Consider the following 57671-nt stretch of genomic DNA (forward strand, 5'->3'; position numbering starts at 1 on the left):
AAACCGAGCGAAATGGGGTTCTATGAACGCAAGGTGTTCTGGCGTCATCATCAGGAGAACTTTGCCAATCTGGTGCTGCTTCAAGGTATCAGCATCAAGTTCTACGCAGAGCTATACAAACTTGATTTGAGACTCGTCTATGTAAAGTTTCGGGATCTGGGCAGTGCGGAGCTAAGGCGACGCTTCTGGGAACGTCATCGTCAACAATACCAATCTGAGCAGGCTGAAAACGGCCTGTCGGTAGAGGCCTATATACAAACGCATAAGCTGCATCATAAGACAGCAAGACTGGAACTGAAGCGACGGTCCATGAGTGAAAAGTGGGAGACCCACTGTAGACGCTACGCTCTGCAGTCGAAACATCGAGATATCACCATTGCCCAGTATGCGAGGGAAAACAATCTGAATCCCTCGACAGCACGGCGTTACATACGAAAAGCCATCACATCTAATAGATAAAAAGCACCATAGGTATTTGGTCCCCCCCCCCCTAGGATGCCCATCAATGGCAGGGATCGGTTACCATAAACGCAAAGTCTAAAAACACATGTAAATAATTACCAAAAACAATAAACTTAAATAAAATCAGTAACATATTAATATTGAAAGTGATCATCGCAACTTACTGAACATGCAGACCAGAGGTAAAGTGATCCTCCGTCATCAGTGCGTAAACCTTAGACTTGCTGGTGGCTGGGTACTGACAGGGCTCGCTTGGCGTTTACAATCATCGCTGCAGCCATTGCAGGCAGCAACACAGACATCAGGTACACGGAGGCCTGTGCGTTGTGCGCTGGTGACTGAGTCGATATATTTGGGAGAGTCAAGAGAGGCGCTTGACCTTTCTGTTGCTTGGCATGGTGGATCGAGCTGCACTAGTTTGTGAGCATGAGTCCTGCAATCCCTCTTAATTCCACGAACTATCAGACCTTATCCCTTCAACGGCCTAAATCCTGGGCATGGTGGCAAGACGCGACCTGGACCGAATGTGTGCTTCGACGGCCTATGCTGGCACCACCTCGGAGGTCTCACCCCAACTGATGGGCCACCAACACGATTCAGAGGTTCAACATGACATTTCAACCCTCAGAACTGAATAAAAAACGCTCCCGCCGCTTGCGCAAAAAACTGCATCTCGATGAATTTCAGGAGTTGGGTTTACACCTGACCTTTACCATAGATCGAGCGCAAGTCGACTTCGAAGAGGCACTGGATCGATGGCTGGACTATATCGAACTACAAGGTTGGAGCTTTGGCGGGGGTGGAGCCGACGCTGAGCTCAGCGGTTACCTGTGCCAAGCAGCTAACGACTCATTGACCTCTCAAGATCGGGAAGCAATTGCCAACTGGTTGACCGTACAGCCATGGGTGACTGGCCATCGGCTAGCACCACTGAGCGATGCCTGGTATGGCCCCTGAGCGGGCTGCCCAATTGGGCAGCCCGCTCAGGATCATGACTTACTGATAGCTCATGACAAAGTCTGCCGCGGCATCGAACTCACCCGGCACGGGTGGGTTGCTACCATCTGCAGCCACCGTGCTCACGACCTTGGCGCCAAATTTGAGGTGGTTATCACCATTGACCAGACTGGACACCTTGGTTGGCGTACCCAACACAATCTCTTCCCCTGACTGCTTGTTGACCAGAGCAATCGCACCACCAGACCCCCCACCGTTCAATGCCAGCGCATGCTTGGTATCGTCGGATGGAATCCCGGAGAAGGTCACTGTCGCACTGGCTGCGGTGGCAAAATCACAGGCTTCCAGGTGGATTTCGAACGGCCGCAGCGGAGTTGAACCCTGCTTTTTCAGCAGCGAGTTGGCGATCTCCCCCATCTGTACTGTCTGATCCACACTCTCGGGCGCAATGGAGCAGGGGGCATCGATAATGGCACCCACAAACTTGATGGTGCCATGACCCTGATCCTGAGGAGAAGACGCAGCTGGACTGGATGGACCCAAATCACTCCAACCGCCATCATCGTCTGCACAGGCAAGTGCAGCATACCCTCCAGATACCATTGCCACAGTCAAGGCAGTGACCAAACGCAAGCCTGATATTTTTTTCATACAATCAACCTCTATTTGTCCAATGATCGAGCGTTGATCATATAAAGAATGAAAGACACTCTCCAATTATGAAAAATTACCTTTAAACTCAGCCATTAACCATGATTTATCGAACCGGAACGGCCATCACCCTGTCGTTATTTAGAAATAACAAATATTAATTTTAAATAATTTGACTCCTCCACCTCACAGGCTACTGTTTCACCCCGCGATTATCAAATCTGCACCGTTCTGATTCAATGTGAATTATGAGCGATGCGTTGATCGTCGGCATTTGCTTGCAACAAAGCAATAAAACGAGAAATTAAAATATGAGGATGTCATCTATGTTATTTGGACAAAAGAAGCTTGCCCTTGTCGTGAGCTGTCTGATGCTGGGTCTTGGTACCGGTTCTGCCAACGCCACCGAAAACGGTGACTCGGCTGATCTCTATTTTGGTGCCGGTGCCGGCTTCACCCACTTTCAGGGTCTGAACAAGATTGGCGGTGTCGAAAACGGCACCGAAGATGCCGCCGCTACCAACGCCTTTGCGGGTTACAACCTTAACGACTATCTGGGGGCCGAACTGGGCTACATCTACGCCGGGCGTGGCAACACCGATGGCAACCGCTTTGAAAATCAGGGGGGAACCCTCTCCCTGATCGGCCGTGTTCCCCTGGCTGGCGACCTTAGTCTGTTCGGTGAGGCAGGTGGTTACTGGGCCCACACCGACGGACTGGGCACCAAGGATACCAAGGTCTCCTCCCTGTTTGGCGCCGGCCTGACCTATCAACTGACCGATGCGCTGGATCTGCAGGCCCGCTGGCGTTACATCGCTGATGTGGCAGACCTGCACAGCAGTGACTACCACACCAGCACCAAACCCAACCAGAACATGACCACGCTGGAGCTGGTCTACCACCCCTTCCGCTCCAGCTATGTCGAGCCGGTCGCGGTAGAGCGCCCCATTCCGGCGCCGGAACCCGTCATGGTCGACAAGACCTTCGAACTGAGCTCTGACGTGCTGTTTGCCTTTGGCAAGGCAGACCTGAAGGAAGAGGGCTTGCAGACCCTGGACAAGCTATACCAGGACCTGGCCAACGCCCGCCCCAAAGAAGGTGAAGCCATCGTGATCGGCTATACCGACCGCATCGGCTCGGCCAAGGTGAACCAGCGCCTCTCCGAGGCCCGCGCCCGGGCAGTGGCTGATTTCCTGGTCTCCCAGGGGCTGCCGGCCAGCAAAATCCGGGTTGAGGGACGTGGTGCAGATGACTCGCTCACCGGCACTCAGTGCGATGGCATCAAATCCAAAGCAAAACGCATTCAATGCCTGGCACCGGACCGTCGGGTAGAAGTACGACTGACCGGGATCAAGTCAGTACAAGCGTGATGATATCAAGGAAGCTATATCGGGCAGGGATGCCCACCTATTTCCAATATCAGCCCTGCTATATCTCCCCATGATATTTCAGTGTCGCTTATCGTTAATCACTCATGGTCTATCAGCGCGATCTGCTCACTCCCAATAATCCCTCCGCCCTTTTTCCGGCGATATCAACCCGGGCTCCCCACCCATTATCTGCGTCACGCTTTGCCTGACTGTTCTAAAAACCACCAGCAATGGCCTGCCAGACCCGATTTCAGGCGACCCAAGACCTGATGAAAGTAAAGCTCAACACATTGATTATTAACGGATAAAACCGGAATTATCTGTAACTGGTCAAAGAGGGTTCCAGCTCGATACCATGTGCTGGCCAATCGGGGGAATCATTGTGCCGGGCGATATTTGCGGCCAGGAAACCAGGTGGTGCCAGTTTCTCATTTCATCCCTCTGAATATAAAAAATCTCGCCTGACCCGGCGTCAGCGCAGTTTTTTTTAGACAGGTTGTCGATCATCACAACCATGTGGCAGGCAGTTCAGCCCAGGCCCCTTACAGACAGTGACGATATTGATATGAAACAACGCATTGCAATATTGATAATCAACTTGCTTGGTGCCTTTGCCATTCAGGCCGCCCCTGCCGGCGGCATCGATTTCAATACCGATTTGCTGGATGTAGCCGATCGCGAAAATATCGACTTCGAACAATTCACTCACGTCGGCTATATCGTTCCCGGCAAATATAGCATGCAGGTAAATATCAACGATCGTTCACTGGGCGAGCGCGAAATCACGGTGAAAAGTGATGCGGATGGCGCGTCCATAAGTTGTATTCCGAAAACACTGCTGGAAGAGTTCGGCCTCAAGGAGAGCGCCCTGCAAAAAGTATTGCAGGCAAATACCGACATGCAGTGCATCAATCTCGATGTGCTGGAAGGGAGCACGCTGCGTCCGGATATCAGCAGTTACACCCTCACCATCTCAATTCCGCAAACCAACCTGGAATATATCGACGACAACTGGGAACCCATCAGCCGCTGGGATAACGGCATCAACGGTTTTATGCTCGATTACGGCATCAACCTGCAACATGCGACCAGCTCCGAGCAGTGGGAGAATAATACCAACGCCAGTGCCTACGGCGTGCTGGGGGCCAACTATGGTGCCTGGCGCGTGCGGGCCGACTGGCAGGCGCAATATCAGAGCAATCGTGGCTGGCATACCCAGAAACCGCCTCAGGATGAGGACCAGCAGGATCAGGATGAACCTCAGGATCCCACCCATCCGAAACAGGTGAAAGAGACCCACCAGCAACACTCTGCCGACGTGACCCGGGTCTACGCCTATCGCCCGCTCCCGTCCCGCGAGGAGAAGCTGATGGTAGGGGAGCTGGATCTTGGCAACTCCATCTTCGACTCGTTCCGCTTCACCGGGCTCACGCTAGCCTCGGATGACAACATGCTCCCCCCCAACCTGCGTGGCTATGCCCCCGAAGTGGTCGGTATCGCCAAAACCAACGCCAAAGTGGTCATCAGCCAGGGGGGACGCGTTCTCTACGAGACCCAGGTCGCGGCCGGCCCCTTCCGAATCCAGGATCTCAACTCGGCCACCAGCGGCGAGCTGGACGTGCGGGTAGAGGAACAGGATGGCTCCTTGCAAACCTTCAAGGTCAATACCGCCGCTATCCCCTATCTGTCGCGCCCGGGCTCGGTACGCTACAAGTTTGCCAGCGGCAAGCCCTCCAACCTCGACCACAGCCTGGAAGGGCCGCTGTTTGTCAGCGGCGAAGCCTCCTGGGGGGTCAACAATGGCTGGTCCCTCTTCGGCGGCGCCCTGGTGAGCGACGGCTATGCCGCGCTAACTGTGGGTACGGGCCGGGACCTGCTGCAATTTGGTGCCATCTCGTTCGACATGACAGAGTCGCGGGCCGAATTGCCCGAGAAGGGCATCAAGCACGGCGGCTCCTATCGGGTCAACTACTCCAAGAGCTTCGACAAATACGACAGCCAGGTGGCGTTTGCCGGTTACCGCTTCTCGGAGCGCGACTTCATGACCATGAGCGACTACCTGAGCGCCAAAGACGAGAGCCAGGCCTACTACCAGGGGGGCTCGAAAGAGATGTACTCGGTCATTCTGAGCAAGCAGTTTCGCAACCAGAATATCGGCGCCTACTTCGACTACACCCACCAGTCCTACTGGCTGAAGCCGGACAGTGAACGCATCAGCCTGGCCCTCTCCCACCAGTTCGATGTGAAGGATTGGCGCGGCCTGGGGCTGACGGTGAACGCCTACCGCCAAACCCAGTGGGAGAACGCCGATACCGGTATGTACCTCTCCCTCTCGGTGCCGCTCGGCGGGGGCAGTCACCTCGGTTACAGCCTCTCGTCGCAAAACGACACCCTGACCCACAGCGCCAACTACTACAACACCCTGGACGAGCGCAACAACTACTCCCTCTCGGCCAGCACCTCGCCCCGTGGGGAGAGCCTGAGCGGCTTCTACTCCCATACCGCCGACAAGGCGCAGCTGTCGGTCAATGCCAGCGAACAGAACGGCGGCAAAAACCTGAGTGCTGGCCTCTCCGTGCAGGGGGGCATCACCGCCACCGCGCAGGGCACCGCCCTGCACCGGGTCGGCATGATGGGGGGCAGTCGCCTGCTGGTGGATGCCGATGGCGCCGAAGGGGTGCCGATCCATGCCGGCGGCCCCGTCACCACCACGGATCGCCACGGCAAGGCGGTGGTGGCCGACCTCACCAGCTACTACCGGCAGCGCACCAGCATAGATGTGGATCGGCTCGGCGACGAGGTCGAACCCATCGGCTCCCCCGTGGCCAGCCGCACCCTCACCGAAGGGGCCATCGGCTACCAGCACTTCGATGTGCTGGCGGGGGGCAAGCGGCTGCTCGCCTTCCGGCTCCAGAGCGGCAAGACGCCCCCCTTCGCCGCGGTGGTGGAGAACCGACAGCAGTTGCGACTGGGGATGCTGAGCGACGACGGCATGGCCTATCTGGCGGGGCTGCACGCCGGCGAGCCGATCTTCATCCGCTGGGGCGATCATGCCCACTGCCAGGCAGTGCTGCCAAACCCGCTGCCGGCGGAGGACGAGCTGCCCACCCTGAGCTGTCACTAAGACCCGTTTTACTGACCAACACGAGATCCGACGATGAAACTGATGCAACACGCCCTGCTGGCCTTAGCCCTGGTGGCCGCCCTGCCCACTCAGGCCGCCGTGGCCCTGGATCGCACCCGGGTGATCTACACCGGCGATAGCAAGTCCCAGAGCCTCAACATCCGCAACCACAACAAGGAGCTGCCCTATCTGGCCCAGGCCTGGATGGAAGATGCCATGGGCCGCAAGATTTCAAGCCCCTTCGTGGTGCTGCCCCCGGTGCAGCGGCTGGAACCGGGCGCCGACAGCATGCTGAAGGTGCAGGCCACCCAGGCGAGCCACCTGCTGCCCCAGGATCGGGAGAGCCTGTTCTACTTCAACCTGCGGGAGATCCCGCCGCGCAGCGACAAACCAAACTCCCTGCAGCTGGCGCTGCAGACCCGCATCAAGTTCTTCTACCGGCCGCAGTCGCTGGTGGTAGAGCCGGAGGCCCATGTCGCCCCCTGGCAGCAGCAGCTCAAGCTGATCCCGACCCAGGGGCACTACCGGGTAGAGAACCCCACCCCCTACTTCATCACCCTGGTCGATGCCGCCAGCAAGGCCGATGACGAAGGGCAGGCCGACTTCACCCCCCTGATGCTGGCCCCGTTCGGCCAGGGTGAGCTCAATCTCGGGGTCGCCCGGCTCGGCAACACGCCGACCCTCACCTATGTCGATGACTTCGGCGGGCGCCGCCCGCTCCACTTTCGCTGCACCGATCAGCACTGCAGCCTGACCAGCGCCGACAAAGCGGCCTGAAGGAGGTAACGATGAACCCCATGATCCACAAGGCCCGCGGCCTGCCGGCCCTGCTCTGCCTCGCTTGGCTGGGGCTGCTGCCGGCCCGCGCCTGGGCTGACGGCTACGACTCGGTGCAGCTGACCATCACCGGCACCCTAGTCTCGGTGCCCTGCACCATCCCCCCGGCGGATGCGAACATCAGCCTGGATCTGGGTACCGTGGTCAACAAGGATCTGCTGCGGGACAAACGCTCCAAACCCAAGGGGTTTGTGCTGCACCTGGAAGAGTGCGATCCCTCGGTGGCCAAGGGGGTCAAGGTCACCTTCAGCGGCACCGCCTCCAGCGAGGACAAGAACCTGCTGAGCCTGGCCAAGGGCAGCGCCGCCGCCGGCATCGCCCTCGGCATAGTCCAGGGCAAGGATAGCCCCAAGGATCTGCCGCTGGGTCAGGCCAGCAGCAAGCAGACCCTGCAAACCGGCAAGAACCAGCTCGATTTCGGGGTCTACGTCGCGCTGCTGAAATCGGGGGAGAAAAAGCTCACCCCCGGCACCTTCAGCGCCCAGTCGACCCTCAAGCTGACCTATGAATAGCCGCTATCCCGAACTCGCACCGGCGCAGGCCTGGCAACTGGCCTATCAGTGGCTCTGCCAGCGGCGGCGCCACTACCCGGCCAACGCCGATATCTGGCACCTGCGCTTTCACTGGCCAGCGCGCTCGGCCACCCTGTTTGCCCGGGTGATGGCGGGGCACTATCGGCTCAGCCCCATGCAACTGCTGGGGGGCCACGCCATCTGGTCGGCAGAAGATGCGCTGGTGCTGAAATGGGTGGCGCTGCGGGTCGCCCCGCTGCTCCCCTGGCACCCGGCCTGCGAACATGGTCGCGGCATGGGGGTCGTGGCCTCCCGCCGCCGGCTGCACGACTTTTTGCAAGGGGCCGGGGGCAGCCCCCCCTATGTGCTGCGCACCGATATTCGCGGCTACTACCAGCATATCGACCGGGCACGGGTGCTCAGCCGGCTGGTGGCGCCGCTGCCCTGCCCCGTCTGCCGCGAGCTGATCCGCCAATACCTCTATTACAGCGTCGAGTGCGGCGGCGAGTTTCATACCCCCAGCGGGGGGATCAGCCGCGGCTGTGCACTGAGCCCGCTGATCGGCGCCAGCCTGCTGTGGCACATCGATGCGGACTTTGCCGCCAGGGGGGAGCTCTATTACGCCCGCTATATGGACGACTTTATCGTGCTGGCCCGCACCCGCTGGCGCCTGCGCGATGCCGTGCGCCGTCTCAATGGCTATCTGGCCGCCGACGGCTTTAGCCAGCACCCCGCCAAGACCTGGATTGGCCGCCTGGATCGCGGCATCGACTGGCTGGGGGGCTGGTATACCACGCTGGGCAGGGTCGGTATCGCCCCCAACGCCCTGCAACGCTATCGAACCAAATCCCTGCGGCTTTATGAGCAGACCCTGCGTGCCGGCAATCCGGAAACCGAGTGCCAACGCAGGGTGCGGGGGTATTTCACCCGTTGGAGGATACACACCGATGAACACAACTAGCCACCCCGCCCTTGACAGTTACGGCGCGGGGGAGGGAGTACCCGGACTACCCGGTGCTAGCCCTACCGCCGTGGACAGACCGAGGAACACCCCACAGAGAACGACACACCGCTGGCAAAGAACAAGCGACCCGGCGTCTATCGTGACCCTAGTAACCTCCGCTGCCCTGCGAGTAGTGACTGCCATTCTCTGTTTTACCCTCGCCTGGCCGGCCGATGCGAAGCACGTTGGCCCGAAACTCATCGCCGTCAACGTGAACCAAGGTCAAGGCTACTGGCTCGGAACCGCGACCTACAAAATGGTTGAGTACCCAGATCAGTGGTTGGAGAAATTGAAGGGGGCCCGCGGTTGGTACTACTCAACGCACATATGCAACGCTGAGCGGAATGGGACTTGGACCTTCACGTCCTCCTACTCGCCTGTTACTTTTCCGGTCTCCGACGATCCGGCGACCAAATTGATGAAAATGAATAGCGCCATAACGAGGAGATGGGGGGAAGAACCCGAGGAAGGGGCCGTTTACACAGTCGGCATAGGGGATAACACCACTGATAACAACGGCGGGGCGATTCGGAGCCAAGAAGCACTGTGTCCGGGCCTTGTGGGTGCACCCACGTTCGGCGATTGGTCGGACCTGAAACACACTCCAACTATTGAAACGTATCCCCCCGGGCAGGCGTGCTTATCGATACCGTCCACACCAGGGGATGATTGCTTTTTCGACACGCCAAACGCGGCGATCGACTTAGGAGCAGTTCAAGCCGGAGGGAGCAAAACCGGCAAAGCGAGCCTGTCGTACGTGTGTAGTGCGGGGGGGACCTTCAGGATCGGTGTGTTGGGGCCGGATAAAGGCAAGATTTCGGGGGAGGCCGGGGTAGCCTACCTGCGCACGAGCAGCGGCCCCCTTCCCGCCAAGATCGAGGGTGGCGCGGGGGTGAAACACACCGTAGACCTCTACGCCGATTTTGTGGGAACGGCGGGCTGGACTGGTGCCCTGTTAATGAGTGGCGTCCTAACAGTAGAAATGGAATAAACCAGCGGGGTGGCCCTGGACCGAGCCAAGCGCGAGGGCCGCGTGTCAAAGACGCAGCCAAGGCGGCCTTCCCGGTCTGATGGAGCGGTACCGACGTGATGCTGGGGGCAGTCGGTGGGTCCAGCAGATCTGAGAGATTGTCCGTATTCCCGACAGACATCGGGGATCGTGAGTGCGCCCTGAGACCCGTTCGGCTAACCACGGTGCCAGCCGTTCAGGTGAAATCGCCGGTCGGCAAGCAATGCGGTCCCGGCCGACCTACGGCTGTCGGAACAACTGAGGAGGAAGGGCCGGGGACAGGCGTCGCCTTGGCCGGACAGGCACGCTCGAAAAAAAACCAACCGAGCTTGCCCAGAATGTCCGGCCAGTGAAGACGCCCCCCATGACGATAGCACCGGTGACCATATCCCTGGCTCCATGGCCAGGGGGGTGAGGAGGAGGTCGCGCCCGATGGGGTCGCCCCCCCCTCCCCCCCCGAGAGGTTACCTCGCCCGCCCCCCCACGAAACGCCCCGGGTCGACGGCTGGACAGCTACCAAGAAGGCACCGGAGATCATTGACCGTGTCCACTACCCGGTGGGCGTGCGGGCAACGACACCTGCCAGGATTCCCGAAGCGTTGGGCTACTCCGCCGGGGCAACCGGCATCGCGCATGCGACTACGGCCGCACGGGATAAGTGCTGCAGACAAGACCGTCTGCCAGTGTGGCTAGCTCCGGCGAGCCCAGAACACCCACCGGATGATTCCTCGCTGCCGGATGGACTGGCCGCAACCTCCCGGAACCCACCTTGGCACACCAAATAAGAAGTCAATCAATTGATATAAAAGGGATTGCAAAGAAATTTTTCATAACTGGGAGCGGGCGACAACAGGGGGTAGCATGCCTTGGTCGACAGCACCAGGTGAGTCAGCTCGAGCCAACCCAGTAGCGCTCCCTCTCACCCTACCGGCCTGCTGTCGTTATGCATACTTTCAACGAACGAAACAAGGAAACAAATATGAAACCCATAAATTCCGCCCGCTGGGGGCTGTCGGCGATCGCCCTCTCCCTCGCCCTGACCGCCGCTGGTACCGCCTTTGCCGAAGAGACCCCACCAACCGAAAAACCGCCCGTGGATCAGGGTCATGGCACCATCAAGTTTATCGGCGCCATTATCGACGCCCCCTGCTCCATCGCCCCGGAGAGCGTGGACCAGACCATCCAGATGGGGGAGATCGCCAACTCGCTGCTGAACAAGCAGGGCTCCACGCCGCTGCGCCCGTTCGAGATCCACCTGGAAGCCTGTGACTTCGCCACCGCCAGCGACGCCACCGTCACCTTCAACGGCATCCCGGCCGACACCGCCAAGAAGAGCCTGGCCCTTAACGGCGGCGGCTCCGGTGGCGCCATCTCCCTGGTCAACAAGCAAAATGGGGAAGAGATCGTGCTCGGCACTCCGACCAAGGTGGCCAGCCTGGTCAATGGCGACAACCACCTGAAGTTTGGTGCCAAGGTGATCAGTACCGTGGCTCAAGGTGGCAAGGCGGTGCCGGGTGAATTCGATGCCTCCGCCGACTTTATCATGACCTACCAGTAATCCTTCGCAGATAACCTGACTCCGCATCCAAGGCAAACGGAATTGCCTTGCCATTGGGCCTTATTAACCGGGCTCTGACCCGGAACGCCCTCCAACTCCACCCCATGGCTGTGGCCCCCCTCCCTGTTCTGCCGGCGCCGTTCGCCTGTTCCCCTCTGCGCCATTAGCCGCTATCCCATGCCGCACGCATAGGCCCCGTCACCCCACTGGCCCGGTATGCGCACACCCGCGACATCGGGTCGGGAACCGTCACCCTACCGCCACCCGGATGGCCTACCTCTGCCGACCGGGGTGCTCCGCCGAAGGGGTCCATCCATTCGCGCTCGGCGTCAACCCCCCTATCCGGGGAGTCCGGTATCTTCAGCGGCGGCGGTGTGCGGCTCCTGACTGCCGAGTGAATCCCCGGTTCGCACCGCTAAGCTGAGGCTATCCATCCGCAAGGCACCCTCCGGCCCCCTTACACCCGCATTATCCGCAGAGCCTGAGGCCCATCCCTGTTTGACCCTTTATCCCGCTCCCCTCCCTACCGCCAGGCCACGCCCGGCCTCAGGACCATTGTGTTGCAGCATAGGGTCCAGCAACAAAGTCCAGCAACAAGCGAGCCGGCCGGCACTTCACTTAACCAGGGGGTTCAGGGCGGTGGCGAGAAGAGGGGGCATCAAGGCAAAAGCTGGTGGCAAGGCAAGGGCAGAATAAAGAAAAGGCTGGCACAAGCCAGCCTTGGTGGGATAAGTGACGGCGGATCCCTTGCCGAGAGCCCGCCGGGGCATCCGGGCAGAGCGCTTATTCTGGCGCCCTGCGCGACAGCATCAGAAAACCGCCATGCACGGTGGAGGCATGCAGCACTTTTTGCGCCTCCAGGGTGTAACGCAAGTGCTCCTCTTCGCTGGTCATAATGCTCATGACAGCCGCCCGATAGGGGGTCAGCAGCTCCGACTCCAGCGCCTTGACGTGCACACTCTGCAGATGGGCTTTCATGACGTAATCGGGATAGCGGCCGTTGATCTCCGTCAGCCTGCCATCACGGGTTTTGAGGAGCGTCAGCTCTGCCATCTCCTCACCGGCTGGCGTCACCAACGAGACCTCCTGCACGAATTCGTGGATCGGCGCACCATACCCCTTGTGTCTGACCTGCATCGCCAATACGGGATGTTCTGTCCCATCACAAGGCGCATAGAAATTGACGTTGTTGTAATACCCCTCCCCCATGGGTGCCGGAAAATCACGGAAGGGGGGCACGGAGAGATGCTGTGCGATGCACCTTAGCTGAGGCTCCAGCGACGCATCATGCTGAACGAAATAGACCTTCTCCCACAGGGGCCGATCGCCTTCATAAGAGACCAGCGATATCAGGTGGTCGGCAATCATCATCCGGTATTCGCTCTCCGCCGACTGCGCAGAAGCCTTGTCAATCATCTCCAGAGTGGCGCTGGAAATCGGCGGATTGGCCCCATCCACGCGATAGATGATGCCGTGCCGGGTGGTTATCTTTTTGGTCAGATAGGGCAGGCTCTCTTCTTCCGCCAGCAGAAACCAGCCAGCCAGAACAAGCAGACCAAGCAGACCAAGCAGCAACGAGACCATGATGCCACGCTTGCGGATAACCCTGCTGCGGTGCCATGCGGGTTGCAGCAAGGGGGGCTCGTCAAACAGATCGCGGCCTGTGTCCGTTTCATCAACCAGCTCTCCGACCAGCGCATCATGGGTGACAGTGTCGGGGGCGTCGTCAATGATCAGCTCCTCTTTCAGGATGGTCAGATCCATCATGTAACCCACTCTGGGCACGGTACGGATAGAGTCCATCACCCCCAGGGACTCCAGCTTGCGCCGGATCATCAGGATATTTTTATTCAGACCCGCGTCGCTGCTTTCACTGTTGTTCCACAATGCAGAGATAAACTCCTCTCTGGACATCACCTGCTGGGGGTGTTCACAGAAAAACTCCAGCAGTTGGCACTCTTTCTGGCTTAAATGTACTTCGCGGGTAGCATCTCCCCTTTCTTTGACCAGACAATAACGCGATGGAATAAAGGTGATGTCATCACCAATGTGATAATTTATTTCCAGCATGATGCTCATCAATCAGCAAACTTGAATGTGACTACCACCCCAAAAAGCAGGATTCATTAGCCACCCCTTTACATACCAGCCAACCGCTATATTCGAAATAGATCTCAAAAGCAAAATATATGTCCAATACAGCAACTATGACTACCAGTATATACACCAGCGTTTTTATGTACTTTATAGGTATATTTATGTAGTCCAGCTCATAGTTTTTCTTCGGCTTCCATCCCGATGATTCAGTTGGCTTAGGGAAAAGAACATCCACATCAGCCCTTTTACGAAACATTTCGCTACCTTTTGGCAATTAAATGGAGCGAAAATGTTAGCACTGAAAGCCCATGCGGTTAAATTACGATTAATTTCATAAAAATACCCTTAAAAACATAGAGATAAGAGCATCCATAACAACAAAGCCCCCATCCAGAGGGGGCTCGCGACCGTGATTTTATCTGATCAAGATGCAAATCTGAATGAACATTAAAGATGAATCATATCCGCTTGATTCACGTCAATTTTGTTTTCCATACCCTGTCCGGGATGGTCTCTCTCTTCCCCATTTAGCTAAAAAAATGGCACTACCTGCCGGGAGTCATGGAGGTAGTGCCATAAAAGCCAGCCGCATATTAAGGCTGGAATACCTGCTGCACAACGCTACCGCTGGCAATCACCTTCTTGTTGCTGCTCTCGTAGGACCATGTCAGTGAATTCTGGCCTGCCCCTTCCCATACCAGCAGGTTGTTCGTCTCGTCATAGCTGCCGGGCGTCGCCCAGACAATCTCTGGTACCTCGTCTTGCGGAGTGCGCAAAACGATCTTGAGCCATTTCCCCTGCACCGTATCCGCCATCACCACATGTTGATTCTTCAATGACACACTGGTGTTGTCGTGCAGATAGGCCAGCGGCCGAGTGTTGCTGATGTAGTTGTCATCGGCAGTCAGCTTCGCCAGATAGCGCGGCCCATGCACTATCTTCTCGAGGTCATCCAGGCGACACCCCGACACATCCAGCTTCTGCAAAGCAGACAGGTTGGCCATGCCGGACCAATCCGCCATCTTGTTATTCGAAATATTCAGACCAACCAGGGTCGCAGGCATAAACTCCAGAGTGGAGATCTTGGCTGATGCCACCTCAAGCTGCTTGAGCTTGCTCATCTTTCCCAGCGGGGATAGGTCATCTATCGGGTTATCGCTGACGGACAAGGTGGTCAGATTCATCAGATCCGCAATCGGGCTCAGTGAATCAATCCCATTTCCCGAGATATCCAGCATGGTCAGCGTAGATATTCTGCCAAGTTGATGGATATCAGCGAGACGGTTGGCCGCTATTTTCAGCGTGGAGAGCGGCAGTTCACTGATTGCGGAAATATCACTGATATCGTTGTCCGTCACATCCAGTGAAACAAGATTGGTGGCAAACTGTAACCCGGTCAGGTTCTCGATATGTTTACCGACAGCATTGAGACTATCCAGCGCCAGCATATCCTGAGTCGTCACAGGATCTGCCTCAACAATACCCAACGCAGATTTGACCGCGGCTTCCATATTCTTGTCAGGAAAATTGATAATCTCTGCATTGACTGCATCTGTCAGGAGTTGTTCATTATTTTCGGAAGGCTGCAACTGGATATATCCATTGCGATTATCGGCTTCATGTTCTGACACTGTGCCGGCAATGGCGGGGACAGACAGCGCCATTGAAATGGCAATTGCCAAGGTCGTGTTTTTCATTATTTACGTCTCTCGGTTTGTTGATTGCTATAAAACCCTACCGAAAATAGATTTCATGAAAAATAAAAAAATCGAGACATATTCATTATTGTGATCACCAACTGCTTATATTTTTAAATTACAAATAATTATAAATAATTTCGGCCAATACCATCCGTACATTTGCCAGATATTGGGTGAGCAAGGTTTATCACAGACCACAGGTTTCAGGTTGGTGTACATGAGCATATGTAATGACTCCTGGCGTAGCGCTCTACATCATTGGCAGCCAATAGCTCAATGAGCATAAGGGAGCCGCACAGATCGTCATGAGGCACGCTTTTTCCACCTATGCGAGATGAGGCCTCGCAACATCGCTGATTGGAAGGCTGCCAGAGCAACCTTGACAGACAACCTGCTGCAGCGGCTAACGGGATCTCGACCCAACCGAACTGATAGATGAAATAATCCCTGCCACCTCACGTCCATGACGCAGTGAAAACGACAACACAGCCCATTCCGCTGGCTGAGTTATCACCACCAGAGGAGAGGAAACGGCTCACTGGCCAAACGCTCTATGCCGGCCACCAGCAGAGAGAATTTTGACTGAGCGGGGTTTAGTGTGGGGTAAAAAAATAAAAAACACTTAACCAAAACAATTAAAAATATAATAATCAAACACTTATATGAATGCGGCGAGTCTTCCATCGAAGACCTCAACTGATCCTGCCTGCCCTCCGGCAGCGCCCGATGCAGACAGGCCGCAACTCACGGCGGCCTCTTTGCTTCTCTCACGCCTTTAGCCAGATCCAGCCTCTTGCTTGTCACTCAGCCTGACAGCCACCTCGCCATTTGCTTTTCAGCTCTCTGACCTTGATCACTGCTCCAGCAGCAGGCATTCGTCAGCATCTTCGCTCAATTTGACCAATCGACTGCGCACCAACCCCAGCTTGGCCAGCAGGCCGATGGATCGCTCGTTGCCCGGGGTGACGATGGCGACCACCTGCCCGATCCCCAACCGGCTTTTGCCATCGGCAAGGGCGGCCTGCGCCGCTTCAATGGCGTAGCCCTGACCGCGATATTGCGGCAGGAAGGCGTAACCGATATCGACCTGCTCCAGGGTGTCGCGCTTGATCAAACCGCAGATACCGAGGCTGACACCGTCCTCCTTGCGCTCCACCAGATAGAGTCCGTGACCATAGCGGGCATAGCTGACCGCCGGTCCCTGCTGGATATACTCCTGCGCCTGTTCGAGGGTGCGAATGCCCCGATCACCGATGTAACGATAAAAGTCGTCGTCATTGAGCAGCTCAAGGATGAAGGGGGCGTCGGTGACGATCATTTCGCGCAGGATCAGGCGGGAGGAGGCAATCATGGCAAGGGCTCTCAAACGGAAAGTGAAGGGCAAAGAGTGCCCCGTCACTCCCGGGCTGGCAAGCCTGTGGCACCATCGGCAATGAAAAAGGGGCCGCGTTGGCCCCTGATGAGATGGGATAAACGGGCTCAGGCAGCCAGCAATCCGGCATAGCCATTCCCCTGCTCGCGCAGTGCAGTGAACTGGGCGGCGCAATCGGCCCAGCTCAACCCCAGCGCATCTGCCACCTTGTGGGGCCACTCGGGTGGCGCCTCTTCCCCCACATCGGATTGCGCTGCCAGCACGATCGCCAGATGGATCAACCCGGCCTCGGCGGAGAACTCCTTGGCCAGCATGGGGTTGTAGTGATACTCCACCGCATTGCTGATGGTCTCGGGGAACTTCCAGTAGCGTGCCATGGCCGCCCCGACCTGGGCATAATTGAAGCCGACCACCAGCTCTTCCGCCTTGGCCCGTCCCTTGTGCAACTCCAGATCGTGAATGTGGTGAACTGTGTTTTCCGGCAGGCCTACGTGCATCACCAAGCGGCCGAGATCGTAGAGCAGGGCGCAGGTAAAGACCTCATCCCCCTTCATCCCCTTCTTCACCGCCAGACGACGCGCCAGCTCCGCCACATTGAAGACGCAGCCCCAGAAATGTTTGAGGTCAATGCCGGGTACCGCAGTGACCGACTCGGTGAGCCCGCAGGCCAGCACCATATTGCGCACCATCGCCAGTCCAAGCCGCACCGCGGCTTCATTGACGGTGCCGATCTGGCGACTACTGCCGAATTTGGCCGAGTTGGCCAACCGCAGCAACTTGGCGGAGATGACAGGGTCCTTGTTGATCAACTTGCTGATCTTGAGCAGATCCGGATCCTTTTCATTGAAGGTCTGGATCAAATCGCGCATCACTTCCGGGATCTGGGGCAGTAGCTTGGGCTCGGCCAGCAGGGAATCTATCGTGGGCATAGGCGTGTCCATCCATGTTATCTGTGTTCCAACCTGTTTGCCTTGGCAAACTCCTCCTAATTATGGGTAACAAATGGCCTCCCCATCGGATTGTTTATTCGCTGGTCATTCAAGGTGTTAGTCACATTCAGGCTATACTGGCCGCCACATTCACTGTTGCGGATATCCCATGAACGACACTCAGGAATTTTTTGACGAAGACGCGCTGCTGGAGATGGTGGAGAACCAGCTCAACGATGGTCACCCGCCCCATGTGAAGGCGACCCTGATGCGGCTGGTAATGAAGGGCACCCCGCGGGAAGAGGCGCTGCAATATATCGCCTGCGCCCTCGGGGCCGAGCTGATGGCGATGGAGGCCGATCAGGGCCCCTTCAATCTGACCCGTTACGGCGAGTTCCTCGACAGTCTGCCCGAGATGCCGTGGGCAGACGACTGACCCGAGCTGGATGACGGATGCAAAAAGGGCGGGTGCCAATGGCCCCGCCCTTGTTGCATGGATCTGCTCCGGATCAGAACTGGGAGTTGATGACCACCTCTTCCCCCAGCGCCCCTGCCAACGGCAGTGGCCGATAGCTGGAGTTGGCGGCCCGCAGCAGACGAATGCCGCGAATGCCGACCTCCTGCGCCGCCTTGATATCCCCATCGGCGTCGCCGTAGAAGAGCTTCATCTGCTTATCCTTGAGCCACTGCACCTTGGTGTTCTGGCCCGGCTGATCACCGGCGAAGATCACCGGATTGAGCTGGTCGGCCGGAATATTCATGGTCTGCTGCAGGATCTGGCTCACGGTCTCGGTCTTGGTGGCTAGCCCCCCATTTTATCCGCCCGGGATAAGCCTCCACCAACCAGGATATGACAAGCCTCTTTTGACCCTAGATATCGGCTGGAAGAGCCAGAGTGGGCTATAACTGCTTAACACCCGCTATTGATATCAAAATCAACGACTCTCTCTGGAGATGCCATGGACGCGCACACTTCCTCTTCCAATACCACAGGTTCGGCCCCTTCCACTCATCATGCCGGGATAGACACCCTCGATCAGGTGCTGGTACGGCTCGAACTCTCGCCAGAGGGGCAGATCCTTGATGCCAACCCGCGATTTCTGAGCCTCATGGGCTACACGCTGGATGAGCTCTCCGGCAAGCACTACGGCATGCTGCTCTCCCCGGACCAGGTGCAATCCGCCACACATGACACCTTTCAGGCCGCACTGCGCAGCGGCTCCTCGCAGGAGGACGAGCTTCACCTGCTGGACAAGCCGGGACGGGATGTCTGGATCCGTGGAGCCTGCAGCCCGGTTCTGGATGACAATGGACAACTATCTCGTATGACTCTGTACGCCATGGATCTGACCGGGCAGAAGCAGCTCACGGCCAGCTTCGAGGGCCAGCTCAATGCGCTGAGCCGGGTCATGGGCAAGGTCGAGTTTTCGCTGGAGGGCACCATACTGGATGCCAATCCACGCTTTCTCGACATAGTGGGTTACCAGCTGGAAGAGCTGAAAGGGCAACACCACAGGCTGCTGGTTGACCCAGACTACGCCCAGTCGGCGGATTACCTCGCCTTCTGGGACACGCTGCGCCGGGGCGAGTTTCTGGCTGGCGAATTCTGCCGCCTGAACAAGCAGGGACAGGAGGTATGGATCCAGGGCTCCTACAACCCCGTGCTGGATCTGAACGGTAAGCCCAGTAAAATCGTCAAGTTTGCCACCGACATCACGGCGCAGGTGGAGCAGCACCGCCAGCTCAAACAGGCGATGGTGGAAGCGGAAGAGGCCGCCAGAGTGCGCGAGGAGCTGCACCAGTCTCTGCAAGAGATGTCGACCCCTGTCACCCCTATCTGGGACGGGATCCTGCTGCTGCCACTGGTTGGGATCATCGACTCCATGCGCACTGCCGACGTGATGAACAAGTCGCTCACCAAGATTGCCGAAACCCGCGCCCGGGTCTTTGTGCTGGATATTGCCGGAGTCGCCACCGTGGACACTGGCGTCGCCAACCAGCTGATCAAGATCACCAAGGCGACCCAGTTTATGGGCTGTGAAGCCATCATCTCGGGAGTCTCCCCCGCCATTGCCCGTACCATGGTGGAGCTGGGGGTGTCGGTCGGTGACGTCCGTACCACGGCGACCCTGAGAGACGCCTTCGAAATAGCGCTCAAACGGGTTGGCTCAGCCCTCTAGGTCGCGGCAATGACCATGCAGCTCAACAACGATCTTGGCATCGCCGATATGGCCGACTGCATAGTAGTCAGCATGCGCCCCGATCTCGGAGACGACGGCATGCAGATGCTGATGCAGGCCCTCTCCCAGCGACTGGTACACGGGCGTCACCATGCAGTCTTGCTCGACTTCTCCGGCGTCATGCTACTGGATCACCATGAATTCAGACAGGTTTGCAAACTTGCCGAGGTGTGCCGTCTGTTGGGTGCCACCTGCCTGCTGGTAGGGCTAAATGCCGGGATCGCCGCATTTCTGGCGCTAGCCGAGGCACAGCCCGGGCCACTGCGCTGCTTCATCGACATGGACGACGCTTTTGCCCATGTCAGCCGCCTCCAGGGCGAGGAGTAAACCGCCATGATACAAGAGCATGCGACCCGGGAGGCCAGCTATCCGCTACGCCACGATATCGATCTGCACCTGGCTGTGATGTCGGTTCGTCGGCTCCCATTTATCGCCAACCTATCCGACGTGGATCGCGCCATGCTCTCCACCGTGGTCTCCGAACTTGGCAGCAATATCCTGAAATACGCCGGGCAGGGGGAGATCACCCTGATGCTCCATCACCCGAAGGGGAGATCCTGCATCGACATCATCGCCCGTGACAAAGGGCCCGGCATATCGGATGTCTATCAGGCCCTGCAGGATCACTACAGCACTTCCGGCACCCTGGGACTGGGACTGCCCGGCGTGCGGCGCATGATGTCAGAGCTCACCATCAGCACACCGCCGGAAGGGGGCACCCTGGTGCAGGCGCGCAAATGGCTGGGTTCTGTACCCTCGGTCCCACGTCTCATCACGCCCACCCAACAATGGGGGCAGGCAGGTCTGACACTGGTCTGGGCTAGCGAAAACAGACCCTGTTATCCGGAAAAGGTCTCCGGCGATCTGGTCTTTATCCGGCCCACATCCGACGGCGTCTTGCTGGTACTGATCGATGTCAGCGGCCACGGCTCCTCGGCCAACAAGCTGGCACTGATACTGCAAGAGGCGCTGCAAAACACCCCTGAACAGGAGCCGGCACCTCTGCTGCAGCTGTTGCACCAACACTGCATCGGTACCCGGGGAGCGGCCGCTGGCATAGCCCTGGTCAACAGTGAACGGGGTGAACTGAGCTACGCCGGCATCGGCAACACCCGCATCTGTCTGCGCGGCCATGACCTCTGGCGCGGTATCTCCCGTGATGGGGTGCTGGGGGAGCGCTTCCCCACCCCCTTGCTGCAACGGCAGCCCATCAAGCCGGGGGATGTGCTGATGCTCTATTCGGATGGCATCAGCGAGTCACTCAACCTGCGTGACGGCGCACTGGATCTGGGGGCTGATCCCGTCATTCTGGCCCGTCAAGTCATAGACCATAGTGGGCGCAGCACCGACGATGCGAGCTGTATTGTGCTGCGGGTACAACCAGAGAAGGAGCGCTAGATGCGGCAGCTGATCGGTGATATCAGGCTCTCTGGCCCGACGGCAGCCCTCACCGCCAGACGCAAGGTGATCCAGGTGCTCACCTGCATCGACAAGAGCCCCACCTTCGTGGCGCCGCTGGCGGGTACCACCTCAGAGCTGGTGCGCCAGCTGACGGCAACCATCGACTCACTGCAACTCCAGCTTTGGCTGGAGAGCAATACGCGGGAGCTGTGGGTCTCCCTCTCGGCCGACGAGCCACTGCAGCACAACGCACCCGGTGCAACCCATGGCAGCATCCGGCTGGTTCCTCATGCTGACACCGCCATCGCTCTGGTATGCCACCTGCCACACTGGCCCGATGACGCTCTGCTGTTGCAGATGCAGCAGCAGTTCGCTGAACCGACCCGGGATGAGCTGTTCGCCGTGATGCAGACCAAGAATCAGGAGCTGGAGCAGGCCTATGAGCTGGCAGAAAGCGCAACCCGGGCCAAAAGCGATTTTCTCGCCAACATGAGCCATGAAATCCGCACCCCGATGAACGCCATTCTGGGTATGGCCCACCTCGCCCTGCAAACACGCCTCGACTCGCAGCAGGCTGATTATCTGGGCAAGATCCAGCGCTCGGCCCATCACCTGCTCGGCATCATCAACGATATCCTCGACTTCTCCAAGATCGAGGCGGGCAAGCTGGATCTGGAGCAGATCGAGTTCGATCTCGACCATGTGCTGGAAAATCTGGCAACCCTGGTGGGCGAGAAGGCCGAAGCCAAAGGCATAGAACTGCTGTTCGAGGTCGATCACCAGCTAGACACCCTGCTCTATGGCGATCCCCTGCGGCTCGGCCAGATCCTGATCAACTACGCCAACAACGCAGTCAAATTCACCGAGCAGGGGGAGATACTGGTCAAGGTCACTTGTCTGGAGAAACGACCGCAAGAGGTGCTGTTGCACTGCTCGGTGCAGGACACGGGGATCGGCATGAGCCAGGAGCAGCAGCAACGGCTGTTCCAGTCTTTCCAGCAGGCGGACAGCTCCACCACCCGCAAATACGGCGGCACCGGCCTCGGGCTCGCCATCTCCCGCGAACTGGCGGCACTGATGGGAGGGGAGGTCGGCGTGCAGAGCGAACCGGGCAAGGGAAGCACTTTCTGGTTTACTGCCCGACTCGGCCGCGGCAGATACCGCTCACGCTATCTGCCAAGTCTGGATCTGCGTGGCCGCCGCATACTGGTGGTCGACGACAGTGCCAGCGCCCGCACCATACTGGCTGCCCTGCTGCGCAGCATGAGTTTCGTGGTCGACACCGCCGAATCGGGTCAGCAAGGGCTGCAGATGATCGCCTGTGCCGAGCAGGAAGGTAACGCCTACGAGGTGGTGCTGCTGGATTGGCACATGCCCGGGCTGGATGGCATAGAGACGGGGCGCCGCCTCATCGCCCGCGGCCTTGGCAAGCGGCTTTATCGGGTCATGGTGACAGGTTATGGGCGGGAAGAGATTTTTCGCGAAGCAGAGGCCGCCGGCTTTGATAGGGTGCTGGTCAAACCAGTCTGTGCCTCTGTGTTGTTTGATACCATCATTGGGCTGTTCGGCCAGCAAACCACGGCGACTGCCTTGAAGCCCACCCAGCCTACCCACAACTATCGCTTCGAGGGACTCCGTATACTGCTGGCAGAAGACAACGAGCTGAATCAGCAGGTGGCCATGGAACTGCTGCGAGCGGCGGGCATCGACGTCAGCATTGCTGCCAATGGTGCCATTGCTCTGGAAATGGCTGCGCAACAACCATACGACCTGATCCTGATGGACATGCAGATGCCGGTGATGGATGGACTGACTGCCACCCGTCAGTTGCGCCAGCAAGAGAGCGAAGGGCACCACACTCCGATCCTCGCCATGACGGCCAATGTCATGGCCGGTGACCGGGAACGCTGTCTGGCGGCCGGTATGGATGACCACATCGCCAAGCCCATCGACCCCGACAAGCTTTATGCCGCACTGCAGTGCTGGGCCCCTGCCTTCAGCGTTGAAACCGATGCAATACCCAAGAGCGCACCTTCACCACAGCACCAGCCATTGCAGCCTCAGTTAAGAGCGCTCGGACTCAATGCCGAAGCCGCCCTGCAACGGCTGATGTACAACTGGGGGTGGTATCAGGATCTGCTGCAACGATTTGCCCAACAGGGCACCCGGCCCATGCAGAGCCTGATCGCCGCCCTGCAGAAGAACGACCGGGAGGAGGCCCATCGTCAGGCCCATACCCTCAAGGGAATTACCGCCACTCTGGGCGCCGAACCACTGCGGGGTATCTCGGCCAGGCTGGAGAGTGCACTCTCCCGGGGGGATGACACCACCAGTCTGCTTCCACTGGCGGAACAGGGGCTGCAGATGCAACAGCAACTGAGCGATGGCCTACAGGCCCTGCTACCCACCCAGACCACAGCCGACCTGCCGGAGCAAGAACAAGTCGACCTGGCGCCCCTGCTGGCGCAGCTGACCCGGCTGCTGGCGGAAGATGATTCCGGAGCTCTGACCCTGTTCCAGCAGCATCAGCAGCAGCTGACGAGAGTGCTGGGAGAGACGGCATCCAGGATGGCTGACGCCATTACCGGCTTCCGTTTTACGGATGCACTGGCACACCTGAAGCAAGTCCGGGCCCTCAGGCCCGATCTGTTCAACCAAGAGTGAGGGCACCACCATGCTCAACCTGCTGGATCCCGATACCAAGCCCACCCTGCTGGTGGTCGATGACACCCCTGAAAACCTCTCATTGCTCAGCGCCTTGCTCAGCCCGCAATACCGGGTCAAGGTCGCCATCAGTGGCCTGCGGGCACTGGAGATACTGTCATCAGACTCCCGGGTAGATTTGATCCTGCTTGATGTCGTGATGCCCGGGATGGATGGTTATCAGGTGATGCAGGCACTGCAGGAGATGCCGCAGGCACGGCATATTCCGGTGATTTTTCTGACTGCCAAGGTAGAGGAGAGCGCCGAGGCACATGGACTGGCTCTCGGCGCCGTGGACTATATTCACAAGCCGATCTCCCCCGCCATCGTGCTGGCCCGCGTCAGAAACCACCTTGAGCTGAAGACGGCACGGGATCTGCTACATGACCAAAATGCCTATCTGGAGCAGGAGGTTGAACGACGCACCCGAGAAAACGAGCTGATCCAGAACATCACCATCCACTCCCTCGCCTCTCTGGCCGAAACCCGGGACAACGAGACCGGCAACCACATTCTGCGCACCCAGCATTATGTGAAGCTATTGGCGGAAACTCTCTGCGAGCACCCTCGCTTTCGTGCCGAGCTGACCCCCAAGACCATAGAGCTGCTGTTCAAGTCGGCCCCCCTGCACGATATCGGCAAAGTCGGCGTACCGGACCGGATCCTGCTCAAACCCGGCAAACTCGATGAAGATGAGTTCGCCCAGATGAAACACCACTCCACCCTTGGCAAGGAGGCCATAGTCCACGCCGAGGAAGCGCTGGGGGTAGAGGTGGAATTTCTGAGACTGGCCAAGGAGATCGCCTGCTACCACCACGAGAAGTGGGATGGCACCGGCTACCCCTACGGTCTGATAGGAGATGAAATTCCCCTCTCGGCCCGACTGATGGCGCTGGCAGATGTGTACGATGCCTTGATCAGCAAGCGGTGTTACAAGGCAGCCATGACCCATGCAGAGGTGGTGCCCATTATTTTGGCGGGAAGGGGCAACCATTTTGATCCCGACATCACGGATGCCTTCGCTCACATCCACGTGCAGTTTCACGAGATCGCGCTGCGCTACAACGACGACAAGAGCGATCAGGAGGCCAAACTCGACTAGGTGCTGGAATCAGCAGGCAACAAGTCAGTGAAGATGAAACCATCGCGCTCCACCGTCTCCCCCGTGCAGATCGCCAGCGGGCGCAGAAACATGGGACCATCCCAGGCCAGAGTGTGAAACTCGCCGTTCTCGCCGCACGGATCGACCCCCGCCGGCAGCGCCGCCAGCAGTGCCTCGTCAAAATCGTGGCCACCCAGGCTGGCATCCAGCTTGTTCGGGTCGAGAGCACTGATCCGCGCCTTCAACCCAGCGGCCACCATCTGCGACGCCAGTTCACGGGTATTGCTGCCCCACAGCGGGAACAGTGGTTCGATGCCGGAGCCTGCCAGCTGCTTTTCACGGTAGGCGCGCACATCCTCAAGGAACAAGTCGCCAAAGGCCATATGGCGGATCCCCTGTGCCACCACATCGGCGATAAAGCCGGTCATGATGCGGGCGTAATCCTCGTTGCTGCAGGGCCAGGGCAGATCGATGGTGATGAGGGGCAGCCCGACGCAGGCGGCCTGTTCGGTCAACAGCTGCTTGCGCACCCCGTGCATCGCCACCCGCTCGAATGCCTGATTGAGGGTGGTAAACAGCCCCACCACCTCGATGGCGGGATCCTGCCGCAACTGATGCAGAGCCCATGCGCAATCCTTGCCGCTGCTCCAGGAGAGCAGTACCCGTTTCTTTTCCATCATTCCTCCGCCAGCGGGGCACTCGGATTGCCCCAAAAAGATGCAAGACAGTGTTGCGAATTGCGCGATTTACACACAAGAGGCAGGCAGCATACTCTCGATCACCTGTATATACCCCTTGTCCGGGGTGACAATAACTAAAAAAACCGATGGGAAACATACGGATATGACCACGACCACACAACAACACGATCACGCCCGCCCCCTCAATCGACAGGATTACAAAACTCTGAGTCTGGCTGCCCTCGGCGGTGCGTTGGAGTTTTACGACTTCATCATCTTCGTCTTCTTCGCCGTGGTCATCGGCGAGCTGTTCTTCCCGGCCGACATTCCCGAGTGGCTGCGCCAGTTCCAGACCTTCGGCATCTTCGCCGCCGGTTATCTGGCCCGCCCGCTCGGCGGCATCATCATGGCCCACTTTGGCGATCTCATCGGTCGCAAGCGGATGTTCACCCTCAGCATCATCATGATGGCGCTGCCGACCCTGTTGATCGGTCTGCTGCCCACCTATGCGGTGCTCGGCATCGGCGCCCCCATCGCCCTGCTGGGATTGCGGATCCTGCAAGGCGCCGCCATCGGCGGTGAAGTGCCGGGCGCCTGGGTATTTGTCGCCGAGCACGTTCCTGCCCGTCGGGTCGGGGTCGCCTGCGGTACGCTCACGGCGGGATTGACGGCCGGCATCCTGCTCGGCTCCCTCATCGCCACTGCGGTCAACAAGAGCCTGACCCCGGCCGAAGTGAGTGACTGGGGCTGGCGAGTGCCCTTCCTGCTGGGCGGTATCTTCGGCATCGTCGCCATGTACCTGCGTCGCTGGTTGCACGAGACCCCGGTTTTCGCCGAGATGAAGGCCAACAAGACCCTGGCTGACGAGCTGCCCCTCAAGTCGGTGCTGCGCAACCACAAGAGCAGCGTGGTGGTCTCCATGCTGCTCACCTGGCTGCTCTCCGCCGGTATCGTGGTGGTGATCCTGATGACCCCGACCTATCTGCAGAAGGTCTATGGCATCAGCCCGGCGGACGCCCTGACCGCCAACTCGCTGGCGATCGTGGCCCTGACCCTCGGCTGCATCGTTTATGGTCGACTGATCGACCTGCTGGGCAGCGGTCTCACCTTCATGTTCGGCTCCCTGCTGCTGGCGGGCTCCAGCTACGCCTTCTATCACGGTCTGGCGGCCGGTACGAGCCAGCTGGTGCCGCTCTACATGCTGGCAGGCTTTGCGGTCGGGATTGTCGGCGCCGTGCCTTACGTGATGGTCAACGCCTTCCCGCCGGTGGTGCGTTTCTCCGGTCTGTCATTCTCCTACAACGTGGCCTACGCCATCTTCGGCGGCCTCACCCCGATGGCGGTGACCCTATGGATGAAGAGCGACATGCTGGCCCCCTCCCACTATGTGGTGAGCCTGTCGGTGCTGGGTTTCGCCATCGGTCTTTGGCTCTGGTTCCAGCAACGGGCCATCCGGCAGCAGCAAGCACCGCAAGCGGCCTGACCCGAACAACAAGCCCCGGTATCTGCCGGGGCTTTTTTGTACTGCTTATGTTCAGTTTCGCCAGCATAAGATAGCCTCCCTCTTGAGTCAGGTGACCACCTGGATCAAGGTATTCCCATTCATCCCTGCTATCCGAGGCTCAACATGTTCTTTCAGGTCGTATTTCTCGCTTTGCTGGCGTTGCTGCCCATGGTCAATCCGCCTACCACGGCCACCCTGCTGCTGGGGCTGAGCAAGGGGATGTCGCGCGAACATGTGCGACGTCAGGTCAATATGGCGGCCATCTATCTGTTCTGCACCCTCTGCATCACTTTCTTTATCGGATCCTCGATTCTGGATCTGTTCGGTATCTCCATTCCGGGTTTGCGCCTGGCCGGGGGGCTCATCATCGGCTTTATCGGCTTTCGCATGCTGTTCCCCGCCCCCAGCCAGCAGAGCGGGGTCGATATCAACCAGAGCATCGCCTTCGTACCACTCACCATGCCCAGCATGTGCGGGCCGGGCACCATGGCGCTGGTAATAAGCGGGGCAGCCCAGATTGCCGAGCTGCCTGACGAGTACAACCGCCTCACCATCTATGGCGCCATGGTCACTGCGTTTGCCCTGATGAGCCTGATCAGCTGGGGAGTATTGAAGCTGGCGGATCCGGTCTGCAAGATCCTTGGCGCCACCGGCATCGATGCCATGACCCGCATCATGGGCTTCCTGCTGGTCTGCATGGGTATGCAGTTTTGCATCAACGGCATCAAGGAAGTGGCACAGGATCCGGTCTTCCACGGTGGCCAGGCCGTGCAAACCGCACCGGCGCTACCGCAGGCTTCCGGCACGTTTGATCAGTTGCCGCAAAAGCCCGTCAGCCCTGATTGAAAACGGTATCAAAAAGTCCCTGACGATCTGCACTGATCTTGTTCCTGATCATGTTATTGACACAAAAATGGGTTAGTTTGTTTTTTATACAGACTTTATTCAGACGGACGCTGATAGGTTTGTTGATGAATACCCACTCAACTTCAGGAGAGTATGCAGATGGAGAAGATACTGACCGAAATAGGGAGCCATAGCCTGTTTCACGAGTACCTGAACGTGGTTGGGATTGCGAGCCCATCCCTCGCCAAGATTGAGCAACACTGGGAATATAAAAAGCGGGAGCAGCTGGTCGCCAAAATCCAGATCGATAAGCAGGGCAATGCCCGTTACTTCATCGATGCTCGCGCCATATCCATCAACTGATACCGAATAACCAGCCAGCCCCGCTCCACCGAACGGGGCTTTTTGTTGTCTGCGATCCCGCACTCGCTGACCCGCATTATCTCTGCTGTTGCCAGAAGCTCTGTTTGTTTTTTGTACAGCGCTCATTCAGCTCGACATGGCTATCTTGTATCTGCCCCCCTTGTTCCAGAAGAGTGCCCATATGACCAAGATGCTGACCGAAATCGGCAGTCATAGCCTGTTTCACGAATACCTGAATGTGCTCGGCATAGCCAATCCAGCTCTTGCCAGCATAGAACAACTGTGGGAACACAGGCAGCAAGAGAGGCTGCTCGCCAAAATCCAGATCGACAAACAGGGCAAAGCCCGTTACTTCATCGACGCCCGCGCCATCTCGGTCAATTAACACCGATGATTCTGCAAGCCCCGGCCTACTGACCGGGGCTTTTTGTTGCATGCCCATCAAGCAGGCTAGCCAATCCCCCTGTCACCCCCTCTTCTCTCTATGCTCCTCTGATGGAATTTTACCTCCTTTAAAAAGAAAATAATTGGAATAATTAATTATGCGACACCAGTCTCATAATAAAAATCAAAAATCGAGCATGATGACCCGCATCGAGAAGAATGATTTACGCCGGGAATGGCGACGACCTGAAGTAGAGGAAGCGATGACCATTGACCTATCAAGCATGATTACCGAAACCCGCAATCCAGCCAGCATCGAGATCGATCAGCTCCCGACGCTGGATATGCTGCGGATCATCAATCAAGAAGATCAACACGTTGCAGTGGCTGTAGGCCAACTGCTGCCCGAGATCGCCAAGGCGGTCGATGCTATTGCAGCCGCATTTGGCAAAGGCGGCCGCCTGATCTACATCGGGGCTGGCACCTCCGGGCGCCTCGGCATCCTGGACGCCAGCGAATGCCCGCCCACCTACGGGGTCTCTGCCGAGCTGGTCATCGGCCTGATTGCCGGGGGCCACAAGGCCATACTGCAGGCGGTGGAGAATGCCGAAGACGATGCAGAACTCGGTGCCAACGATCTTAAAAATATCCACTTCAGTGCCCACGACGTGCTGGTGGGTATCGCAGCCAGCGGGCGAACCCCCTATGTGCTGGGCGCCATGCAATATGCCAGGAGCCTGGGTGCCACAGTGTGCAGCATCAGCTGCAACCCGGGCAGCCCGCTCGCCAAAGCGGCCGACATCAGCATGGTCGCCGTGGTCGGCCCCGAGATTGTGACCGGCTCCTCCCGCATGAAAGCGGGCACAGCCCAGAAGCTGATCCTCAATATGCTCTCGACCGGCGCCATGATCCGTACCGGCAAGGTCTACGGCAATCTGATGGTGGATGTGGAGGCGACCAACGCCAAACTGGTGGAGCGCCAGAAGCGCATCGTCATGGAAGCAACCGAATGTGATCGTGGCACGGCCGAGCAGGCTCTCGCTGCCGCAGATAACCATTGCAAGACCGCCATTGTGATGATCCTGGCAAATATCTCCGCCAGCGAAGCACGAGAGCGGCTGAAAAGCAGCGGCGGCTTTATCAGCAAATGCACAGATTAATCGGCCGACCGCACATTGGCCGCGCCAGCAATGGCGACAGGATAACAACATAAGCGGGGGCATCCGCCCCCTCACATCAGACTGACCGGGTTCTTTATGGCAAAAATAACTGATTCCATGATTGGCCAGATCATCCAGGCCATCGGCGGCCGGGATAACATCACCAACTGTGGCCACTGCATGACCCGCTTGCGGCTGAGCCTGGCGGACAGCCTGCATGCCGATCGCGATACCATCAAACGGATCGCCGGGGTGATGGGGGTGATTGAAAGCGACAACCAGTTCCAGATCGTGCTTGGTCCGGGCAAAGCCCAGACCGCCTGCGAAATGATGAACGGCATGCTGAGTGCGGACGCGGGCATCCTCACCGCCCCCCGCCCGCAATCAGCGGATCTTGTCGACATCGCCGCCGCCAACAAACAGGCGCTGAAGCAGAAACAGAGCAGTGCGGCGCACCGCTTCCTGGCCAAGTTTGCCACCATTTTCACACCGCTGATCCCCGGTTTTATCGCTGCGGGTCTGCTGCTCGGCTGCGCCACCCTGATCGAGCAAACCCTGCTGCTGGAAGGACAGCAGACAGGGGGCATGCTGGCCGAATTTGTCGGCTACATGAAGCTCTTCAGCAAGGGATTGTTCAGCTTCCTCAGCATACTGATCGGCTACAACGCCCAGAAGGCGTTTGGTGGCTCCGGCGTCAACGGTGCCATCATCGCCTCTCTGTTTGTCATGGGTTATGACCCTCAGGCCAGCAGCGGCATCTACTCCGGTATCACCGACTTCTTCGGCCATCAGATCGATCCCCGCGGCAACATCATCGGCGTGCTGATCGCCTGCATCATAGGCGCCTCAGTTGAGCGCCAGGTTCGCCGCTACATGCCGGACAGTCTGGATATGATCCTCACTTCCTGCATCACCCTGCTGATCATGGGAGCCGTCACCTTTATCCTGATCATGCCCCTCGGCGTGCAGCTCTATAACGGCATGTCCTGGCTCTTCATCAACCTCAATGGCAACCCGTTCGGTACCGCTATTCTGGCTGGCCTGTTCCTCATCTCGGTGATGTTCGGCATCCACCAGGGGTTCGTTCCCGTCTACTTTGCGCTGATGGATGCCCAGGGCTTCAACTCCCTGTTTCCTATCCTGGCGCTGGCCGGTGCCGGACAGGTAGGGGCTGCGCTGGCGCTCTACAGCCGGGCAGGCAAGGATTCCCTACTGCGCACTCAGGTGAAGGGCACCATCATTCCGGGCATTCTGGGGGTCGGTGAGCCGCTCATCTACGGCGTCACCCTGCCGCGGGTCAAACCCTTTATCACGGCCTGCTGCGGTGGTTCGCTGGGGGGCTTCGTGGTTGGCCTGATCTCCTGGCTGGGTCTGCCGGTCGGCCTCAACACCGTCTTTGGACCATCCGGTATCGTCGCCCTGCCGCTGATGACCTCCGCCCAGGGGATCTTCCCCGGCATGATGGTCTATGCGGTCGGCCTCGCCGTCGCCTACCTCGGCGGCTATCTCTTCACCCTGATGTTCGGCTGCAAGAACGTCGATCTGAGTTAATCCCTCCTCCGGATTTCTAGCCAAGGTCTGGCCCCGAGCAATCGGGGTCATGGCCAAACTCATCCCGGCTCTGGCACAGAGCCCGTACAGGAACGATAAAAAATGAAAAAATCCATGCTTGCTCTGGTTCTTCCCGCACTGCTCGGCACAGGTTCCGCTCATGCGGCCGTCATCTATCAGGCTGACGATGGCTCCAACGTCGACCTCTACGGCCGTCTTGGCTTCAATATTTCCGACAAGAAGAGCGGCAATGATCAGGGTGACTTCGATGGCCGTATCGGCTTTACCGCCCGTCAGACCGTCAATGACGATGTCGCAGTGATCGGCATGGCGCAATATCAGGTCAATGCAGCCGAATACGCCAACAACGTGCAGAAGAACAGCAGCGACCTCACTGCCCGTTACGTCTGGGCAGGGATCGATGGTGGTCAGTGGGGCAAGGTGACCGGCGGGCGCGTCTCTTCCGGCCTCATCATGTTCACCGATATTGGCGATGTGTTTGCCGCCTCTGATGTCTCCATGGCTCGTCAGGCCAGCAAGGTGGACTCCACCGCCGTGCAGGTGTTCCGTCAGGATGGCACCCTGCAGTACCAGAACACCCTCGGCAATCTGGATCTCTCGCTCGCCTACATCCTTGGTAACGGTACCTCGGATCTTGATTACGGCTACAACGGCGCCCTGCGCTACACCTTCGATCTGGGCAATGCAGGCAAACTGGCTCCAGTCGTGGCGTATCAGCAGACCAAAGCCGCCCAGAGCAGTGGCAGCAAGGTCGATCCCAATGCCGATGAGTATCGCTTCGCCGGGATCGGTACCCGCTACTATCTCGGCCCTCTGATGTTGGGCGCCCTCTATAGCAAGGATCAGGTGACCTATCGCGATGGCCGTGCCGACAGTGAAGACAAGGTGTGGGAACTGACCGCGGTGTATGACATCAACCAGAAGTGGGCGGCCCGCGCAGGCTATCGTCACCTCGTCAACGAGGGGGGCGACCAGATGGCACTGCGCGATACTACGCTGGAACTGCAATACAAGCTCACCCCGCGATCTTCCCTCTACAGCGCCTATGTGATCCGCAATGGTGAAGATGGTCTGGCTGGTAGCACCATCACCAGTTTTGGTGGCAGCAGCAACAGCGAGAGCTTCTACCACCTCGGCCTGCGCTACGAATTCTGATCTGGTTGCCGGCCTGCGGGCCGGCTCCTTCATGGAGTCTTATGATGGCACGATCCTCCCTGCTCTCTCCCCTACTATTATCCCCCCTGTTTGCCCTGCTGCTCAGCGTACCGGCCACGGCCGCCCGACTGGAGCTGGCCGATACCCTCACCCTGCTCGCTTCGCCACAGGGCAAACCCTCGGCCTTCACCCGGACCATTGAGCTCCCGGCGGGAGAGTCCCGACTGCTGGTGCGCTTTGACAGCCCAAGTGACCCTCGCTCCACCAACGAGAGCCAGGGACGCGTGACCTCGGCTCCTCTGCTGGTTACCCTTACAGCACCATCACAAGGGACGCTGCAACTGACCCCCCCGGTGCTGACCAGCTCCTCGGCTATCCGCCAGTTTGCCGCCAGCCCGGCCCTGCTGCTGAGTGACGACAAGGGCACCTCACAGCCGCTGGCACTACAAGCCCTGCCACGCAGCCAGGATAGTCTGGGCACCGATTACCAGGCCCTGCTGGAAAGCCATACGCCAACAGTAAGCCCGGCCCCCATTTTCGCAACACAGGCCGCAACTACTGCTCATACAGCTTCGGCACTTACGCCGGAGCAGGCGGATGCCACCCTGCGGGAACTCTATCTGGCGGCCGATGCCAAGCGGCGTAAAGCCTTTATCCGCTGGGCCCTTGACCTCTAGCAGACAACAAAAAACCACCTGTTCAGGTGGTTTTTTGTTGTACGGATGATGCAGCGGGAGAGCCGGCCTCACTCCTTGTTGAGTCGGTCGATGGCATCCCGGGTACCATCGATCAGGGCCCAGGCTCGCTCGTCTCTGCGCTGCACCAGGCCAAGGAACAGGATGTCGGTAATGGTGTTCTGGGCGGTACGGGAGGAGATGGAAGAGATACGCAGTTCGTTCTCCTCCGCCACCGTATCCAGCACCATGTCGGCCATCTGGCGCAACTGGGTTTGCCGGAACGAAGTCACGGCAATCAGGGTGGCACCATTGCGCTTGGCCAGCTCGGCCGCCGCCAGCACATCACGGCTGGCGCCAGAATAGGAGATGACCAGCTGCACATCACCCGGCCCCAGGGTCTGGGCGATGGAGATCTGCACATGGCTATCCTGGGCAAACAGGGTAGTTACGCCAATTTTGAGCAACTTGTACCAGAGATCCTTGGCGGTCAGTGCAGAACCGCCAATCCCCACCAGCTGTACCCGCCCGGCGCCATCTATGGTGTCGAGTACCTGCTTCAGCAGAGCACTGTCGAGAGCCTGAGTGGTCTCGATAATAGAATTGATCTTCTCCTGCGCCAGCTTCTTGGCCATGGTCTCCAGATCATCGTCTCGCCCGATGCCATTGTAGAGATCACCGACATTGTCGGTCTTGATGGCATGCTTGCGCCCCAGATCCTCGCTGACCGCCAGCTTGAAGGCGGTGAAGCCCTTGAACCCGATCTTCTGAGTGAACTTCACTATGCTCGACTGGCTCACCTCCGCCTGCTGGGCCAGCTCCTGAGAGGAGAAGTGGGTCACCTGTTCCGGACAGGAGAGGATGTAATCGGCAATCTTGAGCTCGCTGGGGGAGAGCTGGCTCCTGATATTGGATATTTTCGACAGGGTAAGCATGGTTTCTCTCTGTTCTTGTTCTGCGTCGAGGCTTACTGGGTGCCACCCACGGTGAGCTGATCCAGTTTGAGGGTGGGTTGGCCGACACCGACCGGCACGCTCTGCCCCTCCTTGCCGCAGATGCCAACCCCGCGATCCAGCGCAAGATCGCTGCCCACCATGGAGACCTGGCTCATCGCCTCGGGGCCGTTGCCGATCAGGGTCGCGCCCTTGATGGGAGCGGTGATCTTGCCATCCTCGATGAGGTAGGCCTCGGAGGCGGAGAAGACAAACTTGCCGGAGGTGATGTCCACCTGACCGCCGCCGAAGTTGGGGGCATAAATGCCCTTCTTCACCGAGGCGATGATCTCCGCCGGATCATACTGACCCGCCAGCATGTAGGTGTTGGTCATGCGCGGCATCGGCATGGCGGCGTAGGATTCGCGGCGCCCGTTGCCGGTGAGCGGTACCCCCATCAGGCGGGCGTTCTGTTTGTCCTGCAAATACCCCTTGAGGATACCATTCTCGATCAGCACGTTGTAACCGCCCGGCGTCCCCTCGTCATCGATGGAGACGGAGCCGCGCCGACCCGGCAGGGTGCCATCATCGACGATGGTGCAGTGCTTGGAGGCCACCTGCTCGCCGATGCGGCCGGCAAATGCGGAAGATCCCTTGCGGTTGAAATCCCCCTCCAGACCATGACCCACCGCCTCGTGCAGCAGCACGCCAGGCCAGCCGGAGCCCAACACCACCGGCATGGTGCCGGCTGGCGCGTCGATGGCTTCCAGATTGACCAGCGCCTGACGCACCGCTTCACGCACATAGCCAAAGGCGCGGCTCTCCAGCCCGTCCAGTTCGAGGAACCAGTCGTAACCAAAGCGGCCACCGCCACCGGCACTGCCACGCTCGCGGCGATCGCCCTTCTCGGCGATCACGGTCACCGACAGACGCACCAGCGGACGCACATCGGCGGCCAGGGTGCCGTCGGTCGCGGCCACCAGCACCTCTTCGTAGACGCCGCTGATGGAGGCCATCACCTGATTGATGGCGGGATCCAGACTCCTGGCGAACTTGTCCATCTGCTCCAGCAGGGCAATCTTCTGGTGCTTGTCGAGGGTCTGCAGCGGATCCATGGCCGGATAGAGCAGGTTCGCTTCGGTGCGCGCCCATGCCTTCACCTTGCCGTGAGCACCGGCAGCGGCGATGCCGCGGGCGGCAGTCACCGACTGTTGCAGCGCCAGCAGGCTCAGCTCGTCCGAGTAGGCGAAACCGGTCTTCTCGCCGCTGACGGCGCGCACCCCGACCCCCTGATCGATGTTGTAGCTGCCATCCTTGACAATGCCATCTTCCAGCATCCAGGACTCGTGCCAGCTGCGCTGGAAATAGAGATCGCCGAACTCGACCTGGTGGCTCATCAGGCTGCCGAGCAACTGCTGCAGGCGCCCTTCGTCGAGGTCGTTCGGGGCCAACAGGGAGGCACTAACCTGGCTCAATAGACTCAATCTTTTTCTCCACTCTCGTAACGAGCTGTTTTAAATCGTCTTGCCGACGGGTTGGCAACAAGCCGCACCATCACAACAAACGGGCATGCTCCAGCACGGGCAAACGGCTGCGTTTCAATTTTTCACCACACCATCAGAGCAAACGGGCGTGTTGCAGCACTGGCATGGTGCGTTTCAATTCGTCGATAAGCCCGGGCTCCATCTGCGCCAGCACAGTGCCGCGCCCGGACTCTTTGCTCGCCAGCACCCGACCCCAGGGGTCGATCACCATGCTGTGGCCCCAGGTCTGGCGCCCTGTCTCGTGAGTGCCGCCCTGATTGGCAGCGACTACGTAGCACTGGTTTTCGATAGCGCGAGCCCGCAGCAGCGGCTCCCAGTGCGCCTCGCCGGTCACGGCGGTAAAGGCGGCAGGCACCAGCAGCACGCGGGCACCGGCACGGGCCAACTGACGGTAGAGCTCGGGAAAGCGCAAATCATAACAGATCGAGAGGCCGAGGGGACCAAAGGGGGAGTCCACCACCACAGGCTCCTCGCCGGGGCTGAAGGTCTCCGACTCACGGTAGCGACCGTGATTATCCGCCACATCCACGTCGAACAGGTGGATCTTGTGGTAGTGGCCCCTAAGCTCACCGCTTGGGTCAAACACCAGCGAGCTGGTGTGGATATGGTCGGAATCGGCGATGGTGGTCGGCATAGCCCCGGCCACCAGCCAGATACCGTAATCGCGAGCCCATTCGGCCAGTTGTTGCTGAATGGGCGTTGCTCCGCTCAGAGCGGCGCTGGGATCGGAGCCGATTGCCTCGGCACCATCCAGATAGCCCTGGAGTTCGCCAAACAGGGCAAAGTTCTCAGGCAGCAGCACCAGCAGCGGCCGCTCTTTGGGCAAGGCCGCCAGTTCGGCGGCAATCTGCTTCCGGTTATCCTGCCAGTGACGGCCAGATACCAACTGTATTGCGGCTAACCACATGACTCTCTCCTTGTCGCTTGGGCCATCAGACGGTGACAGCATCCCCTGCCTGCAGGGTGTAATCCAGCACTATGATGCGCGCCAGCACCGAGCGGAAGATGGCCTTGAGGGCATCGTGATCCGGATGGGGCAGATAGCGCTGGCGGGCTGCTTCGTCGGCGAAGGTCATCAGCACGCTGTGGGTAAAGCCATCATCCCTCCCCTCCGGGCTGTCATTCTCCCCCCACTCCACGGCGGTCACGCCGCTGACCTGATGGGGAATGGCGAGAAAGGCGGTACGCACCGCATCTATCTGGGCAGGCTGGGTGCCCGGCTTGAAGGCGATCAGCAGGATATGTCGGATCATGGCTCACTCCTTGTGATGGTGCCGGGCCGCTCGTTCAGCGCTGAGCAGGCCCCGCGTGTTTGGGGCTCAGCAGGAAAGGGGTCACCTCTTGCGTTGGCAGGCTGGGAGCAACGGCGTCAACCGCCTCTTTCTGCTGCTGGTTGAGCTTGATGCGCGCGCGATCTCGTCCCGCCTCGATCAGCTTGGGTGCGTCGAGCGGGCCCGAGATGCGAAAATCGATGCGAGTCACCACATCCACCACCGGCTCCAGCAGTTTGGAGAGGGCCAGCACATAGAGCCCCGTGACCGGCGTGATGGAGAAGGCCGCCACCACCGGCAGGGTGCCCCCCAGATTGGGAGAGAAGCTCAGCTCGTAGTCGAGCCGCCAGCGCACCAGATCGGCGATCCCCTCGCCGCGAAGGTTGCCTGCCGCCCCCTTCATATAGAAATCATCGTTGCTGACCTGCCCCTGCTTGATGGTGGCAGAGGCGGACATGGATTCGAAGTAGAAGCCCTTGTCGAACACATCGCGAAAATCGAGGCGCAGCTTGCGCAGCAGGGAGTCGAGACTGAGCAGGGAGAGCAGCCGTGCCCCCTTGTCGTTGACCTCGCGCAGGGTGCCGCCCTCCAGCTGATAGTTGGCACTGCCCCCCAGAGTCGGCAGGCTCGGGCGATAGGGCACATCCTGCCAGTTCAGATCAAAAGCGAGGGAGCCGGGGGCATCGCCGATGGGGGAGGTGTAGCCGAGCCGCTTGAGCAGCAGCTCGCTGTTGTTGCTAGTCAGCTTGCCACGGGCGCGGGTCTCCATCCGGTTGCCATCGGCCAGCCAGTCGACGCTGCCGGTGAGCTGACTACCTGCCAGCCGCATATCCAGTCCCTTGAGGGTCACCTTGTTGGCGCCGGGCACCAGCTCCCCTTTCACTTCGCCGAGCGGCAATGCGCCAAAGCGGCAATCGACGCAGCTGAATGTCAGCCAGGGGATGGAGGCCATGATGGCGTTATCCTGCCTGGCATCGGGATCCGGACTGAGATCCGAACTCTTGCCGGACCAGAAGATGCGGGCAAACTTGGCGTCTACCGGGCGATTGGCTACTGCGGGCTGGCGGATCACCCCCATCACGTCGGGGCTGTCGATCATCACCTCGGTCGCCTGATTGGTCGGCCCCACGGTGAAACGTACCGCCTTGAGGGTGGCACTGCCGATATAGGCGCGAGCCAGCTGCCCATCCACCCACCACTCCTGCGGCAAGAAGGCCGGTCCAACCACCGCATTGCCGGTCTGGTTCTGCGCTGGCAGCCACTGCTTGAGTCGTGCCAGCCAGCTGCCAACGTCAGCCTCCTGCTGGTTGATGGCAAGCAGCATGGGGGCATCGCGCAGCACCCGGGCACCCGGCTGTCCCACATCGACCCGCACCCGGCTGAGATAAGGCACCCCTTCGCCGTAAACCAGTCGGGTCTGCATATCCACATCAGCCCCAAGCACGGCGCGAATGTCGGCGCTGCCATCCCGGCCACGGGCGATCACCTTGAGCGGCAGCCGGCTGGCGCTGCTCTTGGCCAGAGGCAGCGGCAGATCCAGCTCCATCCCCTGCAGGTTGGAGTCGAGCGCCAGCTGGAAGCTGAATGGCTTGCTCTCGGGCAAGGTCAACCCGAGCTTGCCGCCCCAGTTGCTGCGGCCGTTGAGGATACCGTACGAGGAGATGGCGGCGGGTTGGCGGCGGCTATCCCACTGCCCCTTGAAATCGAGGTCGACCTGATAGTGATCCGGATGCTGGCGCCCCTGATAGTCGAGGGTCAGCGGCTGGTTCCACAAACTCGCCTTGAGGTTACTGAAACGGGTCTGTTCGTTGTCATATTCGAGGCGCCCCTCGACCTTCTCCAGCGGCAGATCCAGACTGGCGACCCGCACCTTGTTGTTGCTGAAGGTGGCATCGCCACTCGCCTTCACCTCGCTCTCGCCATCGAGAGGAATATCGAGCTTGACCGATCCTGCCATCGGGCCGCGGATCTCGATCTCCCGCAGCGCCTGACCTACCGAACTGCCCAGCGGGGAGTCCTGCAGGTAGTCGCTGATGGCCTTGCCCTCCCCCTGCACCTTGGCATCCACATAGAGGTGGGCGCCGGGGGAGAGATCCGGGATCCAGGCATGCACCGAGTCGGAGCTCGCCTTGCCGAGTTTGGTGGATCGGCTGCGCATATCGAGACCGGCATTCTGGAACAACAGATCGATCTGCAGATCGGTAAGCGGTTGCCAACCGGGGAAGAACTCGTAGGTGGCCTGCTCCAGCGGCACCGCCACCTGGAAGATGCCCTTGCCATTGTCGTAGGGGAAATCCCGAAACTCCCCATACCAGAGCAGGTCGGCCCCCTTGGCCTTGCCTCCCTTGATGGCGCCACTCAGGTAATCCACCAGCCCCTTGTCCATCGCCTGCAGCGGGAAGTAGCGATCCGCATGGCCCGCATTCTTCACATCGATGCGACCAGTCAAGGCCAGGAAGGGGTGCTCGAACAGATCGAGGCGGAAACGGCTGGCCAGGGTCAGATCCGGGTTATCCAGCGCGATATCCTGCCCGTAGAGCACCCAGCCCTGTTCCTCACGCCACCAGTCGAGGCGGGCCGAGAAATTGTCGACCGGGATCGGCATCTTGAAGTGACGGGCGGGATCCACCTTGTCGTTCGCCAGCGCCAATCTGGCGCTGCCCCCCTTGGGGGTGAGCCAGAATTCTCCATTGAGATCCCTCATCCCGGGCACGTCGTGCCAAGCATTGAGGCTCACATTGGCGATCTCGCCACTGAGGGAGATATCCTGCCACCCGGCATCGGCCTGCAGGGTCAAATCAGTCAGCTTGCCCTTGGGTTTGGTCTGCTTGAGCAGCTCGCTCTGGGCAGGATAAATCGCGGAGACCAGCTGGCTCAGCTGAGCAAACTGCTCGAGATCGATCTGCGGCACATAGCCCTGCACCCGATCCCCGATCCGCTCCAGCTGCAACCGGCTCTGCAAGCAGGGTTTGCCGTCCAGCTTGAAGGTGACGTTGTGGCTCGCCAGTTGCCAGTCGGTGCCATCCCGACGCAGCTGGATCTTGCCGCCATCGAGGCCAAAGCGGTGCATCTCCCCTTTCTTGGGATCCTTCCAGATCAGGTAGTTGTTGCCAAACGCCAGCAGGGTATTGCCCAGCTTGCCGCTGTCAAACTCGCTCCAGAGCTGGAAGTCGAGCTGACCGGTAACCCTGGGTTCACCAGCATGGATCCTGGCCAGGGTCGGGGTGATATCGAGCTGGCGGGCCCCCAGATAGAGTTGCCCCTTGAGGCGATCGAGTCGATCTTGCGGCGTATCTACATCGAGTATCAGATCGAGGGTGCTCTCGCCCACCCCGTTGATGAGATAGGCCTTGCCGACCCCCTGATGGCGCTTGCCACGGTTCTGCCAGCGCAGCTGGGCGATATCGAGTGCCCGCATGTCACCCAGTGCGGTGGTGACATTGAGCCGGGTGTTGTGGATGTCGAAGGTAGAGAGCTGGGTCAGCAGAAAGCGCAGCAGGGCCCCCTGCTGGGGATCGCCAGCGGGGCTGTCGTCAGCCGGCTGGCGCAAGTCGATGGTGATATCGCCATCGTTCAGGATCAGCTCGCCAAACACCGGCTTGAGCTCGTTAATGGTGCGCCAGAAGTCGAGATGCACCCAGGCCTTGCCGAGCTTGACGGTGTAGCGTTTGGAGTCGGGGGCAACGGCGAGCTGTTGCAGTTCGAGGGCCGGGCCGGATTGTGTCCAGCTCAGCCCAATCTGATCGACGCTGACCTTGATTTGCGAATCGCCGAGCAGAGTGTGGATCAGGCTCTCTCGATACTGATTCAGCAAAGGGCCCCCAACCCGTACCAAGGTGACCAGCATGGCCATCAGTACGAACAGGACCCCCAGGGCCAACCAGCCCCGACTCAGCCAGCGATAGACCAATTACATCATCACCACGTCGAACTGCTCCTGACCACAGAGGGGTTCGCTCACTACCCGCACCTGCTTGCCGATGAACACTTCCAGCTCCGCCAGACTGTGGGACTCCTCGCCATGGAGGTAGTCGGCCACGGCCGGGGCCGCATAGACGGTGAACTGATCCGCATCGTAGGCACGATTGACCCGAATGATCTCCCGCAGGATCTCGAAGCAGACCGACTCCACCGTCTTGACCCGGCCGCGCCCTTTGCACTCGGGACACTCGGAGCAGAGCACATGCTCCAGACTCTCGCGGGTGCGCTTGCGGGTCATCTCCACCAGGCCCAGCTGGGAGAAGCCGTTGACGTTGGTCTTGGCTCTGTCCTTCGACAGCGCCTGCTCCAGACTGTGCAGCACCCGGCGGCGGTGATCTTCCGACTGCATGTCGATGAAGTCGATGATGATGATGCCGCCAAGGTTGCGCAGGCGCAGATGACGAGCGATGGCCGCCGTCGCCTCGACGTTGGTATTGAAGATGGTCTCTTCCAGATTGCGGTGGCCGACAAAGGCGCCGGTGTTGATATCCACCGTGGTCATGGCTTCGGTCTGGTCGATGATGAGGTAGCCGCCGGATTTCAGCTCCACCTTGCGCTCCAGCGCCCGCTGGATCTCGTTCTCCACGTCGTAGAGATCGAAGATGGGCGACTCGCCGGGATAGTACTCCAGCTTGCTGGCCAGCTCAGGCACGTACTCTTCGGTGAAGCGCTTGAGCTGATCGAAGCTCTGGCGCGAGTCGACGCGGATCTTGTCGAGTTCTGCACCGACGAAATCGCGCACCACCCGAAAGGCCAGACTGGGATCCTCGTAGAGGATCTTGCAGGGGGGATACTTCTGCTTGCGCTCGAGGATCTTGCGCCACAGCCGCTTCAGGAAGGCGGCATCCTGCTCCAGCTCCTGCTCCCCCACCCCTTCGGCGGCGGTACGGATGATGTAGCCACCCAGCTCATCCACATAACCGGCCACGGTGCGCTTGAGGCGTTCCCGCTCCGCTTCGGACTCGATTCGCTGGGAGACGCCGACGTGAGCGCTGCCCGGCATAAAAACCAGATAGCGGGAAGGCAAGGTGATATCGGTAGTGAGACGGGCACCCTTGGTACCCAGCGGGTCTTTCACCACCTGCACCATGATGTCCTGCCCCTGACGCACCAGCTCGGCGATATTGCCGACCTGGAACTGCTCCTTCTCCTTCACCGCCACACACTCGGTATGGGGCACAATATCGGAGGCGTGCAAAAAGGCCGCCTTGTCCATGCCGATATCGACGAAGGCTGCCTGCATGCCAGGGAGCACCCGGCTTATCTTGCCTTTGTAGATGTTGCCGACAATGCCGCGTTTGGCCTGACGCTCTACATGCACTTCCTGCAGCAGACCGTTTTCGACCAGAGCGACCCGGGTTTCGGAGGGGGTAACGTTAACCAGCAGTTCTACCGACATAACTAACCTTGCCTGTTCCAGTTTTGAATTCTTATACAGCCAATCCGGTACAACGCGCGCAAGGAAGAACGCAGCAGAGCACAGCTGACGGAAAATTACTTGTGTTGTTCCAGATGCTGCTTGATCAATAGATCCGTCTCCAGCAGCGGCAGGCCGACCACGGCGCTGTAGCTCCCTTCGATACGGCTGACAAACTTGCCGGCAATACCCTGAATGCCGTAGGCCCCGGCCTTGTCACAGGGCTCGCCGGTTTGCCAGTAAGCCTCGATCTCGGCCTCGTCCAGCTTGCGAAACGCCACGTTGGTGGTGACCAGTCGCACGTCACAACGCTCGGGGCTGGCCAGCGCCACCGCGGTCATCACCTGATGCACCTTGCCGGAGAGCGCCTCCAGCATATCCTTGGCATCGAGCAGATCGGACGGTTTCTCCAGCACCCTATCCCCCAGCACCACTATGGTGTCGGCACCCAGCACCGGCAACGCTGTCGGCGCACACGCCACACCCGCCATCGCCTTGTCGCGAGCGAGACGACAGACATAATCTTGCGGCTTCTCCCCCTCTTCCCGTTGCTCCGGTACATCCAGTTTCAGCACATCAAAACGGTAGCCAAGCTGGGTCAGCAGTTCGCGACGACGGGGAGAACCCGAGGCGAGATAGAGTTGCAGTTCGTTGTTTTTGCTCATATTTACCTGATATTGAAGCGGCGCCGCACCTTGCGCAGCACCAGAAATACCCAGGGCCATATTAGCATCGTCGTCAACATCGACCAAAAGTAGGCGAAGTTGAGGCTGGCCCGGCTGAACAGGTGCTCGGCCCAGAACACCGTCAGCTTGCCCACCAGCGACAGCCCACCGATGATCAGGGCCTGTTGCCAGAGGGAAAAGTTGCGGATCTTCTGGAACTGGAAGGCGGCCAGATAGGTAGTGATGGCCATCGCCATCGCCCGCACACCGAGGGTGCTGCCAAGCAGCACATCCAGCAGCAGGCCGGCCACCCAGGCGGTGCCGACATTGGCCCGGTGCGGCAAGGCCAGTGCCCAGTAAATGAGCACCATGGCCAGCCAGTCCGGACGGAATGGATCAAATTCGAAAGGAAGCGGCAGGATCGACAGGCTCAAGGCCAGCAGGATCGAAATCCAGATCCAGATCCTGCCGCTGGCGGGTTGCAGCATCAGCGAGTGGCTCCAGCGGCGGAGGCAGCCGTTGCCACCCGTTCGCCATTCTCATCATCATGTACTTCGGGTTTCTTGTCGGTCCACAGCAGCAGCAGATAACGCAGCCGATCCAGCTCTACCAGCGGCTTGGCCTCGACCTGGGCGAAGGGCTTGCCCTCCACATATTCGGATCGGGTCACGGTCGCCACCGGATAACCTTCCGGGAAACGGCCACCCAGACCCGAGGTGACGAGCAGATCCCCCACCTGAATATCGGTGTTGCGCGGCAGGTTGCGCAGCTCCAGCTTGTCGAGCTCGCCACTGCCGGAGGCGATGGCGCGCAAGTCGTTGCGCAGCACCCGCACCGGAATACCGTGGCTGGAGTCGGTGATCAGCAGCACGCGACTGGTGGTGGAGCCCACGTGGAGCACCTGACCAATCACCCCCTGATCGTTGATCACCGCCTGACCGTTATAGACGCCATCCAGCGCCCCCTTGTTGATCAGCACCTGATGGCTGAAGGGGTCGGAATCCACCGACAGCAGCTCAGCCACCATCTTGCGGGACTCTTTGTGCACCGGTGAACCCAGCAGCTCGCGCAGACGCTGGTTCTCGTGCTCCAGATGATCCATCTTGAGCAGGCGAGAGCGCAGGGTAAACAGCTGTTGCTCCTGCTGCTTGGTCTGCTCGATGAGATCGGCACGGGTCTGCACCTGGGTCGACATGGTGTCGAGCAGGGTACCGGGCGCATTGGCCATGTATTGCAGGGGACTGACTAACGAACTGAGGTAGACGCGGACATGGGTAAACACACCGAAGCGGGAATCCGCGACGATGGCAGCGATGGAGATGATGACGGCGAGAAACAACCGTAACTGAAGCGAAGGGCCTCTACCAAAAATGGGTTTCATGGGTCGTCAAAAAAGAGCCGGCACGCTGGCCGGCTTTGGGTCTTATTCGTAGTGGAACAGATCGCCACCGTGCATATCGATCAGCTCCAGCGCCTTGCCGCCGCCACGGGCCACACAGGTGAGGGGATCTTCGGCCACGACGACAGGAATGCCGGTCTCTTCCATCAGCAGACGGTCGATATCTTTCAGCAGAGCGCCACCACCGGTCAGCACCATGCCGCGCTCGGAGATGTCGGAAGCCAGTTCCGGCGGAGACTGCTCCAGCGCCACCATGACGGCGGCCACGATACCGGACAGCGGCTCTTGCAGCGCTTCCAGGATTTCGTTGGAGTTGAGGGTGAAACTGCGCGGTACACCTTCAGCCAGGTTGCGACCACGGACTTCGATCTCGCGCACCTCTTCGCCCGGATAGGCGGAGCCGATCTCGTGCTTGATACGCTCGGCAGTCGCTTCACCGATCAGGCTGCCGTAGTTGCGACGGACGTAGCTGATGATCGCTTCGTCAAACTTGTCGCCACCGATACGGACTGACTGGGAGTAGACCACACCGTTCAGGGAGATGATGGCCACTTCAGTGGTACCACCACCGATATCAACCACCATGGAACCGGTCGCTTCGGATACCGGCAGGCCGGCACCGATGGCAGCAGCCATAGGCTCATCGATCAGGTAGACCTCGCGGGCACCGGCGCCCAGTGCGGACTCCTTGATGGCGCGACGCTCAACCTGGGTTGAACCGCACGGTACACACACCAGCACACGCGGGCTGGGGCGGAAATAGTTGTTGTCGTGAACCTGCTTGATGAAGTGCTGCAGCATCTTCTCGGTCACGTAGAAATCGGCGATCACGCCATCTTTCATCGGGCGGATTGCGGAAATGTTGCCCGGGGTACGGCCCAGCATCTGCTTGGCGGCATGACCGACAGCAGCGACCGATTTGGCGTTCCCGCGCTCTTGGCGAATGGCGACAACTGAGGGTTCGTTAAGGACGATCCCTTGATCTTTTACATAGATCAGGGTGTTGGCAGTTCCCAAATCGATCGACAGATCGTTGGAAAAGACGCCTCTGAGCTTTTTGAACATGGCTACGGGAAATCCTAAGAATTTGGAGGTGCAGAAAACCGGCTAACTTTACCAATGCCCACCCCAATGGGCAAGCGCTCAAACTGTCGCCAATCAATCAGGCGCGACAAAAATGCGAGTCATCACTCACTCGCACACGCTTGCAAACACTAATAAACAAGGATTTAGGGGGATGCTGTTGAGCCACCCCCCCTTACACATCAATTACTGCAATACTTCGCGCCGATAAATAATTCTGTCATTACCCCGGCTGGAGCCGAAAATGGCCTCACCTTGCAGGTTGCCGTCATTGGCACTCGTTGGGTCAGACAACCAGAGTGGCGATGATGGCTGTTTTGCCAATTCGACCTTGTAGGGGATGCGCACCGAGATGTCCGGCTTGGCAAAGTGGAACAGGATCTCCCCGTCTTTCGCCAGTGCAGCATCCCCAGCCGGTGCCGAACTGCCCAATCCCAGCTTGATCTTGCGACCTGCCCCCAGATTCAGCTCGCGAGTCGCCGCATCAAAGGTGTGACTCGGATTGAGGAAAGTGAACCCCTGATTGGCCAAAGAGAACTGGGTACATTGATCTTCCTTGTTTTGCAGCCAGTTGCCCCCTTCGTAATATTGCATCTGCAGTGGAATGGCCAGCGGTGCCGAGGCCAGACCCGCCGCCGTGCCCGCCTGCAGGCGGCCAAAATAGGCTTTCATAGGCACACTGTCTATCTGACGGGCATTACAGCCGCTGCCACTGCAGTTACCTACCACGGCATCATTGAAATTCGGGCTGGCAATCAGCGTTCTGTCGCCATCGTTATCCCTCATATACAGACCAAACAACAAAGAGTTGTAGGGACCATCCGGTTGCGTGCCAGAGAGGCGCACAAACTCGCTGCTACCGGTAGTCAAGGCCGCACGGCCATCGAGCCATGGCAGCGGCTGCAGACTGCGCAAGCGGCTCGACAGGGATTTACCATCCTTATCATTGGCAACCGAGAGATAGGCTTCGCCCTTGGCAAAGGGCCCCGTATAGTTTCGGGTCTGTACGCCCATCGTATTACGAGCCAGCACATCCAGCATGACGCCAAAGGGCTGCCCCATATAGGAGAACGCATTGCAGGCTGGCACTATGTCGCCGCTCACCAGATTGAAGTCGGCAGGAATAAAACGCCCCACCGGCTGGCTCTGGGTTGATGGGATGGTGTAATTGAAGTAGCCATTGACTGGCGGCGTCGCCGTCATCCGGAATACTCCCACCTCGCTCACAGTCTGGCTAACGCTATTGATACTGTTGGCCGCAGCAACATGGTTATAGGTGGTAGTACCCAGCGTTGCATTAGTGCCCGGATTGGGTGCCACCAGCGTACTGCCCAGAGCAATATTGGGCAGGGCAAAGTTGGGCGTAGTCTGATTCCCTACGCAGATATCCCCATCATTGGCGGATTCCCAGGCCATCGCCTTGATATCTACCTGGAACGTTTCCCCCGCTTTTTTGAATACCGGACAGCTGCTGTCACCTGCCGCGCAGACCCCTTGCGGGGGCGTGATGCACAGACCGACCGGGCGAGCCACAAACTGATCCGCGCCTAGCATCACCAGACCGGCTTCACTGCCAGTACCATCATAACGAGCATCCAGTTGCACCTTGCCCGCATCCGGGTACTTAACCGTTATGGTCGACTGCCCCTGCGCATCGAATACGAGGGAGAGCGGCGTTGCAGCCCCCTGACTGGCACCAATCGTACTGCTGTTGACGCTCATCTGGCTGTTATAGGGGTTACTGGTGGGGGTGATATAGCTGCTCCAGAACTTGACGCTCTTGGTCTGGCTGGCAAACCCCGGCACACACTGCTTGGTCACATCGCTCTTTTTGACCGCCTTGATGGTCACCGTCTGCGGCTGGTTCGAGTAGGTGTCGGGCACGTCGAAGATAAATCCGCTGTCGGCAAAGGTGAGCGTACAGGCAGCCGCACTCTTGGCGCCACCGCCAACCCGGCACAGGGTGGTACTCAACGGTTTGGTCGAGGGCGTCGAGCCGCTGACCCCGACGGTCACCGTACCGGCGGTATTCTGTCGCAGCGCCAGCGTGGTGGTTCCTCCGCTGAAGCTCACTTGATTGCCTCCCACCCAACCACCGCTGCTACTCGTTGCGGGTTGCAGGGTGGCAGTCACGGGTTCGGTCACCAACAGGCTGCAGTCGGCATTGGCACAGGCCCGAATGGTCAGGGTTTCAGGGTTGCAGGTCAGCGCATTGCCGCTGTGATCGAATTCGAAATGATCGATCTGGGTGCCCACTGGACTGGAACGCAGCGCACAGATCCGCACGTTATCGATCTCGTGGAAGTTGGTCACCGACCCGGTGGACCCAGTCAATGACAGCAGGAAGTTGCCCGGTACTGTCGCTTGGCCGGTCTGGCTCGTCATGTTGATTGGACCAACGAGCGTACGAAACCCGTCACCGCTATCCCGTTCGACGGTGGCCACCGAGTTGCCCGCCGTGCGAGAGTCGACCGTAATGCGATAGCGGTGGGGGCGATTGCTGTTGGTACCGCTGTCGACGGTCGGGTTGAGATTGCTGGCGGTTCCGGCCAGGTAGCGGTAACCGGAGGTACCGGAGCCGGATCCGCGAATAGAGACGGCCTGCGGTCGGGAGCCGATATTATAAGACCCCCCCTCATTGGCGTAGTTGCCGTATTCGTCGATCCCGACACCAAGCCAGCCGCCCGCAAAACCACTGATCCCGGTCTTGAAACCGTATCCCAGGGGGCCACCAAATGCACCAGGTTGTGGCGTCAGGGTGGCATCCGAGAGCACCACCGCCATGCCATCCGCCCCGCTTGTGCCGGAAGTCTTGTAGGCGTATTGATCGAACTCGACCGTCACCAGGTTACCTGCACCGGGGAAGAGGCGCTGGAAAGTGGCCGACGTGGCCTGGTTGGTGACGTTCTGGGTGAGACGCAGGCGACCATTCTGCACCGATGGCAATGTGCTGTTGTTGCGCTGAGCCACGACCCAACTGTCGGGGTTGATCTGGCTGCTTTCGAAACCGTCGACAAAACAGGTCAGCATCGGCGGAAGTACCGCTTCATTGATGCTGGACTGGGCATCCATGGCCAGATAGCGGGCCGTCACCCTGCCATAGACGGTGGCATTATTGTTCATGGTGAGCTTCCCATCGGCATAGAGATAACCATAAAACGTGGTGCGGTTGTCGATCACCATGTCGTTATAGTTAACCCAGATGAGACTGCCCTGATTATTGGCATTGATATTGACCGTATTGACCAGCTTGACATCCTGATTGACGAAAATCCGGGTGGTGCCACTGCCTGAGAGACGGATGGTACCGCTGTCCAGAATCAGCTTGTCGATGAAGTAATCCCCCTCCCCCAGCACCAGGATCGCGTTGTTGCGCACTGTCAGCGTCTTGATCAGGTAGGTGCTGCGGCTGGGGAACGTCATAGTGCAGTTTTCTACCGTCATCGCACCATAAGAGGTACTGGAAGCCGTTTGCGAACCAAACGAACAGAGCTGGGTCGAATTGGATGTGATGGCGGGAAAAGCATTATTCCCGCTCAGGGACAACCCGCGGATATCTTTGCCAGTAACGCTACAAACCATGTAGCCGCCAGTACCATCATCGCAGCGCGGCGCATTGTTCTGATCCGGCTGGATGGAGCAGAAGTTGAGAGGCAAACCGCCGGAACCGTTGATCTTGGCGTTGTTGAGTTGGCTAAGCTGGTAGCCGCTAATCTGATGGCAAACGTTATTGTTGTTGCCATGATGCCCTTGCACCACATCCGGAAAGAGCGTGCCTGTGTCGATAGGGTCGAAGGCCCAGACATGGCCAGTAAAGAGGGCAAGCGCCCATAGCCATTTCATTGTCCGCCTCCGTCATACGCTTCAAGCATCAGAGTTCTGCTCACGGCAAAATCGGGACTCGCACTATCCAGTTCAGAGGAACCACAGGTTCCGACACTCTCGAGACGATAGCCATTAGTCACGGCACCGTTATAGGTCACCGGAACCTGAGTGCAACGCACAGCAACTTGGCACTGCACCAGACCGGTAACGCCGGTGAACGAGGGGGGCGGGCTGATCCAGTCACAACGATCCTGGGGAGATGGCGCAGCAGGCCGGTTCGGAAAAAGCTGATACAGAGCAATCTCCAGCCCGCTCTGGGCGGCCAGCAGAGCACGCACACTGCGTACCTCCACGGTATTTTTCTCGCTACTGTCGACCAGAAAACGGCCCATGGCGGCCGCCAGCAGCGCCATCACCACGATCACAAACAGGGCGATCATCAGGGCGCTACCACGCATCCGTCCTGCCGGGAGTGCATCACGGGACATTGAACACCTCGATCTTGTGGCTGAAGGTGACCGACTCCCCCTTGCGTTCGAACAAGAACCGCATGCCAAACTCCCCTTCCGCGTTGAATGCCGATGTTTCCCGATAGAAACCGCCAGCGCGGAGCGACTCTGCCATCAGCACGCCTTGCGCAGGTAAAGGAGCACCGATTGCGGCACTGGCACGAGTGAGGGTGCCCCCATCAACGCAATAACGTACCTGTTGATTGGCAAAGTAGACACGGCTACCGGGAGAGAGGCCAGCCAGACTCTCGCTATTGGTATAGCGGATCGTTTGTGCGCCGGAGACGGGCGCCAGCACATCAGCAACCCTGGCCACACAGCGGCCATATTCACAATTGCTCAGCAGCGACCCTGCACTTGGGTCAGGTACCGGGAAAACGATCATCCAGTCACCTTTGCCGACGGCTAACGGATCTGCACTCGACGGGCTGGCAGCAGAAGCCGGAGTCGCCATCACCAGCTCAAGGGTAGCCGTGCTCCCCGACATGGCACGGTTAAGTGCCAGATAGCGGCTGGAGGTGCTGATAGGCCAGAACCGCAGGCAAGCCCCCGAGTCAACCCAGGTACCATCAAGCGTCTCGATCCGCTCCGATCCTGGCACCGCATCGCGCAGTTCGCGGTTAAGCCGCTCCATGGCGAAACGGGCATCGCTCATCAACTGTTCACGACTGCTGGCATCACCATAGATCTGGCTGCCGATGCCGATAAACTGGCTGGTAAATGTCGCCATGATGCCCAGCAGCAGGATCACCATCACCAGCTCGACCAGGGTAAAGCCACTGTTACCCCCAGGTTTACGGTAAGTTCGACTAGCCGCCAGACATAATCGGAAGCCGGAAGTGGTTACAGGAGCGGACTTTCGGACAGGCAGGCAACACCCGACAGCGGAACGATTCATCAGTAGTTCCCCCGGTAGAAGGAGAAGTCGAGTACGCTCTCATCCGGCAGCTTGATCTGCAGATCAATCCGCTTGCCCACAGAACAGGGTGCGGTACAACTCTTGAAGGTGCCATCGCTAAAATCGACGGCGCTGACCGCAATCCTGACCTGATAGTTGCGATACTCCTCGCCGCTGATCCCCGCCGCCGTCTGGGTAAACCAGCTGGCATCCCGCCAGTTTCCCGCAGTATCGAAGTCATCCACATCGTTATAGGCGTAGGGAGCCGGCTCACCATCGGGGCCATAACTGCCGGAGCAGGGAGCTATGTTCACCCCCGCCACCTGCTCGCCACAACGATAACGGCCACCATTATGATCCGAATGTTCATCAAACGACTTTTGCAGGATCTCGCCGGAGAGGCGCTGGGCCAGCTGGGCGGCACGCACCTGCTGTACCGGATCCACCGCCCGGGGCGCCTGATTGATGAGTAACCCCAATATGCCGGTCAAGGCCACCGCCAGCAGCACTATGCCGACAATCAGCTCAATCAGGGTAAAGCCGCGCTTAAGGGATCTCATGGATATACCCCTCAGACTCAATCTGGATGCGGCTGGTTTCGCGACCATCACTCACCAGCAAGGTACAACCGTTGGCACAGCTGCCTAGCGGTCTGCCCATCTGATCGAAGCGGAGTACGAAGCTTCTGTTGCTGTTCAGGGAAAGCGTGATTCCGTCAGAGGCGGTCACCAGCCGACCACGGGTGCGCAGGTTATCGGTCCAACCACTGCCCAGATCATCGCTGGCGGGACACGCCGCATAAGTACGGTGGGCAAAACGGGGAGAGGCGACCACCAGCAGGGTACAGCGGTTGGCAGGCTCATGCATATTGACGGTCTGTACCAACCGCAGACGGGTCAGCAGTTCATCACGCACAGTTTGAGTTTCAACGCCGCCTTTGCCCAGCCATTTGGGCACGACAAAGGCGGCGAGAATCCCGAGTAACAGGATCACCACAACCAGTTCAATCAGGGTAAAGCCCTTGGTTGCAGGCATGGTTTTTCTCATAGGGGGAAAGAAGAAAGCGAGGCCAAAGCCTCGCTTGATAATTCAATCAGTTGCTACAACCTGTCACATCAACACTGAATACAGCGGCTGAAGTGGCCTCATTGTATTTAACTTGGCAATTAGCGTTATTGCCAGCCGCCTTGGGCTTGAAGGTCCCTTTGGATGCAGATACTTCATCCCACCCATCTAAAGTAACGGCGTTTGCAATGGTACCTACTGTCGGATAGCCATACTTGGCATCGACGGTAGTGCCAGCAACAGAGACTGCCGCAGAAGAGTTTTCAATACCTTGAATAGCCGCCTTGCTGTAAATCATCTGAGCCGCACTCTGTAGTGATGCTTTGACGCCATCAGCAGCTGCTTTACGCGCATCATCCTGCAGATTCAGGAACTTGGGTGCAGCGGTGACCGCCAGAATACCCAGAATAATGATCACGATAACCAGTTCGATCAGGGTAAAACCCGCCTGTTTTTTCATTTCACTTTCCTCTGTCAATTGATGTTGGTAGTCACCTGACCGGACGCCGGACGGTAACTGAAACTCATGAATGCATCAGTACTGCCTTGCGGATCCTGATACTTGCCATCGCTGCCCTTACTCAAACTATTGACCAGATAGTAACGACAGACCGAATCCAGTCCATTACTGCTCACAGTGGCATAGTATTTCAGGTCATTGCCGCTACCGCGTACTTCATTGAAGTTGGCCGTAGCCTTGGGCGGGTTTTGCAGCAACCCCTCCCAAATCTTGAGACAACGCTCTGCGCTCAGATTGGCCGGATCCACATCCGGATTGCCGCTAGCCGCAGTATCCATGGGATAGCCGGGAGACAACTCGCCGTTGCTGATCTGGGCATCGGTCGGCGTGGTCAGATAGAAGCGGCTGCCGTCATAGAGCACGGTATTGAGGCTATCCTGTTTGGCGCGCCCTTCCGCTTCCCACTGGGCCCGCACTAGCGACACTCCTGTTGCAAAACCACCCGAGACGCCCTCGACGCTGGCCTTTTTCGCCTCGTCGGTTACATCCAGAAAACGGGGCAATGCTGTTACCGCCAGGATCCCCAGGATCACGATAACGATCACCAGCTCAATCAGGGAGAAGCCGGCGGTCACTCTTGTCATCCCGTTATTTGGCATTGATGGTGCCATTGGTTTCATTTTCATGCTCCCTTGGTAATGGCCGATATTATTTCATGCAGACCTAAAAAAATCATGTAGTTGGGTCATATGATTAGCCTCATTCAAGGCTTTTTAATCACTCGCCCGTCGGAAAACAGATAAACCAGCCAATAACCATCCCACCCCATCTCGCACCCGCTGCCATCGGGGCGGGCCAGAAACTGCAAGGGTGGCATGCCCCCCTCCGTCTCTCCCACCAACGCCAGCCACAACTGACGACAATTTTCTGATGGTGATTGCAGGGGCAACAGTCCGAGTGGCCAGCCACGCTCATCAAATTGCCAACCATGACCCGCGCTATGCAGGGTGTCGGGGCGCCGTTCATTCAGCCAGATCCCGTGCAAACGCTGTGCCCGCTCCGCAAATTGCTCTCCCAGCAGGGTGAGCGAAAGCTGTTGCGCCTCCTCCCGGTTGATCTGATAGCTGCGCACCAGGGTCGTGACGATCACCATCAGCAGGATTATCACGGCGATCCGCCGATATCCGGCCAGCCAGCGATCATCCTGTTGTGTCTGTCTGTTCATCCACTCCTCGACTCCCTCGCCCTATTGCCTCTTACGACGCTCATCATGCCCAGCCACTCAGGTGTGAAGATGCCGAGTTACTTGCTACGAACCACTCACATCCCGCTCGCATCATGTCCCACCATTCTGGCGTGAAGATACGGGGTTACTTGCCTCTTACGGCCCTCATCATGTCCCACATAGGCGTGAAGATACCCAGCGCCAGGATCAACACCATTACTGCCACGATCCCGATCAGGATCGGCTCGATGCGGGCGGTGAGACTCTTGAGGTCATAATCCACCTCGCGCTCGTAATACTCGGCCGCTTCGTGCAGCAGGTCATCGACCTGACCGGTCTCCTCACCCACGGCGATCATCTGCATCACCAGCGGGGTGAACAGGCCGCTGCTGCTGGCGGTGCGAAGCAGGCTCTCGCCCCGCTCGATACCGGCGCGCATATCCCGTACCCGCCCCGCCATATAGGCGTTATCCACCGCATCGGCCACCAGGGTCAGCGCGGTGTTCAGCGGCACCCCTGCCTTGAGCATCATGGAAAAACTGCGGGCAAAACGGGCCAGCAGGGAGCGCTCTATGATGGTGCCGACGATCGGCAACTTGAGCTGCCAGCGGTGCCAGGTCAGCTTGCCCTTGGTGGTGGCGACCCAGCGGCGCCAACCGAACACCATCCCCGCCAGAATAGCGAGCAGCAGCCACCAGTAGTTGACAAAAAAGTGCGAGGTGGCGAGCAGAATGCGGGTCGCCAGCGGCAACTCCACCCCGAATTTGGCGAACATGCCGGCAAACACCGGGATCACCATGATATTGAGGATCACCATGGCGATACCGATGGCGATCATCACGAAGCTGGGGTAGCGCATCGCGGTCTTGATCCGCTTGCGAGTCTCCAGCTCCAGCTCGAAATAGTTGGCGAGCTGCAAAAAGGACTCTTCCAGCTGACCTGTGTTCTCACCCACATGGATGATGGCGACGAACAGGCTGCTGAATACCTTGGGGTGCGCCTGCATCGAGCTGGAGAGCGGGCGACCGTTGCCAAGATCTTCCCCCAGCGAGTGAAGCGCCCGCTTGAGCGGCTTGCTGTGGGTACTCTCCTCCAACCCGGCGATGGCACGCAGGATCGGGATCCCGGCCCGGGTCAGGGCATACATCTGGCGGCTGAAGATCACCAGCTCATCCAGCTTGACGCCACCTTCCAGCAACAGTGACCAGTCGATGGCGGCGGACTTGGCCTTGCCCGGTTTGAGCTCGGTGGGCATCACACCACGGCGCATCAGCTGCTCGGCGGCCGCCATCTCGTTGGCCGCTTCGACCACGCCACTGGTGGCGTTGCCCTGGCTGTCACGCCCCTTGTAAGCAAAGTTAGCCATCGCTTACCCCAGATCCTCGGCCAGTCGCAACACCTCATCCACCGAGGTGATCCCCTGACGGGCATAATCGAGGGCAGTGAGGGCCAGCGGCCGGTAGTGTTCGTGTTGACGGGCCGCCTTGGCGAACCCTTCCGCATCGTTGCGGCGCAGGGCATCCATCATCGGCTGATCCAGCTCCAGTAGCTCGTAGACCCCGATCCGGCCGGAATAACCGGTAAAGTTGCAGCTCTGGCAACCCCGGCCCTTGTGATAGGTATGCTGGCCAGGCGCCTCGCCGGAAAGCACGGTGAGCCAGGTGGCCTGCCCTTCGTCGGGCGCCTTCTCCTCGACGCAGTGCTCACATACCCGCCGCACCAGCCGCTGGGCGACCACAGCCCGCAGGGCACTCGCCACCAGATAGCCGGGCGCCCCCATGTCGATAAGGCGCAAGGCACTGGTCACCGCATCGTTGGTGTGCAGGGTGGTCAGCACCAGGTGACCGGTGATGGCGCCACGCAGGCCGATCTCCACCGTCTCGTTGTCACGCATCTCACCCACCAGCAGGATGTCCGGATCCTGACGCAGGGTAGAACGCAACACGTGGGAAAAGGTGAGACCGATCTTGGGATTGACCTGCACCTGGCTGATACGGGGCAAACGATACTCCACCGGATCTTCGACCGTGATGATCTTGTTGCTGGACTGGTTGAGCTCGGAGAGAGCGCCATAGAGGGTGGTGGTCTTGCCGCTACCGGTGGGGCCGGTCACCAGGATCATGCCGTGCGGGCGTTTGAGCTGACGACGGAAACGGGTCAGGATCTCCGGCGGCATGCCGGTCTCGGTCAGCGACAGGATGCCGGAGGATTGATCCAGCAGACGCATCACCACAGACTCGCCATACTGCACCGGCATGGTGGACATCCGCACATCCACATCACGGCCGCGCACCTTCATGTTGAAACGGCCATCCTGCGGCAAGCGCTTCTCGGAGATATCGAGCCCGGCCACCAGCTTGAGACGCAGCACCAGCGCCTGGGCGATGCGCACCTCGTTGAGGATATTCTCGTGGAGGATGCCGTCGATCCGCTGGCGAATGCGCAGCACCTTCTCGTCCGGCTCGATGTGGATATCCGAGGCCCCCACCTGCACCGCATCCTCGAACAGGGAGCGCAGCAGCTTGGCCACCGTCGCCTCCCCCTCGTCATTGGCCCCCAGATTACCTGAACCCAACTCGAAGCCGGAGTCCTGATACTCCTCCTGCAGCTGTTCGGCGAAGCTCTCAATCTCGCGGGTGCGGCGATAGAGGCGGTCAAAATAGTCCAGCAACTGCCCTTCCCGCGCGACCGCCAGCACCATCTCCCGCGGGCTCAGCAAGGCAGCAATGGCATCCAGCGCACTCAAGTCCGCCGGATCCGACATGGCTACCGTCACCTTGTCGTCGGTAAGGTTGACCGCCAGCGCCCGATAACGGCGCGCCTGCACTTCGGGCAGCAGCGGCACCGCGGCGGCATCGATGGTGAGGTTATTGAGATCGAAGAAGGGTACATCCAGCTGGCGAGCGAGGAACTGCAGCAGCTGTACCTCGCTGATAAAGCCGAGGTCAATCAGAGTGGTACCCAGTTTGCGTCCGGTCTGACGCTGCTGCTGCAGGGCAAGCTGCAACTGATCATCAGAGATGATCTGCTCCTGAACCAGCAGGTCGCCGAGGCGCATTTTCAGTCTGGGTTGTGCCATGTTTGCTCCGATATCTGTTACTTCACACCCGTTGCCGCATCCGATGAGGCTTCGCTCATCGAATCTGCGTTTATCAAGGGGTTAGTTGGCCAATTCGTTGTTCCAGCCAGTTGGTCGACGCCTCGCCGAGATTGCCGTGCAGCAGGGCGTTGCGATAGGCATCGAGTGCCCGCTGGCTGTGCCCCTGACCATCCTCGGCGACACCGAGACCAAGCCACCAGCGGCCCTGATCCGGCTGCTGGCGCAGCAGCTTCACATAGAGCGCCGCCGCATCGGCATTTTGACCCAGCTCTTGGGTCAGACCCGCCCAAGTGGCGTAATAGTCCAGGTTGCTGGCAAGATCAGGTTGATAACCGGACAACCAGCCAAGCGCCTGCTGTTGCTGCCCCTCGTTGATGGCAAGACGGGCCAGCAGCAGACGAAAATCGGCCTGTTGGGGATCGAGCCGGATCCCCTCCTCCAGCAGCTGGCGCGCCTCGGTCAGGCGCCCCTCGCCGTAGAGCAACCCCGCCAGTTGCTCGCGCGCCCCCTGGTTATAGGGATCGTGGGCCAGCACCTGATAGTAGTTGTCCTGCGCATCCCGCAGGCTTCCCTTGGCCATGGCGGTGGTCGCCTTGCGCTCCGCCAGTGCTGCCAGCTCCTTGGCCGACAGCTCGACCGTCTCGATCTTCAATATGCCCGGTTTACGCGGGGCGCTGGCGACAGCCTGCTGCTCTGCCGCCAGTTCGGCGTAGAGCTCGGGCTGCAGCTCTTCATCGGTCGGCTCCGAATCGTCAACATCGCTGGAGGCATCAAAGGGGGCACCATCGGCCATCTCTCCCTCTACCTGCCCGCCAGCGGTATCAGCCACTCTCTCATCCCCACCCGGCAACGGCAGCGCAGCGGCCACTTCGACCGGCTCGGGCGGATTGACTGGCTCGGCGGCCCGTGTCACCACATCGGGAACCACCACT

Annotated in this window: 51 protein-coding genes (2 of these 51 cut by a window edge); 23 read left to right on the top strand and 28 right to left on the bottom strand. The window is 59.1% G+C overall.

What is annotated here, in order from left to right; translation table 11 throughout:
- Together G5182_RS10515 and G5182_RS10520 are read left to right on the top strand one after the other, a co-directional pair.
- Nucleotides 1-459: the 3' portion of a hypothetical protein gene (locus tag G5182_RS10515; protein WP_421205558.1), read on the top strand. It extends 45 nt beyond the left edge of the window; the window shows 459 of its 504 coding nt (coding positions 46-504); its start codon lies off the left edge, out of view; the stop codon is at nucleotides 457-459.
- Nucleotides 460-1071: 612 nt separating this feature from the next.
- Nucleotides 1072-1419 (top strand): 50S ribosome-binding protein YggL, encoded by a 348-nt coding sequence (locus tag G5182_RS10520; protein ID WP_421254358.1) that lies wholly within the window; start codon nucleotides 1072-1074, stop codon nucleotides 1417-1419.
- A 39-nt stretch (nucleotides 1420-1458) separates the two neighbouring features.
- Here G5182_RS10520 and G5182_RS10525 read toward each other — a convergent pair whose 3' ends face one another.
- Nucleotides 1459-2070: a fimbrial protein gene (locus G5182_RS10525; protein WP_421205561.1), complete on the bottom strand. Its 612-nt coding sequence runs from the start codon at nucleotides 2068-2070 to the stop codon at nucleotides 1459-1461.
- A 326-nt stretch (nucleotides 2071-2396) separates the two neighbouring features.
- Here G5182_RS10525 and G5182_RS10530 point away from each other — a divergent pair, with 326 nt between their 5' ends.
- The 7 genes from G5182_RS10530 to G5182_RS10560 all read left to right on the top strand — a co-directional run bounded on the left by G5182_RS10530 (nucleotide 2397) and on the right by G5182_RS10560 (nucleotide 11483).
- Complete coding sequence (locus G5182_RS10530; protein WP_421205563.1) at nucleotides 2397-3440, top strand: OmpA family protein; 1044 nt, start codon at nucleotides 2397-2399, stop codon at nucleotides 3438-3440.
- Between the two features lie 565 nt (nucleotides 3441-4005).
- Nucleotides 4006-6564 (top strand): fimbria/pilus outer membrane usher protein, encoded by a 2559-nt coding sequence (locus G5182_RS10535; RefSeq protein WP_421205565.1) that lies wholly within the window; start codon nucleotides 4006-4008, stop codon nucleotides 6562-6564.
- Between the two features lie 33 nt (nucleotides 6565-6597).
- Complete coding sequence (locus tag G5182_RS10540) at nucleotides 6598-7341, top strand: fimbria/pilus periplasmic chaperone (RefSeq protein ID WP_421254359.1); 744 nt, start codon at nucleotides 6598-6600, stop codon at nucleotides 7339-7341.
- A gap of 11 nt (nucleotides 7342-7352) precedes the next feature.
- Nucleotides 7353-7913 carry a fimbrial protein gene (locus G5182_RS10545; RefSeq protein WP_279462974.1) on the top strand — a complete coding sequence of 187 codons (561 nt, stop codon included), beginning with the start codon at nucleotides 7353-7355 and terminating at the stop codon, nucleotides 7911-7913.
- Nucleotides 7906-8874 (top strand): reverse transcriptase domain-containing protein, encoded by a 969-nt coding sequence (locus G5182_RS10550; protein WP_421254360.1) that lies wholly within the window; start codon nucleotides 7906-7908, stop codon nucleotides 8872-8874. The genes G5182_RS10545 and G5182_RS10550 overlap by 8 nt, the downstream gene beginning before the upstream one ends.
- 142 nt (nucleotides 8875-9016) lie before the next feature.
- A complete protein-coding gene (locus G5182_RS10555; RefSeq protein ID WP_421254361.1) occupies nucleotides 9017-9907 on the top strand; it encodes a hypothetical protein in 891 nt (296 codons plus the stop codon).
- 997 nt (nucleotides 9908-10904) lie between these two features.
- On the top strand, nucleotides 10905-11483 hold the full coding sequence (locus tag G5182_RS10560; RefSeq protein WP_421254362.1) for a fimbrial protein: 579 nt from the start codon (nucleotides 10905-10907) through the stop codon (nucleotides 11481-11483).
- Nucleotides 11484-12266: 783 nt separating this feature from the next.
- On the opposite strand, the gene G5182_RS10565 is transcribed toward G5182_RS10560, so the two are convergent.
- The 4 genes from G5182_RS10565 to G5182_RS10580 form a co-directional block, all read right to left on the bottom strand.
- Entirely contained in the window at nucleotides 12267-13553 is a 1287-nt protein-coding gene (locus G5182_RS10565; protein WP_421254363.1) for a winged helix-turn-helix domain-containing protein, read from the bottom strand.
- Between the two features lie 620 nt (nucleotides 13554-14173).
- Nucleotides 14174-15277 (bottom strand): leucine-rich repeat domain-containing protein, encoded by a 1104-nt coding sequence (locus tag G5182_RS10570; protein WP_421254364.1) that lies wholly within the window; start codon nucleotides 15275-15277, stop codon nucleotides 14174-14176.
- An 856-nt stretch (nucleotides 15278-16133) separates the two neighbouring features.
- Nucleotides 16134-16631, bottom strand: coding sequence for a GNAT family N-acetyltransferase (locus tag G5182_RS10575; protein ID WP_158113727.1), 498 nt, complete (start codon nucleotides 16629-16631; stop codon nucleotides 16134-16136).
- Between the two features lie 128 nt (nucleotides 16632-16759).
- Entirely contained in the window at nucleotides 16760-17581 is an 822-nt protein-coding gene (locus tag G5182_RS10580) for an HDOD domain-containing protein (protein WP_005357745.1), read from the bottom strand.
- A gap of 169 nt (nucleotides 17582-17750) precedes the next feature.
- On the opposite strand from G5182_RS10580, the gene G5182_RS10585 reads away from it, so the two are divergent.
- Entirely contained in the window at nucleotides 17751-18017 is a 267-nt protein-coding gene (locus tag G5182_RS10585; RefSeq protein ID WP_005348674.1) for a hypothetical protein, read from the top strand.
- A 73-nt stretch (nucleotides 18018-18090) separates the two neighbouring features.
- Here the strand turns inward: G5182_RS10585 and G5182_RS10590 are convergent, their stop codons facing one another.
- Nucleotides 18091-18366 carry a hypothetical protein gene (locus G5182_RS10590; protein WP_421254365.1) on the bottom strand — a complete coding sequence of 92 codons (276 nt, stop codon included), beginning with the start codon at nucleotides 18364-18366 and terminating at the stop codon, nucleotides 18091-18093.
- Nucleotides 18367-18540: 174 nt separating this feature from the next.
- Here G5182_RS10590 and G5182_RS10595 point away from each other — a divergent pair, with 174 nt between their 5' ends.
- The 5 genes from G5182_RS10595 to G5182_RS10615 are packed head-to-tail and all read left to right on the top strand — an operon-like array spanning nucleotide 18541 to nucleotide 25027.
- A complete protein-coding gene (locus G5182_RS10595; protein WP_227341507.1) occupies nucleotides 18541-19761 on the top strand; it encodes a PAS domain-containing protein in 1221 nt (406 codons plus the stop codon).
- Between the two features lie 15 nt (nucleotides 19762-19776).
- Nucleotides 19777-20148 carry an anti-anti-sigma factor gene (locus G5182_RS10600; RefSeq protein ID WP_216954502.1) on the top strand — a complete coding sequence of 124 codons (372 nt, stop codon included), beginning with the start codon at nucleotides 19777-19779 and terminating at the stop codon, nucleotides 20146-20148.
- Nucleotides 20149-20154: 6 nt separating this feature from the next.
- The gene (locus G5182_RS10605; RefSeq protein ID WP_216952763.1) at nucleotides 20155-21219 is read left to right on the top strand and encodes an ATP-binding SpoIIE family protein phosphatase; all 1065 of its coding nucleotides are present in this window, start codon (nucleotides 20155-20157) and stop codon (nucleotides 21217-21219) included.
- A complete protein-coding gene (locus tag G5182_RS10610) occupies nucleotides 21220-23886 on the top strand; it encodes a response regulator (RefSeq protein WP_227341509.1) in 2667 nt (888 codons plus the stop codon).
- 10 nt (nucleotides 23887-23896) lie between these two features.
- On the top strand, nucleotides 23897-25027 hold the full coding sequence (locus tag G5182_RS10615; protein WP_421254366.1) for an HD-GYP domain-containing protein: 1131 nt from the start codon (nucleotides 23897-23899) through the stop codon (nucleotides 25025-25027).
- On the opposite strand, the gene G5182_RS10620 is transcribed toward G5182_RS10615, so the two are convergent.
- A complete protein-coding gene (locus tag G5182_RS10620; RefSeq protein ID WP_227343116.1) occupies nucleotides 25024-25704 on the bottom strand; it encodes an adenine nucleotide alpha hydrolase in 681 nt (226 codons plus the stop codon). The two genes, G5182_RS10615 and G5182_RS10620, sit on opposite strands and share 4 nt — an antisense overlap.
- A 166-nt stretch (nucleotides 25705-25870) precedes the next feature.
- On the opposite strand from G5182_RS10620, the gene G5182_RS10625 reads away from it, so the two are divergent.
- The 8 genes from G5182_RS10625 to G5182_RS10660 all read left to right on the top strand — a co-directional run bounded on the left by G5182_RS10625 (nucleotide 25871) and on the right by G5182_RS10660 (nucleotide 33368).
- A complete protein-coding gene (locus G5182_RS10625) occupies nucleotides 25871-27190 on the top strand; it encodes an MFS transporter (protein WP_019446502.1) in 1320 nt (439 codons plus the stop codon).
- A gap of 144 nt (nucleotides 27191-27334) precedes the next feature.
- Nucleotides 27335-28057: a MarC family NAAT transporter gene (locus tag G5182_RS10630; protein ID WP_151287145.1), complete on the top strand. Its 723-nt coding sequence runs from the start codon at nucleotides 27335-27337 to the stop codon at nucleotides 28055-28057.
- 159 nt (nucleotides 28058-28216) lie between these two features.
- On the top strand, nucleotides 28217-28420 hold the full coding sequence (locus tag G5182_RS10635; RefSeq protein WP_216952760.1) for a hypothetical protein: 204 nt from the start codon (nucleotides 28217-28219) through the stop codon (nucleotides 28418-28420).
- Nucleotides 28421-28601: 181 nt separating this feature from the next.
- Nucleotides 28602-28805: a hypothetical protein gene (locus G5182_RS10640; RefSeq protein ID WP_227343118.1), complete on the top strand. Its 204-nt coding sequence runs from the start codon at nucleotides 28602-28604 to the stop codon at nucleotides 28803-28805.
- Nucleotides 28806-29067: 262 nt separating this feature from the next.
- Nucleotides 29068-29964, top strand: coding sequence for an N-acetylmuramic acid 6-phosphate etherase (gene murQ / locus G5182_RS10645; RefSeq protein WP_227341511.1), 897 nt, complete (start codon nucleotides 29068-29070; stop codon nucleotides 29962-29964).
- A 96-nt stretch (nucleotides 29965-30060) separates the two neighbouring features.
- The gene (gene murP, locus G5182_RS10650) at nucleotides 30061-31515 is read left to right on the top strand and encodes a PTS N-acetylmuramic acid transporter subunit IIBC (RefSeq protein WP_041234056.1); all 1455 of its coding nucleotides are present in this window, start codon (nucleotides 30061-30063) and stop codon (nucleotides 31513-31515) included.
- A gap of 102 nt (nucleotides 31516-31617) precedes the next feature.
- The gene (locus tag G5182_RS10655) at nucleotides 31618-32691 is read left to right on the top strand and encodes a porin (protein ID WP_227341512.1); all 1074 of its coding nucleotides are present in this window, start codon (nucleotides 31618-31620) and stop codon (nucleotides 32689-32691) included.
- 41 nt (nucleotides 32692-32732) lie between these two features.
- Nucleotides 32733-33368, top strand: a complete 636-nt coding sequence (locus G5182_RS10660; protein WP_227341513.1) for a DUF2057 family protein — start codon at nucleotides 32733-32735, stop codon at nucleotides 33366-33368.
- A gap of 68 nt (nucleotides 33369-33436) precedes the next feature.
- Here G5182_RS10660 and G5182_RS10665 read toward each other — a convergent pair whose 3' ends face one another.
- From G5182_RS10665 to G5182_RS10765, 21 genes are all read right to left on the bottom strand, one after another.
- Nucleotides 33437-34300 (bottom strand): SIS domain-containing protein, encoded by an 864-nt coding sequence (locus G5182_RS10665; RefSeq protein ID WP_108588468.1) that lies wholly within the window; start codon nucleotides 34298-34300, stop codon nucleotides 33437-33439.
- A 32-nt stretch (nucleotides 34301-34332) separates the two neighbouring features.
- Nucleotides 34333-35781, bottom strand: a complete 1449-nt coding sequence (tldD, locus tag G5182_RS10670) for a metalloprotease TldD (protein WP_005348653.1) — start codon at nucleotides 35779-35781, stop codon at nucleotides 34333-34335.
- A 133-nt stretch (nucleotides 35782-35914) separates the two neighbouring features.
- Nucleotides 35915-36748 carry a carbon-nitrogen hydrolase family protein gene (locus G5182_RS10675; RefSeq protein WP_227341514.1) on the bottom strand — a complete coding sequence of 278 codons (834 nt, stop codon included), beginning with the start codon at nucleotides 36746-36748 and terminating at the stop codon, nucleotides 35915-35917.
- A gap of 25 nt (nucleotides 36749-36773) precedes the next feature.
- On the bottom strand, nucleotides 36774-37094 hold the full coding sequence (locus G5182_RS10680) for a Dabb family protein (protein ID WP_227341515.1): 321 nt from the start codon (nucleotides 37092-37094) through the stop codon (nucleotides 36774-36776).
- 34 nt (nucleotides 37095-37128) lie between these two features.
- On the bottom strand, nucleotides 37129-41022 hold the full coding sequence (locus G5182_RS10685) for a YhdP family protein (RefSeq protein ID WP_421254367.1): 3894 nt from the start codon (nucleotides 41020-41022) through the stop codon (nucleotides 37129-37131).
- Entirely contained in the window at nucleotides 41023-42492 is a 1470-nt protein-coding gene (gene rng, locus G5182_RS10690) for a ribonuclease G (RefSeq protein ID WP_005340056.1), read from the bottom strand. It lies immediately after the preceding gene.
- Between the two features lie 95 nt (nucleotides 42493-42587).
- Nucleotides 42588-43175 (bottom strand): Maf family protein, encoded by a 588-nt coding sequence (locus tag G5182_RS10695; RefSeq protein ID WP_227341517.1) that lies wholly within the window; start codon nucleotides 43173-43175, stop codon nucleotides 42588-42590.
- A gap of 2 nt (nucleotides 43176-43177) precedes the next feature.
- Nucleotides 43178-43663: a rod shape-determining protein MreD gene (gene mreD, locus G5182_RS10700; protein ID WP_227341518.1), complete on the bottom strand. Its 486-nt coding sequence runs from the start codon at nucleotides 43661-43663 to the stop codon at nucleotides 43178-43180.
- Entirely contained in the window at nucleotides 43663-44556 is an 894-nt protein-coding gene (mreC, locus tag G5182_RS10705) for a rod shape-determining protein MreC (protein WP_005342907.1), read from the bottom strand. Before mreC ends, mreD begins: the two co-directional genes overlap by 1 nt.
- A gap of 42 nt (nucleotides 44557-44598) precedes the next feature.
- The gene (locus G5182_RS10710) at nucleotides 44599-45639 is read right to left on the bottom strand and encodes a rod shape-determining protein (protein WP_005340051.1); all 1041 of its coding nucleotides are present in this window, start codon (nucleotides 45637-45639) and stop codon (nucleotides 44599-44601) included.
- Between the two features lie 204 nt (nucleotides 45640-45843).
- Entirely contained in the window at nucleotides 45844-49500 is a 3657-nt protein-coding gene (locus G5182_RS10715; protein ID WP_227341519.1) for a DUF6701 domain-containing protein, read from the bottom strand.
- Nucleotides 49497-49922 carry an MSHA biogenesis protein MshP gene (locus G5182_RS10720; RefSeq protein ID WP_227343120.1) on the bottom strand — a complete coding sequence of 142 codons (426 nt, stop codon included), beginning with the start codon at nucleotides 49920-49922 and terminating at the stop codon, nucleotides 49497-49499. Before G5182_RS10720 ends, G5182_RS10715 begins: the two co-directional genes overlap by 4 nt.
- Nucleotides 49923-49959: 37 nt before the next feature.
- Nucleotides 49960-50889: a PilW family protein gene (locus G5182_RS10725; protein ID WP_227341520.1), complete on the bottom strand. Its 930-nt coding sequence runs from the start codon at nucleotides 50887-50889 to the stop codon at nucleotides 49960-49962.
- Nucleotides 50889-51449 (bottom strand): type II secretion system protein, encoded by a 561-nt coding sequence (locus tag G5182_RS10730; protein ID WP_128834797.1) that lies wholly within the window; start codon nucleotides 51447-51449, stop codon nucleotides 50889-50891. The genes G5182_RS10725 and G5182_RS10730 overlap by 1 nt, the downstream gene beginning before the upstream one ends.
- On the bottom strand, nucleotides 51436-51924 hold the full coding sequence (locus tag G5182_RS10735; RefSeq protein WP_128834795.1) for a type II secretion system protein: 489 nt from the start codon (nucleotides 51922-51924) through the stop codon (nucleotides 51436-51438). Before G5182_RS10735 ends, G5182_RS10730 begins: the two co-directional genes overlap by 14 nt.
- Nucleotides 51925-51982: 58 nt before the next feature.
- Complete coding sequence (locus G5182_RS10740) at nucleotides 51983-52414, bottom strand: prepilin-type N-terminal cleavage/methylation domain-containing protein (protein WP_321537282.1); 432 nt, start codon at nucleotides 52412-52414, stop codon at nucleotides 51983-51985.
- 14 nt (nucleotides 52415-52428) lie between these two features.
- Nucleotides 52429-53100: a prepilin-type N-terminal cleavage/methylation domain-containing protein gene (locus G5182_RS10745; RefSeq protein ID WP_106844142.1), complete on the bottom strand. Its 672-nt coding sequence runs from the start codon at nucleotides 53098-53100 to the stop codon at nucleotides 52429-52431.
- 77 nt (nucleotides 53101-53177) lie between these two features.
- Nucleotides 53178-53639: a hypothetical protein gene (locus G5182_RS10750; protein WP_128834793.1), complete on the bottom strand. Its 462-nt coding sequence runs from the start codon at nucleotides 53637-53639 to the stop codon at nucleotides 53178-53180.
- A 145-nt stretch (nucleotides 53640-53784) separates the two neighbouring features.
- Nucleotides 53785-55005: a type II secretion system F family protein gene (locus G5182_RS10755; RefSeq protein WP_005340027.1), complete on the bottom strand. Its 1221-nt coding sequence runs from the start codon at nucleotides 55003-55005 to the stop codon at nucleotides 53785-53787.
- Nucleotides 55006-55008: 3 nt separating this feature from the next.
- Nucleotides 55009-56718 carry an MSHA fimbrial ATPase MshE gene (gene mshE, locus G5182_RS10760; RefSeq protein WP_106844139.1) on the bottom strand — a complete coding sequence of 570 codons (1710 nt, stop codon included), beginning with the start codon at nucleotides 56716-56718 and terminating at the stop codon, nucleotides 55009-55011.
- A 73-nt stretch (nucleotides 56719-56791) separates the two neighbouring features.
- Nucleotides 56792-57671, bottom strand: partial view of a tetratricopeptide repeat protein gene (locus G5182_RS10765; RefSeq protein ID WP_181281662.1) — the 3' portion only. The gene runs 203 nt beyond the window's last position; the window shows 880 of its 1083 coding nt (coding positions 204-1083); its start codon lies off the right edge, out of view; the stop codon is at nucleotides 56792-56794.

The sequence above is a fragment of the Aeromonas sp. 600948 genome, assembly GCF_049174875.1.
Classification (GTDB): domain Bacteria; phylum Pseudomonadota; class Gammaproteobacteria; order Enterobacterales; family Aeromonadaceae; genus Aeromonas; species Aeromonas veronii_A.

Bases quoted from the DNA above. Each gene is read 5' to 3' on its own strand.
- G5182_RS10520 (WP_421254358.1), top strand. From the start codon at position 1,072: ATGACATTTCAACCCTCAGAACTGAATAAAAAACGCTCCCGCCGCTTG.
- G5182_RS10525 (WP_421205561.1), bottom strand. From the start codon at position 2,070: ATGAAAAAAATATCAGGCTTGCGTTTGGTCACTGCCTTGACTGTGGCA.
- G5182_RS10530 (WP_421205563.1), top strand. From the start codon at position 2,397: ATGTTATTTGGACAAAAGAAGCTTGCCCTTGTCGTGAGCTGTCTGATG.
- G5182_RS10535 (WP_421205565.1), top strand. From the start codon at position 4,006: ATGAAACAACGCATTGCAATATTGATAATCAACTTGCTTGGTGCCTTT.
- G5182_RS10540 (WP_421254359.1), top strand. From the start codon at position 6,598: ATGAAACTGATGCAACACGCCCTGCTGGCCTTAGCCCTGGTGGCCGCC.
- G5182_RS10545 (WP_279462974.1), top strand. From the start codon at position 7,353: ATGAACCCCATGATCCACAAGGCCCGCGGCCTGCCGGCCCTGCTCTGC.
- G5182_RS10550 (WP_421254360.1), top strand. From the start codon at position 7,906: ATGAATAGCCGCTATCCCGAACTCGCACCGGCGCAGGCCTGGCAACTG.
- G5182_RS10560 (WP_421254362.1), top strand. From the start codon at position 10,905: ATGAAACCCATAAATTCCGCCCGCTGGGGGCTGTCGGCGATCGCCCTC.
- G5182_RS10565 (WP_421254363.1), bottom strand. From the start codon at position 13,553: ATGCTGGAAATAAATTATCACATTGGTGATGACATCACCTTTATTCCA.
- G5182_RS10570 (WP_421254364.1), bottom strand. From the start codon at position 15,277: ATGAAAAACACGACCTTGGCAATTGCCATTTCAATGGCGCTGTCTGTC.
- G5182_RS10575 (WP_158113727.1), bottom strand. From the start codon at position 16,631: ATGATTGCCTCCTCCCGCCTGATCCTGCGCGAAATGATCGTCACCGAC.
- G5182_RS10580 (WP_005357745.1), bottom strand. From the start codon at position 17,581: ATGCCCACGATAGATTCCCTGCTGGCCGAGCCCAAGCTACTGCCCCAG.
- G5182_RS10585 (WP_005348674.1), top strand. From the start codon at position 17,751: ATGAACGACACTCAGGAATTTTTTGACGAAGACGCGCTGCTGGAGATG.
- G5182_RS10595 (WP_227341507.1), top strand. From the start codon at position 18,541: ATGGACGCGCACACTTCCTCTTCCAATACCACAGGTTCGGCCCCTTCC.
- G5182_RS10600 (WP_216954502.1), top strand. From the start codon at position 19,777: ATGCAGCTCAACAACGATCTTGGCATCGCCGATATGGCCGACTGCATA.
- G5182_RS10605 (WP_216952763.1), top strand. From the start codon at position 20,155: ATGATACAAGAGCATGCGACCCGGGAGGCCAGCTATCCGCTACGCCAC.
- G5182_RS10610 (WP_227341509.1), top strand. From the start codon at position 21,220: ATGCGGCAGCTGATCGGTGATATCAGGCTCTCTGGCCCGACGGCAGCC.
- G5182_RS10615 (WP_421254366.1), top strand. From the start codon at position 23,897: ATGCTCAACCTGCTGGATCCCGATACCAAGCCCACCCTGCTGGTGGTC.
- G5182_RS10620 (WP_227343116.1), bottom strand. From the start codon at position 25,704: ATGGAAAAGAAACGGGTACTGCTCTCCTGGAGCAGCGGCAAGGATTGC.
- G5182_RS10625 (WP_019446502.1), top strand. From the start codon at position 25,871: ATGACCACGACCACACAACAACACGATCACGCCCGCCCCCTCAATCGA.
- G5182_RS10630 (WP_151287145.1), top strand. From the start codon at position 27,335: ATGTTCTTTCAGGTCGTATTTCTCGCTTTGCTGGCGTTGCTGCCCATG.
- G5182_RS10635 (WP_216952760.1), top strand. From the start codon at position 28,217: ATGGAGAAGATACTGACCGAAATAGGGAGCCATAGCCTGTTTCACGAG.
- G5182_RS10640 (WP_227343118.1), top strand. From the start codon at position 28,602: ATGACCAAGATGCTGACCGAAATCGGCAGTCATAGCCTGTTTCACGAA.
- murQ (WP_227341511.1), top strand. From the start codon at position 29,068: ATGACCATTGACCTATCAAGCATGATTACCGAAACCCGCAATCCAGCC.
- murP (WP_041234056.1), top strand. From the start codon at position 30,061: ATGGCAAAAATAACTGATTCCATGATTGGCCAGATCATCCAGGCCATC.
- G5182_RS10655 (WP_227341512.1), top strand. From the start codon at position 31,618: ATGAAAAAATCCATGCTTGCTCTGGTTCTTCCCGCACTGCTCGGCACA.
- G5182_RS10660 (WP_227341513.1), top strand. From the start codon at position 32,733: ATGATGGCACGATCCTCCCTGCTCTCTCCCCTACTATTATCCCCCCTG.
- G5182_RS10665 (WP_108588468.1), bottom strand. From the start codon at position 34,300: ATGCTTACCCTGTCGAAAATATCCAATATCAGGAGCCAGCTCTCCCCC.
- G5182_RS10675 (WP_227341514.1), bottom strand. From the start codon at position 36,748: ATGTGGTTAGCCGCAATACAGTTGGTATCTGGCCGTCACTGGCAGGAT.
- G5182_RS10680 (WP_227341515.1), bottom strand. From the start codon at position 37,094: ATGATCCGACATATCCTGCTGATCGCCTTCAAGCCGGGCACCCAGCCT.
- rng (WP_005340056.1), bottom strand. From the start codon at position 42,492: ATGTCGGTAGAACTGCTGGTTAACGTTACCCCCTCCGAAACCCGGGTC.
- G5182_RS10695 (WP_227341517.1), bottom strand. From the start codon at position 43,175: ATGAGCAAAAACAACGAACTGCAACTCTATCTCGCCTCGGGTTCTCCC.
- mreD (WP_227341518.1), bottom strand. From the start codon at position 43,663: ATGCTGCAACCCGCCAGCGGCAGGATCTGGATCTGGATTTCGATCCTG.
- mreC (WP_005342907.1), bottom strand. From the start codon at position 44,556: ATGAAACCCATTTTTGGTAGAGGCCCTTCGCTTCAGTTACGGTTGTTT.
- G5182_RS10710 (WP_005340051.1), bottom strand. From the start codon at position 45,639: ATGTTCAAAAAGCTCAGAGGCGTCTTTTCCAACGATCTGTCGATCGAT.
- G5182_RS10715 (WP_227341519.1), bottom strand. From the start codon at position 49,500: ATGAAATGGCTATGGGCGCTTGCCCTCTTTACTGGCCATGTCTGGGCC.
- G5182_RS10720 (WP_227343120.1), bottom strand. From the start codon at position 49,922: ATGATCGCCCTGTTTGTGATCGTGGTGATGGCGCTGCTGGCGGCCGCC.
- G5182_RS10725 (WP_227341520.1), bottom strand. From the start codon at position 50,889: ATGAATCGTTCCGCTGTCGGGTGTTGCCTGCCTGTCCGAAAGTCCGCT.
- G5182_RS10730 (WP_128834797.1), bottom strand. From the start codon at position 51,449: ATGAGATCCCTTAAGCGCGGCTTTACCCTGATTGAGCTGATTGTCGGC.
- G5182_RS10735 (WP_128834795.1), bottom strand. From the start codon at position 51,924: ATGCCTGCAACCAAGGGCTTTACCCTGATTGAACTGGTTGTGGTGATC.
- G5182_RS10740 (WP_321537282.1), bottom strand. From the start codon at position 52,414: ATGAAAAAACAGGCGGGTTTTACCCTGATCGAACTGGTTATCGTGATC.
- G5182_RS10745 (WP_106844142.1), bottom strand. From the start codon at position 53,100: ATGAAAATGAAACCAATGGCACCATCAATGCCAAATAACGGGATGACA.
- G5182_RS10750 (WP_128834793.1), bottom strand. From the start codon at position 53,639: ATGAACAGACAGACACAACAGGATGATCGCTGGCTGGCCGGATATCGG.
- G5182_RS10755 (WP_005340027.1), bottom strand. From the start codon at position 55,005: ATGGCTAACTTTGCTTACAAGGGGCGTGACAGCCAGGGCAACGCCACC.
- mshE (WP_106844139.1), bottom strand. From the start codon at position 56,718: ATGGCACAACCCAGACTGAAAATGCGCCTCGGCGACCTGCTGGTTCAG.